Source organism: Streptomyces sp. SID5464 (assembly GCF_009862985.1).
GTDB lineage: Bacteria > Actinomycetota > Actinomycetes > Streptomycetales > Streptomycetaceae > Streptomyces > Streptomyces chartreusis_D.
This window is the reverse complement of record NZ_WWIQ01000053.1, coordinates 1,330-51,768: the sequence shown is the minus strand read 5'-3', so window position 1 is coordinate 51,768 and position 50,439 is coordinate 1,330. Positions and strand designations below refer to the sequence as shown.

General features: G+C 71.3%; 48 protein-coding genes and 2 tRNA genes. 21 read left to right on the top strand and 29 right to left on the bottom strand.

From position 1 onward, the window contains the following. From GTY47_RS25915 to ehuB, 4 genes are all read right to left on the bottom strand, one after another. Positions 1-357 (bottom strand): ATP-binding cassette domain-containing protein (locus tag GTY47_RS25915; RefSeq protein ID WP_010047965.1); only part of this gene is annotated, 357 nt, incomplete at its 3' end. Then, on the bottom strand, positions 347-997 hold the full coding sequence (gene ehuD / locus GTY47_RS25910; RefSeq protein WP_010047963.1) for an ectoine/hydroxyectoine ABC transporter permease subunit EhuD: 651 nt from the start codon (positions 995-997) through the stop codon (positions 347-349). The genes GTY47_RS25915 and ehuD, both read right to left, overlap by 11 nt. After that, positions 994-1,695 (bottom strand): ectoine/hydroxyectoine ABC transporter permease subunit EhuC, encoded by a 702-nt coding sequence (gene ehuC / locus GTY47_RS25905; protein WP_010047961.1) that lies wholly within the window; start codon positions 1,693-1,695, stop codon positions 994-996. The genes ehuD and ehuC overlap by 4 nt, the downstream gene beginning before the upstream one ends. After that, positions 1,692-2,621, bottom strand: a complete 930-nt coding sequence (gene ehuB / locus GTY47_RS25900) for an ectoine/hydroxyectoine ABC transporter substrate-binding protein EhuB (RefSeq protein WP_029181747.1) — start codon at positions 2,619-2,621, stop codon at positions 1,692-1,694. The genes ehuC and ehuB overlap by 4 nt, the downstream gene beginning before the upstream one ends. Positions 2,622-2,728: 107 nt before the next feature. Between ehuB and GTY47_RS25895 the strand changes: the two genes are divergently transcribed. Further along, positions 2,729-3,223 (top strand): DUF3830 family protein, encoded by a 495-nt coding sequence (locus tag GTY47_RS25895; RefSeq protein WP_010047957.1) that lies wholly within the window; start codon positions 2,729-2,731, stop codon positions 3,221-3,223. On the opposite strand, the gene GTY47_RS25890 is transcribed toward GTY47_RS25895, so the two are convergent. Together GTY47_RS25890 and GTY47_RS25885 are read right to left on the bottom strand one after the other, a co-directional pair. Beyond that, positions 3,204-4,613 (bottom strand): amidase, encoded by a 1,410-nt coding sequence (locus GTY47_RS25890; RefSeq protein ID WP_010047955.1) that lies wholly within the window; start codon positions 4,611-4,613, stop codon positions 3,204-3,206. The genes GTY47_RS25895 and GTY47_RS25890 overlap by 20 nt on opposite strands. A gap of 17 nt (positions 4,614-4,630) precedes the next feature. Then, positions 4,631-5,578: a D-2-hydroxyacid dehydrogenase gene (locus GTY47_RS25885; protein ID WP_010047953.1), complete on the bottom strand. Its 948-nt coding sequence runs from the start codon at positions 5,576-5,578 to the stop codon at positions 4,631-4,633. A 200-nt stretch (positions 5,579-5,778) separates the two neighbouring features. On the opposite strand from GTY47_RS25885, the gene GTY47_RS25880 reads away from it, so the two are divergent. From GTY47_RS25880 to GTY47_RS25865, 4 genes are all read left to right on the top strand, one after another. After that, a complete protein-coding gene (locus GTY47_RS25880; protein ID WP_029181746.1) occupies positions 5,779-6,594 on the top strand; it encodes an aspartate/glutamate racemase family protein in 816 nt (271 codons plus the stop codon). Next, complete coding sequence (locus GTY47_RS25875) at positions 6,591-7,322, top strand: aspartate/glutamate racemase family protein (protein WP_010047949.1); 732 nt, start codon at positions 6,591-6,593, stop codon at positions 7,320-7,322. Before GTY47_RS25880 ends, GTY47_RS25875 begins: the two co-directional genes overlap by 4 nt. 218 nt (positions 7,323-7,540) lie before the next feature. Beyond that, positions 7,541-7,810, top strand: a complete 270-nt coding sequence (locus GTY47_RS25870) for a hypothetical protein (RefSeq protein ID WP_010047948.1) — start codon at positions 7,541-7,543, stop codon at positions 7,808-7,810. Positions 7,811-7,922: 112 nt separating this feature from the next. Further along, positions 7,923-9,014 (top strand): LLM class flavin-dependent oxidoreductase, encoded by a 1,092-nt coding sequence (locus tag GTY47_RS25865; protein ID WP_010047947.1) that lies wholly within the window; start codon positions 7,923-7,925, stop codon positions 9,012-9,014. On the opposite strand, the gene GTY47_RS25860 is transcribed toward GTY47_RS25865, so the two are convergent. After that, a complete protein-coding gene (locus GTY47_RS25860) occupies positions 8,990-10,837 on the bottom strand; it encodes an EAL domain-containing protein (protein ID WP_029181745.1) in 1,848 nt (615 codons plus the stop codon). The two genes, GTY47_RS25865 and GTY47_RS25860, sit on opposite strands and share 25 nt — an antisense overlap. A gap of 322 nt (positions 10,838-11,159) precedes the next feature. Here GTY47_RS25860 and GTY47_RS25855 point away from each other — a divergent pair, with 322 nt between their 5' ends. Next, entirely contained in the window at positions 11,160-12,425 is a 1,266-nt protein-coding gene (locus tag GTY47_RS25855; RefSeq protein ID WP_040904354.1) for a M6 family metalloprotease domain-containing protein, read from the top strand. Positions 12,426-12,483: 58 nt separating this feature from the next. Here the strand turns inward: GTY47_RS25855 and GTY47_RS25850 are convergent. The 7 genes from GTY47_RS25850 to GTY47_RS25820 form a co-directional block, all read right to left on the bottom strand. After that, positions 12,484-12,557: transfer RNA gene (locus GTY47_RS25850), tRNA-Lys, on the bottom strand. Further along, on the bottom strand, positions 12,548-13,147 hold the full coding sequence (locus tag GTY47_RS25845; protein ID WP_010047940.1) for a bifunctional DNA primase/polymerase: 600 nt from the start codon (positions 13,145-13,147) through the stop codon (positions 12,548-12,550). The genes GTY47_RS25850 and GTY47_RS25845 overlap by 10 nt, the downstream gene beginning before the upstream one ends. A 136-nt stretch (positions 13,148-13,283) precedes the next feature. Next, positions 13,284-13,652 (bottom strand): hypothetical protein, encoded by a 369-nt coding sequence (locus GTY47_RS25840; RefSeq protein WP_010047938.1) that lies wholly within the window; start codon positions 13,650-13,652, stop codon positions 13,284-13,286. 295 nt (positions 13,653-13,947) lie between these two features. Next, positions 13,948-15,282, bottom strand: coding sequence for an AAA family ATPase (locus GTY47_RS25835; protein ID WP_010047935.1), 1,335 nt, complete (start codon positions 15,280-15,282; stop codon positions 13,948-13,950). Further along, positions 15,279-16,871 (bottom strand): hypothetical protein, encoded by a 1,593-nt coding sequence (locus GTY47_RS25830; protein WP_010047933.1) that lies wholly within the window; start codon positions 16,869-16,871, stop codon positions 15,279-15,281. Before GTY47_RS25830 ends, GTY47_RS25835 begins: the two co-directional genes overlap by 4 nt. After that, entirely contained in the window at positions 16,862-17,992 is a 1,131-nt protein-coding gene (locus tag GTY47_RS25825) for a hypothetical protein (RefSeq protein ID WP_029181744.1), read from the bottom strand. Before GTY47_RS25825 ends, GTY47_RS25830 begins: the two co-directional genes overlap by 10 nt. Beyond that, on the bottom strand, positions 17,943-18,896 hold the full coding sequence (locus GTY47_RS25820) for a phosphatase PAP2 family protein (protein WP_010047928.1): 954 nt from the start codon (positions 18,894-18,896) through the stop codon (positions 17,943-17,945). The genes GTY47_RS25825 and GTY47_RS25820 overlap by 50 nt, the downstream gene beginning before the upstream one ends. 191 nt (positions 18,897-19,087) lie before the next feature. Between GTY47_RS25820 and GTY47_RS25815 the strand changes: the two genes are divergently transcribed. After that, positions 19,088-19,681, top strand: coding sequence for a histidine phosphatase family protein (locus tag GTY47_RS25815; RefSeq protein ID WP_010047927.1), 594 nt, complete (start codon positions 19,088-19,090; stop codon positions 19,679-19,681). A gap of 51 nt (positions 19,682-19,732) precedes the next feature. Here the strand turns inward: GTY47_RS25815 and GTY47_RS25810 are convergent, their stop codons facing one another. Beyond that, positions 19,733-21,187: a hypothetical protein gene (locus GTY47_RS25810; RefSeq protein WP_010047926.1), complete on the bottom strand. Its 1,455-nt coding sequence runs from the start codon at positions 21,185-21,187 to the stop codon at positions 19,733-19,735. Positions 21,188-21,484: 297 nt separating this feature from the next. Here GTY47_RS25810 and GTY47_RS25805 point away from each other — a divergent pair, with 297 nt between their 5' ends. Next, entirely contained in the window at positions 21,485-21,892 is a 408-nt protein-coding gene (locus GTY47_RS25805; protein WP_010047925.1) for a hypothetical protein, read from the top strand. 68 nt (positions 21,893-21,960) lie between these two features. Further along, complete coding sequence (locus GTY47_RS25800) at positions 21,961-22,830, top strand: fused MFS/spermidine synthase (protein WP_010047923.1); 870 nt, start codon at positions 21,961-21,963, stop codon at positions 22,828-22,830. Positions 22,831-22,843: 13 nt separating this feature from the next. Here GTY47_RS25800 and GTY47_RS25795 read toward each other — a convergent pair whose 3' ends face one another. Further along, positions 22,844-23,362 carry a hypothetical protein gene (locus GTY47_RS25795; RefSeq protein WP_029181742.1) on the bottom strand — a complete coding sequence of 173 codons (519 nt, stop codon included), beginning with the start codon at positions 23,360-23,362 and terminating at the stop codon, positions 22,844-22,846. A 131-nt stretch (positions 23,363-23,493) separates the two neighbouring features. Here GTY47_RS25795 and GTY47_RS25790 point away from each other — a divergent pair, with 131 nt between their 5' ends. The 6 genes from GTY47_RS25790 to GTY47_RS25765 all read left to right on the top strand — a co-directional run bounded on the left by GTY47_RS25790 (position 23,494) and on the right by GTY47_RS25765 (position 30,338). Beyond that, a complete protein-coding gene (locus tag GTY47_RS25790) occupies positions 23,494-24,195 on the top strand; it encodes a response regulator (RefSeq protein WP_010047919.1) in 702 nt (233 codons plus the stop codon). Next, positions 24,192-25,595, top strand: coding sequence for a HAMP domain-containing sensor histidine kinase (locus GTY47_RS25785; RefSeq protein ID WP_010047917.1), 1,404 nt, complete (start codon positions 24,192-24,194; stop codon positions 25,593-25,595). Before GTY47_RS25790 ends, GTY47_RS25785 begins: the two co-directional genes overlap by 4 nt. 237 nt (positions 25,596-25,832) lie before the next feature. Continuing rightward, a complete protein-coding gene (locus tag GTY47_RS25780) occupies positions 25,833-27,146 on the top strand; it encodes an ABC transporter substrate-binding protein (protein ID WP_029181741.1) in 1,314 nt (437 codons plus the stop codon). Further along, positions 27,143-28,117 carry a sugar ABC transporter permease gene (locus GTY47_RS25775; RefSeq protein WP_010047913.1) on the top strand — a complete coding sequence of 325 codons (975 nt, stop codon included), beginning with the start codon at positions 27,143-27,145 and terminating at the stop codon, positions 28,115-28,117. Before GTY47_RS25780 ends, GTY47_RS25775 begins: the two co-directional genes overlap by 4 nt. Then, positions 28,114-29,001, top strand: coding sequence for a carbohydrate ABC transporter permease (locus GTY47_RS25770; RefSeq protein WP_010047911.1), 888 nt, complete (start codon positions 28,114-28,116; stop codon positions 28,999-29,001). The genes GTY47_RS25775 and GTY47_RS25770 overlap by 4 nt, the downstream gene beginning before the upstream one ends. 20 nt (positions 29,002-29,021) lie before the next feature. After that, entirely contained in the window at positions 29,022-30,338 is a 1,317-nt protein-coding gene (locus tag GTY47_RS25765; RefSeq protein ID WP_010047908.1) for a glycoside hydrolase family 36 protein, read from the top strand. Positions 30,339-30,399: 61 nt separating this feature from the next. On the opposite strand, the gene GTY47_RS25760 is transcribed toward GTY47_RS25765, so the two are convergent. The 4 genes from GTY47_RS25760 to GTY47_RS25745 form a co-directional block, all read right to left on the bottom strand. Continuing rightward, positions 30,400-31,836, bottom strand: a complete 1,437-nt coding sequence (locus GTY47_RS25760; RefSeq protein ID WP_010047906.1) for a GH1 family beta-glucosidase — start codon at positions 31,834-31,836, stop codon at positions 30,400-30,402. A 127-nt stretch (positions 31,837-31,963) separates the two neighbouring features. Continuing rightward, a complete protein-coding gene (locus GTY47_RS25755) occupies positions 31,964-32,881 on the bottom strand; it encodes a carbohydrate ABC transporter permease (RefSeq protein WP_029181740.1) in 918 nt (305 codons plus the stop codon). 12 nt (positions 32,882-32,893) lie between these two features. Next, positions 32,894-33,907 (bottom strand): sugar ABC transporter permease, encoded by a 1,014-nt coding sequence (locus GTY47_RS25750; RefSeq protein WP_010047904.1) that lies wholly within the window; start codon positions 33,905-33,907, stop codon positions 32,894-32,896. A gap of 5 nt (positions 33,908-33,912) precedes the next feature. Then, positions 33,913-35,238, bottom strand: coding sequence for an extracellular solute-binding protein (locus GTY47_RS25745; RefSeq protein ID WP_010047903.1), 1,326 nt, complete (start codon positions 35,236-35,238; stop codon positions 33,913-33,915). A gap of 397 nt (positions 35,239-35,635) precedes the next feature. Between GTY47_RS25745 and GTY47_RS25740 the strand changes: the two genes are divergently transcribed. Together GTY47_RS25740 and GTY47_RS25735 are read left to right on the top strand one after the other, a co-directional pair. Beyond that, positions 35,636-36,691, top strand: a complete 1,056-nt coding sequence (locus GTY47_RS25740; protein WP_010047902.1) for a LacI family DNA-binding transcriptional regulator — start codon at positions 35,636-35,638, stop codon at positions 36,689-36,691. Next, entirely contained in the window at positions 36,688-37,509 is an 822-nt protein-coding gene (locus GTY47_RS25735; protein WP_010047900.1) for a serine/threonine-protein kinase, read from the top strand. Before GTY47_RS25740 ends, GTY47_RS25735 begins: the two co-directional genes overlap by 4 nt. Here GTY47_RS25735 and GTY47_RS25730 read toward each other — a convergent pair. The 6 genes from GTY47_RS25730 to GTY47_RS25705 all read right to left on the bottom strand — a co-directional run bounded on the left by GTY47_RS25730 (position 37,439) and on the right by GTY47_RS25705 (position 42,209). Then, the gene (locus tag GTY47_RS25730) at positions 37,439-37,969 is read right to left on the bottom strand and encodes an NUDIX domain-containing protein (protein WP_040904347.1); all 531 of its coding nucleotides are present in this window, start codon (positions 37,967-37,969) and stop codon (positions 37,439-37,441) included. The two genes, GTY47_RS25735 and GTY47_RS25730, sit on opposite strands and share 71 nt — an antisense overlap. A 26-nt stretch (positions 37,970-37,995) precedes the next feature. After that, entirely contained in the window at positions 37,996-39,186 is a 1,191-nt protein-coding gene (locus GTY47_RS25725; RefSeq protein ID WP_029181739.1) for an MFS transporter, read from the bottom strand. Positions 39,187-39,284: 98 nt separating this feature from the next. Continuing rightward, positions 39,285-39,357: transfer RNA gene (locus tag GTY47_RS25720), tRNA-His, on the bottom strand. A 115-nt stretch (positions 39,358-39,472) separates the two neighbouring features. Further along, positions 39,473-40,075, bottom strand: a complete 603-nt coding sequence (gene orn / locus GTY47_RS25715; protein ID WP_010047894.1) for an oligoribonuclease — start codon at positions 40,073-40,075, stop codon at positions 39,473-39,475. Positions 40,076-40,209: 134 nt separating this feature from the next. Further along, positions 40,210-41,499: a helix-turn-helix domain-containing protein gene (locus tag GTY47_RS25710; RefSeq protein WP_029181738.1), complete on the bottom strand. Its 1,290-nt coding sequence runs from the start codon at positions 41,497-41,499 to the stop codon at positions 40,210-40,212. 377 nt (positions 41,500-41,876) lie between these two features. Beyond that, positions 41,877-42,209: a hypothetical protein gene (locus GTY47_RS25705; protein ID WP_010047890.1), complete on the bottom strand. Its 333-nt coding sequence runs from the start codon at positions 42,207-42,209 to the stop codon at positions 41,877-41,879. 306 nt (positions 42,210-42,515) lie between these two features. Here GTY47_RS25705 and GTY47_RS25700 point away from each other — a divergent pair, with 306 nt between their 5' ends. Continuing rightward, positions 42,516-43,043, top strand: a complete 528-nt coding sequence (locus GTY47_RS25700; protein WP_010047889.1) for a universal stress protein — start codon at positions 42,516-42,518, stop codon at positions 43,041-43,043. 123 nt (positions 43,044-43,166) lie between these two features. Then, complete coding sequence (locus tag GTY47_RS25695) at positions 43,167-43,733, top strand: GPR1/FUN34/YaaH family transporter (RefSeq protein ID WP_010047887.1); 567 nt, start codon at positions 43,167-43,169, stop codon at positions 43,731-43,733. Positions 43,734-43,881: 148 nt separating this feature from the next. Here the strand turns inward: GTY47_RS25695 and glmS are convergent, their stop codons facing one another. Further along, positions 43,882-45,699: a glutamine--fructose-6-phosphate transaminase (isomerizing) gene (gene glmS, locus GTY47_RS25690; RefSeq protein ID WP_010047885.1), complete on the bottom strand. Its 1,818-nt coding sequence runs from the start codon at positions 45,697-45,699 to the stop codon at positions 43,882-43,884. Positions 45,700-45,712: 13 nt separating this feature from the next. Further along, on the bottom strand, positions 45,713-45,970 hold the full coding sequence (locus GTY47_RS25685) for a hypothetical protein (RefSeq protein WP_010047883.1): 258 nt from the start codon (positions 45,968-45,970) through the stop codon (positions 45,713-45,715). A 186-nt stretch (positions 45,971-46,156) separates the two neighbouring features. Between GTY47_RS25685 and GTY47_RS25680 the strand changes: the two genes are divergently transcribed. Beyond that, positions 46,157-47,722, top strand: coding sequence for a metallophosphoesterase family protein (locus tag GTY47_RS25680; protein WP_010047880.1), 1,566 nt, complete (start codon positions 46,157-46,159; stop codon positions 47,720-47,722). 15 nt (positions 47,723-47,737) lie between these two features. On the opposite strand, the gene GTY47_RS25675 is transcribed toward GTY47_RS25680, so the two are convergent. Then, positions 47,738-48,619 carry a DUF4429 domain-containing protein gene (locus GTY47_RS25675; RefSeq protein WP_010047879.1) on the bottom strand — a complete coding sequence of 294 codons (882 nt, stop codon included), beginning with the start codon at positions 48,617-48,619 and terminating at the stop codon, positions 47,738-47,740. An 80-nt stretch (positions 48,620-48,699) separates the two neighbouring features. Between GTY47_RS25675 and GTY47_RS25670 the strand changes: the two genes are divergently transcribed. Next, a complete protein-coding gene (locus GTY47_RS25670; protein WP_010047878.1) occupies positions 48,700-50,277 on the top strand; it encodes a beta-N-acetylhexosaminidase in 1,578 nt (525 codons plus the stop codon). The last annotated feature ends 162 nt before the right edge of the window (positions 50,278-50,439 follow it).

The following is a 50,439-nucleotide window of genomic DNA, read 5'->3' as shown; positions in this document are numbered from 1 at the left end:
GGTGATGTTGCGCAGGACCGTCATGTTCGGGAACAGGTTGAACTGCTGGAAGACCATCCCGATCTTCTTGCGGACCTCGCGCACCTGCTTCTCGGGCGCCGGGAACAGCTGCTCCCCGTCCACGGTGATCGTGCCCTCGTCGGGCTTGAGCAGCGTCATCAGCAGGCGCAGGATCGTGGTCTTGCCGGACCCGGAGGGGCCGATCAGGGTCACGTGCTTGCCGGCGTCCACGGAGAAGTCCAGGTGGTCCAGGACCGTGTGGTCGCCGAACCGCTTGGTGACCTGCTCCAGCCGGATCAGCTCGCCGGTGCTCCTGGCGGGGTTCGTCTCGGGGTTGGGGAGAGTGTCAGTGGACAAGGCGTCGCTCCAGGGCTCGCAGGAGAAGGGAGGCCAGATAGGAAATGACGATGAAGGCCACGCCGATCACCGTCAGCGGCTCGGTGAACTGGAAGTGCTCCTGCGAGAACAGGCGCGCGTGGCCGAGCATCTCCAGCACGGAGATCGCCATCAGCATCGGCGTGTCCTTGAGCATCGCGATGACGTAGTTGCCGAGCGCGGGGACGACCCGGCGCACCGCCTGCGGCAGGATCACCGCGGTCCACGTCCGGCGCAGCGGCAGGTTCAGCGCCGTCGCAGCCTCCCACTGGCCGACCGGCACGGCCTCGATACCGGCCCGGTACACCTGCATCGTGTACGTCGAGTAGTGCAGCCCGATCGCGAAGACGCCGGTGGTGAGCGCCGAGAAGGTCACGCCCCACTCGGGCAGCACGTAGTAGAGGAAGAACAACTGCACCAGCAGCGGGGTGTTGCGGACGAACTCCGTGACGGCGCCGACCGGCCAGGTCACCCAGCGCGTCGGCAGCCGCATCAGCAGCGCCCACACCAGGCCCAGCACGAACGAGATCAGCGAGCCGATCACCAGGATCTGCAGGGTGACCAGCAGACCCTTCCAGAAGTCCGGCATGAAGTCGGAGACCGCGCTCCAGTCCCAGTTCATCGGACCGCCTCCACCACGACCGGCTCAGGCGCCCGGGTCTTGCTGTCGGGCTTCTTCCCGACACCCGCCTTGAGCCTCTTCTCCAGCCCGCGCATGACCCGGGTGAGCAGGAAGGCGATCACGAAGTAGACGATCAGGATGTACGTGTAGATCTCCGCGCTCTCCTGGAGCGCCAGACGCACCAGGTTGCCGCTGAACGCCAGGTCGCCCATGCCCATGATCGACACCAGGGCGGTGCCCTTGAGCAGCTCGATGAGCAGGTTGGAGAACGGCGGGATCATCTCCGGCACCGCCTGCGGCAGCAGGATCAGCTTCATCCGCTGCCAGGGCGTGAAGCTGAGCGCGATCCCGCCCTCCCGCTGCGCCGGGTCGACCGCGTTGAGCGCGCCGCGCACGATCTCGGAGCCGTACGCCCCGTAGGTCAGGCCGAGCGCCAGGGTGCCCGCCCACAGCGGCACCAGCTGCCAGCCGAAGGCCGGGGGCAGCACGAAGAACACCCAGAAGATCATCACCAGGGCCGAGGTCCCGCGGAACACCTCGGTGTAGAAGCCCGCCAGGAAGCGGACGATCCACAGCCGGTGGGTGCGCGCGACGCCGACCACGAAGGACACCGCAGCGGCCAGCAGCGCGCTGCACACGAGCAGCTGGATCGTGACCCAGACGCCCTTGAGTACGAGTTCCCAGAGTCCCGAGGTCATCCGCCGCAGAGCTCCTTCGCGGTCAGGTCCGTCATCTCCGCCTCGGTGAAACCGAAGGGCTTGAGGATGCGGAACAGTTCGCCGCTCTTCTTGAGCTTGCGCAGCTCGACGTTGAAGGCGTCGCGCAGCTTGGTCTCGGTCGGCCGGAACGCGAAGGCGCCGCCGTCGACGTGCGGCTTGCCGCCCACGATCGGCTTGAACGGCGCGGTGGCCTCCGCCTTGGCGGACTTCTTCACCACCTCGCGCACGGTGAGCGCCGTACCGGCGAACACGTCCACGCGGCCCGCCTCGACGGCGTTCAGGCCCGCCACCTGGTCCGGGACGATGAGGATGTCGCTCTCCTTGTACCCCGCCTCGACGGCGTACTGGATCTCGGCGTACCCGGTCCCGGTGGCGAACTTCGCCTTCTTCCCGACGACGTCCTTGTAGCTGTGCAGCCCCTTCGGGTTGCCCTTGCGCACGATGAACGCGTCGAGCATCTGGTAGTCGGGGTCGGCGAAGATGACCTGCTCGCAGCGCTCGGGGTTGACGTACATCCCGGCGGCCACGACGTCGAACTGCTGGGAGTTCAGGCCCGGGATGAGCGAGCCGAACTCGGTCGGCACGGGCTGTACCCGGTCGACGCCGAGACGCTTGAAGATCACCTTGGCCAGTTCCGGTGCCTCACCGGTCAGCTCGCCGTTCTTGTCGATGAAGCCGAACGGGATCTCACCGGCGATGCCGAGGCGGACGACGCCCGCCGCCCGGAGCCGGCCGAGCAGGTCACCGCCCTCGGTGCTCGACGCCGTGGCCACACGGCTGCATCCGGCGGCGCCCAGCGCGCCGAGCGCCGCGACCCCCGCGAGCAGCGACCGGCGTGTGGGCCTGGAGGCGGCCTGGGATATGGATTCCGGACTTCTCAGTGGGCTTCTCTGTGGTGGAGCCATGGGCGCGCGGCTACCCGACCGCATCCGAGTTATGCCGATCTTTTCAAGCCCCGCACGTCTCCCGGTGCGCCCTTGACCGCGGGGGCGGCGGGCACTCCCATGGAGGCATGGCTGATCGCTATATCGAAGTCTCGCTGGTCAAGCGCGACGTGACCTGCAGGGCCAGGCTCCTGGACGACCGCGCACCGATCACCTGCGCGGCCGTCTGGGATGCCCTTCCGCTGGCCGGCGACGTCTACCACGCGAAGTACGCACGCAACGAGATCTACGCCCTTTTCCCGCCCTTCGCCGAAACCGAGCCACCCCTGGAAAACCCGACCATCACCCCGATTCCCGGCGATCTGTGTTATTTCACCTTCGCCGGGGCGGAGTTGGGGACCAAGGCCTACGGATACGACCGCGAGGTCCGCGCCGGGACCACGCTCGTCGACCTGGCCCTGTTCTACGAGCGCAACAACCTGCTGCTGAACGGCGATGTCGGCTGGGTCCCCGGCATCGTCTGGGGCCAGATCGTCGAGGGCCTGGACGCCATGGCCGAGGCGTGCAACGACCTGTGGAGGTCGGGAGCGGCGGGGGAGACGCTCAGCTTCCGGAGGGCCTGAGCCGGCCGGCGGACGCCACGCCGGCCTCGTACAGCGCGTGGGCCGCCCGTAGCACCAGATCGTCCCGGTGCCGGGCGGCCACGAGCTGGAGGCCGATCGGCAGGCCGTCCCCGTCGGCACCGACGGGCACGCTCGCCGCGGGCTGCTGCGTCATGTTGAACGGGTAGGTGAACGGTGTCCAGCCCGTCCAGCGCCGATGGCCGGATCCCTTCGGTACCTCGGCGCCCGCTTCGAACGCCGTGATCGGCAGGGTCGGCGTGACGAGCAGGTCGTAGGTGTCGTGGAAGCGGCCCATCCGGCGCCCCAGGTCCATCCGGACGTCGACCGCGGCCAGATAGTCCAGCGCCGAGTAGCGGGCGCCCTGTGTGCAGATCTCGCGCAGGCCCGGGTCCAGCAACGCGCGCTGGTGCGGTCCGAGGTGCTCGGTCACCCGGGCCGCCCCGCTGAACCACAGGGTGTGGAACGCCTCCACCGGGTCGGTGAGGTCCGGATCGGTCTCCGTGACGTAGGCACCGAGCTCCGCCAGCCGCTCCACGGCCCGCCGCACCGCCGTCGCGACCTCCGGGCGCACCGCCACCTGCCCGCCCAGCGACGGCGAGTAGGCGATGCGCAGCCCGTGCACCCCGCCCGTCAGGCCGTCCGCGTAGGCACCGGGCGGCGGGGCGAGCGCCGACCAGTCACGCGAGTCCGGGCGGCCGATGACGTCCATCAGCAGCGCCGCGTCCGCCGCGTCCCGGGTCATCGGCCCGACGTGCGCCAGCGTGCCGAACGCGCTCGCCGGGTAGAGCGGCACCCGCCCGTACGTCGGCTTCAGCGCGAAGATCCCGCAGAACGACGCCGGGATACGGACGCTGCCGCCGCCGTCCGTGCCCAGCGACAGCGGCCCCGCGCCGAGCGCCACGGCCGCCGCGCTGCCCCCGCTCGACCCGCCGGCGGTGCGCGTGGGGTCGTACGGGTTGCGCGTCACCCCGTTCAGCGGGGAGTCCGTCACGCCCTTCCAGCCGTACTCGGGGGTCGTCGTCTTGCCGATGAAGACCGCCCCGTGCTCCCGCAGCCGGGCCACCGACGGGGCGTCCTCGTCCCAGCGCCCCGCCGGATCCACGGCCTTCGACCCGCGCAGGGTCGGCGCGCCGCGCAGCAGCAGGATGTCCTTGACCGTGACCGGCACCCCGTCCAGCAGTCCCTGTGGCTCACCGCGCCGCCATCGCTCCTCCGACTCCCGGGCCCGGGCCAGCGCGTCCTCGGCCGTCAGCCGGACGAAGGCGTTCACCTCCGGCTGGATCGCCTCGGCCCGCTCCAGCGCCGCGCGGGTCGCCTCCACAGGGCTCCACTCGCCCTTGCGGTAGCCGTCGAGGAGCCGTACAGCGGTCAGCTCGGTGAGCTCGGTCATCCACCCTCCAAGGAACGTCAGTGTCCGGGTACGTACCCACGCTGCTTGTCGACCACGTTCTCCAGCGGCTTTCCCGCCGCCCAGAGCTCGAACAGCTCCACGAACTGGGCGCCGAGTTCGTCCCGCCAGCCGACGATGTCGCCGCTCATGTGCGGGGACAGGATCAGGCCCGGGACCTGCCACAACGGGCTCTCGGGGGTCAGCGGCTCGGACTCGAAGACGTCCAGTGCGGCGCCCGCGATCCAGTGCTTGGCCAGGGCCTCGGCGAGTGCGTCCTCGACGACCAGCTGGCCGCGGCCGACGTTCACGAACCGGGCGGACGGCTGCATCACGCCGAAGCGGCGGGCGTCGAACATGCCGTGCGTCTGCTCCGTGAGCGGCGCCGCCGCGATCACCCAGTCGGCGCGCGCCAGCAGCCGGTCCAGATCCTCCGGGCCGTGCACGCCGGCGCGCGGGGCGCGGCCCACGAGCGCCGTCGTGATGTCCAGCGCCCCCAGCGTGCGGGCGATCGCCCGGCCGATCGGCCCGGTGCCGACCACGACGGCCCGGCTCCCGGCGACCTTGTGCGACTCGCGGTGCCGCCAGGTCCGCTCCCGTTGCAGCTCCAGCGTGCGCGGCAGGTCCTTGGCCATCGCCAGCACGAGCGCGGCGACGTACTCGGCGATCGGCTGGTCGAAGATGCCGCGCGCGTTCGTCACCACGGTGTCGGAGGCGGCGAGTTCCGGACACATCAGGTGGTCCACACCGGCGCTCGCCGTATGCACCCAGCGTGGCCGTGGGCCCTCGCCCGGCCAGGCGTCCCGCACGGCGCGCGAGGTGAAGTCCCACACCAGGAGTACGTCCGCACGCGGGAGGCGTGCGGCGAGACCCTCCGCGTCGGTGTGTTCGATACGCGCGTGGCCGGTGAGGCGGCCGAGGCGGGGGAGGGGTTCGGCGTCCAGGACGAGCAGGGTGGGGGTGGGCATGAGCAGCCGTTTCTCCAGCCGTGCGGCGGGGGCGGCCTGCCTTCGGGGAGGCGGCCGGTGACGACGAGTTAACACGGTGTTGACCAAGGAATGATCCGGGCGGATTGACCACGCTCGCACCCGAACCTACCGTCGTCAACACGGGCGTTCCCACGATCCGTTGCACACTCGTTGCCCAGTGTGAGGCCGGTGCCCTGCTCATGGACGTCTCATTTCTCGGCGGGCCCAGCCCGCAGCGCGGGGTCGGCGTCGTCGCCCCCTTCGACTTCGCACTCGACCGCGAGCTGTGGCGCTGGGTGCCGGACGAGGTCTCCCTGCACATGACACGAACACCGTTCGTGCCGGTCGAGGTCAGCCTCGATCTCGCCCGCATGGTCAGCGAACACGAGACGCTGAGCGAGGCGGTCCGCACCCTCAACGCGATCGCCCCCGAGGTCATCGCCTACGCCTGTACGTCGGGCAGTTTCGTCGGCGGCGTCATGGGCGAGCGCGCGATGTGCGAGGCGATGAGCCGGGCGGGCGCCGTACCGGCGGTCACCACCTCCGGCGGGCTGCTGGAAGCCCTGGTGGAGCTGGACGTACGGCGGGTGGCGCTGGTGACGCCCTACACGGTGTCGGTGACGCAGTCGCTGGAGGCGTACGTCGCCCAGGCCGGCGTCACGATCTCCGGCTGTGCCTTCATGGGCCTGACCCGGCACATCTGGAAGGTCCCCTACCGGGAGGTGGTGGACATGGCGCGGCAGGCCGTACGCGACGACGCCGACGCCCTGTTCATCAGCTGCACCAACCTGCCCACCTACGACGTCATCCCCCAGCTGGAGGCCGAACTGCGCATCCCGGTGATCTCGGCCAACCAAGTGACGATGTGGGCGGCGCTGCGCCGACTGGGTACCCGTGCGGTGGGACCGTATCAAGCGCTGATCAATCCGGAGGCGCGTGCCGGTCTCGGATCGCCGGGGGTGGACCCCGGCCCCGTCGTGCCGGAAGAAGAGCAGCAGCAGGAAGGCTGGACATGACAGCACTGGGATTTCTCTACCCGGGCCACTCCGCCGAGGACGACTATCCGCGCATCGAGCAGCTGCTGGGCAGCGACATCCGGGTGGACCTGGTGCACACCGACATCGGTGAGGACGCGCACCGGGTGGACGCGCTGCTGGAGATGGGCTCGGCCGGGCGACTCGCGGCGGGCGTCCAGGAGCTGCGGCACGCCGGCGCGGACGCCGTGGTGTGGGCCTGCACCAGCGGCAGCTTCGTCTACGGCTGGGACGGCGCGCAGGAGCAGGTGCGCACCCTGGCGCAGACGGCCGGCATGCCGGCCTCCTCGACGTCCTTCGCCTTCGTGCACGCGGTGCGGGAGCTGGGGGCGCGCCGGGTCGCGATCGGCGCGACGTACCCGGACGACGTGGCCCAGTTGTTCGCCGAGTTCCTGCGGGCGGACGGCGTCGAGGTCGTCTCGGTGAAGAGCTCCGGCATCATCACGGCCGCCGAGGTCGGCACCTGGGGCGAGGCGGAACTCCTCGCCCTGGCCCGGCACTCCGACCACCCCGAGGCCGAGGCCCTCCTCCTGCCCGACACGGCCCTGCACACGGCGGCTCACATCCCGGCCCTGGAGAAGGAGCTCGGCAAGCCGATCCTCACCGCCAACCAGGTCACGGTCTGGGAAGGCCTCCGCCTGGCGGACCGCCGCGTGAACGCGCCGGAACTGGGCGCCCTGTTCACCAGGGAGCCGATCGTCCAGGTGTGAGACCGCCCTGCTCGCCCCCGACGCCCGGAATCGGTCCCACCTCTTCGGCGGGGCGGATCCGGGCAAAGGGGGTGAACAGCCCGCCAGGAGGTGAGGAACCTTCAACTCCGCCGCCTCGCAGCGCGCTTGAGTTGACCGAAAGCGCGTTCCCCTTCAGTCGTCCACCCCGTGCACACTGGCCACGTCCGCAGCCAGTCTGCCGTGAAGGACGGTTCCCGATGGCCGAACCGGGTCGGTCCAGATTCCAGGCAAGCGCTGTCCACCTGTCCGGGTGCCTGCTGTGCTGGAGCCTGGCCGCAGCGATGATCACCGCCGCCGTGGACGCCGTCCTCCATCCGCAGGCCCGCTGGTGGGGTGCCGTGTGGTCGCTGCCCTGGTGGCTCGCCTGTGGGGCCGCCCTCGCGTGGATCGTGCTCCGCGTCCGAGAGAAGGCCGCCCGGCGGCCCCCGTACGGCGGAACGCAGAGCGACTGGGAGCGGGCCGCTTGATCCCGCGGCGCCTCCCGGGCCGACCCTGCGGCACCTCACGGGAATAACCGGAGACAGTCCCCTGTTAGGGCCGGAACGACAGCACCCGGCCCACAGCAGGAGGCACCCCACCGTGGCGGCAGACGAGATACGCGGCGCAGCGCAGGGCAGCGCCCCCGTCCCCCTCTCCGTACTGGACCTGGTCACCGTCGGTGCCGGCCGCACCGCCTCCGACGCGCTGCGCACCAGCGTCGAGCTGGCCCGCCTCGCCGAGGCCCGCGGCTTCCACCGCTACTGGGTCGCCGAGCACCACTCCATGCCGGGTGTGGCGTCGTCGTCCCCGGCCGTGATCCTGGCCCACCTCGCCGCCCACACCGGCCGCATCCGCCTCGGCTCGGGCGGTGTGATGCTGCCCAACCACGCCCCGCTCGTCATCGCCGAGCAGTTCGGGACGCTGGAGGCCATGGCCCCGGGCCGCATCGACCTCGGGCTCGGCCGCGCGCCGGGAACGGACGGCGCCACGGCCGCCGCCCTGCGCCGCACCGACCGGCTGGGCGAAGGCGCCGACGACTTCCCGCAACAGCTCGCCGAGCTGACCCGGTTCCTCGACGACGACTTCCCCGACGGGCACCCCTACCGCCGCATCCACGCCGTACCGGGCCCGGTCCAGGCCACGTCCCCCGGCGGTGTCCAGTCCCCGCACCGCCCGCCCGTCTGGCTGCTCGGCTCGTCCGGCTTCAGCGCCCGCCTGGCCGGTGCCCTCGGACTGCCCTTCGCCTTCGCGCACCACTTCTCGGCGCAGAACACCGTCCCGGCCCTGGACCTGTACCGGGAGTCCTTCCAGCCGTCCGCCGTGCTCGACGAGCCGTACGCCCTCATCGGCGTCTCCGCGCTCGCCGCCGACGAGGAGAAGGAGGCCCGCCGTCAGGTGCTGGCCGCCGCCCTCAGCATGGTCCGGCTGCGCACCGGACGCCCCGGCCTCGTGCCCACCCCCGAAGAGGCGGCGGCCTACGAGTTCAGCCCGATGGAGCGCGACTTCGTCGACTCCTGGAACGCCAACGTCATCCACGGCACCCCGGACGAGGTCCGCTCCGGCCTGGACGACCTCGCCAAGCGCACCGGCGCCGACGAACTGATGATCACGGCCAACGCGCACGGCGGCGACGTACGCGTGCGCTCCTACGAACTCATCGCCGACGCCTACGGGTTGCCGACGCCCGCCTGAACGCCGGGTGTGCCCAGCAGCTCGGAGATGCGATCCGGCGGCACCGGACGGGAGTAGAGCCAGCCCTGTCCGGTGTCGCAGCCGATGCGCCGCAGCCGGGTCGCCTGGGCGGAGGTCTCCACGCATTCGGCCGTGACGGTCAGCCCGAGCCGGTGGGCGAGCTGGATCATCGCCTCGACCACGACCTCGTCGGCCGGGTTCGGGCGGGTGGCCGTGCTGTCCCGGTCGTCGTACTGGAAGCCGCGGACGAAGGTGCCGTCCAGCTTCAGTACGGACACCGGCAGGCGGCTGAGGTAGGCCAGGTTCGAGTAGCCCGTGCCGAAGTCGTCGATGGCGATGCGCACGCCCATGTCGCTGAGGGCCTTCAGGGCCTGGAGCGGCCGGCCGGCCGAGCCCATCACCGCCGACTCGGTGAGCTCCAGCTGGAGCAGGTGCGGTGCGAGGCCCGTCTCGGCCAGGGTCTCCGCCACGTCCGTCACCAGGTCGGAGTCCCAGACCTGACGCACCGCCACGTTCACGCTCACGAAGATCGGCGGCTCGTCGGGGTGGTCCAGCTGCCAGCGGCGGGCCTGCCGGCAGGCCGTCCGCAGCACCCAGCGGCCCAGCGGAACGATCGAACCGTCCTCCTCGGCAAGTCCGATGAACCGATTCGGCGTCAGTATGCCGAACTGAGGATGGTTCCAGCGGATGAGCGCCTCGACCCCGTGCAGCCGGTCGTCCTCCATGCCGACCAGCGGCTGGTACTCCAGTTGGAACTCGCCCCGGTCGATGGCCGGCCGTAGCGTGGAGGCGAGGGCCTGGCGGGTCATGCGGTGGGCGTTGCGCTCCGGGTCGAACAGGGTCCAGCGGGCCTTGCCGTCGGCCTTCGCCCAGTACAGCGTGGTGTCCGCCGCCTGCATCAGGGCGGTCGGGGTCGTCCCGGCCGCGTGCCGCTCCACCACGCCGATCGACGCCGAGACCGACAGCCGCTGCCCGCAGATGTCGAACGGGTCCTGGATCGCCTCCAGCACCGACTCGGCGAGCTCGGCCAGTTGCTCGGTGCCCGTGGAGTCCTCGACGAGCAGCGCGAACTCGTCACCGCCGAGCCGGGCCACCAGCGGGATGCTGATCCGGGAGTGCCCGGCCTCGTCCGCGCAGCGCGTGAGGCGCTCGGCGACGGCGGCCAGCAGCCGGTCGCCCACGCGGTGGCCCAGGGTGTCGTTGATGGCCTTGAAGCCGTCCAGGTCCAGGTAGCACAGCCCGATCCGGCCCGTGCCGCTCTGCTCGTACGACTCCGCCTCCAGCGCGGCCGACAGGCGTTCGAAGAACAGCGTGCGGTTGGGCAGCCGGGTCACCGGGTCGTGCATCTGCAAGTGCCGCAGCCGGGCCTGGAGTTCGCGGCGGGAGCTGATGTCGGCGACGGACAGCAGGACGGCCCGGTCCTCGGCGGGCAGCGGGGCGACCGTCACCTGCACCCACAGCGAGTGCCCGTCGGGGTGCTTGAGCCGGCGCGTGCAGCGCAGCCGGGACTGCCGGCCGCGCAGCACCTCGCGGTACGCGTGCCAGGTGCGGGCGTCGGAGGTGAGGTCGACCAGGTCGGCGGCGACGGCCCCGGCCAGCTCGTCCGGGGCGGTACCGAGCAGCGCGGCGAGCGAGTCGTTGGCGCTGACGACCATCCCCTCGCGGTCGACGACGGCCATGGCGAGCGGGGCGGCCGTGAAGACGGAGCGGTAGGGCGGATGCGCCGGGGGCTCGGTACGAGGAGGCGTGTCGATCTCACTCTCTGTGACGACCGGCCGGTCGAGGTCTGTCGCGGGCGCCGGCCCTTCGGAGGTTCCGCTCACCGCTCGCTCCCGCATGTATTCGATCTCTGTCCGTGCAGGAAAGGTCAGGAAAGTGTGCCGATCATAGAGGCTGGCCCCAGGGCCTTCCAGCCGGTGTCCAGTGTTCCGGACCAACCCGCCCTTCTGCCAGATCGTTTCTGCTCACGCCTGGACGGCTTCTTCAGGCCCCCGACCAGTTGTGACGTTCTGTGAGTGCTTCTCGGGTGTCGACGTCCGCGAGCTTTCGGCTTCTTCACCCGACTGGTGCAAGCAAACAGGGCGCAGTACGACAAATCATCACAGGCTGGGTGCGGTGTCCCGCGAACCGTACCCGGAGGTACTCGTGCCGCGTCAGTTCCCGCGCGCTCGACTGCGCAGCACCGCGGCCGTGTTCACCACCATGTCCGCGCTCGCCGCGACCTCCCTCGGTGCCGGCCCGTCGGCCGCCGAGCCCGACTCGGCCGCGCCCTGCGCCCTGACCCGCACCGACGCCCACCACTCCGAGGGCCTGGACACCTGGAACGCCGCCTATCCGCGCCCGGGCCGGGCCCTGGACGCGGTCATGGTCTTCCTGTCCTTCCCGGACGCCCACCCGCTGACCACACCGCAGGAGCTGACCGCCGACCACTTCCCGGCCACCACCCGCTTCTTCGAACGCGCCTCCTACGGCCGCTTCACCCTGCGCCCGCACCCGCTGGGGCACTGGATCCAGATGCCGCAGCCGTCCACGGCGTACGACATACAGCGCGACTGGAGCACCGCGCACCGGGCCGCGTATCTGCGGGACGCGCTCTCCGTGGCCGACCCGCAGGTCGACTTCTCCCGCTACGACGTCGTGTACTTCGTCGCCGACCCGGACGCGCCCGGGGTGGACTCCGACGCGACCAAGGTGGTCAACCTCACGACTCCGATGCGGGCCGACGGCACCGATCTGCGCCGGGTCGTCACGGTGTTCGAGCAGCATCCACCGGACCGGCTCGTTCTCGCCCACGAGACCGGGCACGTGTTCGATCTGCCCGACCTCTACCACCGGCCCGTGGACGGCAAGGGCGACTGGGACACGCACGTCGGCGACTGGGACCTGATGGGCAGCCAGTTCGGACTGGCGCCCGATCTGTTCGGCTGGCACAAGTGGAAGCTGGGCTGGCTGGACCAGCGGCAGGTGCGGTGCGTACAGGACGCCGGGCCCGCCCGGCTGACCCTGGAGCCGCTGGCGGCCGGGCCCGGGGTGCAGGTGGAGGGTGCGGCGGGGGCGCCGGCCTTCGGTCTCGGGCGGGGCGTCAAGCTCGCGGTGCTGCGGACGGGCCGCGACAGCGTGCTCGCCTTCGAGGCGCGCGGGCCGGTGGGCAACGACGTGACCGCGTGCCGGCAGGGGGTGCTCGTGTACCGGGTGCGGGGCGGGGCGCAGTCCGGGAGCGGGCCGATCGAGGTGATCGACGCCCACCCGGGCACCGAGGCGTGCTGGGAGGACTCGGTCTACCCGCCTCTCGCGGACGCGCCGATCGGCCCCGGGGAGAGCTTCACCGTGCCGGGGGAGGGCGTCCGGGTGGAGGTGGAGGGACGTACGGCTTCGGGGGCCTGGACGGTGAAGATCGCGGTGGGGCGTTGACGGCGTCCTGGGCATGGCGAAGGGCCCCTCGCTCTCGCGAGGGGCCCTTCACTGTCTGTGCGCCGCCAGGGACTCGAACCCCGGACCCGCTGATTAAGAGTCAGCTGCTCTAACCAACTGAGCTAGCGGCGCCTGCTGACGTCGTAGACCTTAGCACCCTGGTCGGCGGGAGGAAAAATCGATATGCGCACGGCCGAACGGGCCGCCCGGACGGCCGCCCACAGCAGTACCTCGGGGCCGGGCAGCCAGGGCTGGCGGGTGTCCGGGGCGACGAGCCAGCGGGCGCCGGAGCGGCTGGGGGAGGCGTCGTCCGCCGGTGCCGGGACGGTCACCGCGTCGCCCGTGCCGTGGCACAGCAGGGGCGGGACCCCGTCCGTGCGGCCGAGGTCCCCGGTGTCCCCCTCGCGCCTGCCCCACTCCTCCCACTCCAGCAGCGCCGGCAGCCGCTGGGCCGTGCCGGGCGCGGCGAACAGCAGCATCCGGCCGCGGAACTCGGCGACCGGCCCCGAGCCGGGCCCGTCGTCCCACAGCCGGTCGAGCATCCGCCGGCCGAACATCGCGGGCGCGCTGACGACGTCGAAGACCGCCCCGCAGGGCAGGACGACCGGCGCGGCCGGCCGCTCCTCCCAGAGGGCGAGCGTGCTCCGCGGATACGTTCCTGCCGAGGCGAGCCAGGCGGCCCCGTCCGGGGTGACATAGGAGGCGTTCCATGCGCTGCTCATGGCACCAACATCTACCGGCTGTGAACGCGCGGTTCCCGAGGGTTGCGGGAAATCGGGACAGGAGGGGGTGGGAGGGAGTATCTTGCCCGCCTGGCATATGCCACGGAGATCGGCAAGGCGGCGCAGCGCCCGGGTCTCAGACCGGGTCGACGGGCCCCCGGCCCTCGCCGCCGCCCCGCATCAGGTCCCGTCCGAACTCGACCATCTTCTTGGCGTAGTCCTCGGTCCACTCGGCCCGCTCGGCGATGTCCGCGGTCGTCAGCCGGTCGAACCGCCGCGGATCGGCCAGCTGCGCCGCCGCGATCGCCTGGAACTCCAGTGCCCGGTCCGCCGCGGCCCGGAACGCCAGCGTCAGCTCCGTCGCGCGGGACAGCAACGCGCGGGGATCGTCGATCGACTCCAGATCGAAGAAGTGCTCAGGGTCGGAGGCCGCCTCCGCGGGCTCGAAGAGCAGGGGCGCGGGGCGTAGCCGCGGTTCGTTCCGACGCGGCGTGGGCTCCGCCATGTCTACTCCTCCTCGTACGTCGCGCTGACCCTCCCGGTGGAGTGGGCCACCGTCCATTGTCTCGCGGGCGCGCAAGTGGGCATCGCGGTAGTGGGTACGGCTGCGACACCACCCGGTGTTCGTCACGGCTGCCAGGACACGCGATGTTCGGCCAGATGCGCCAGCACCGCGTGATTCGCCTCCCACCCGTCCGGGCTGCTTTCACCGGCCGCCTCCGGCGGCGTGCCGGCCTCCGGCCGGCGGGGGCGGGGTGTCCGCTGGTGTGGATCATGGCCGCCACAGCACCCGGTGTTCGTCACGGCTGCCAGGACACGCGATGTTCGGCCAGATGCGCCAGCACCGCGTGATTCGCCTCCCACCCGTCCGGGAACTTCACCACGGTCCCCAGCTGCACCGGCTCCGTCGACGGATAGTCGTCCAGGAGGTCGGTCACCCCGGCGCGGCAGACGACGATGCAGGCGTGCCGGTGGCGGGAGGCCAGGACGCACAGGCGGCCCGTCTCCAGGTGGAAGGCCGTGGCGTCGGGGCGGCCGGAGAGGGGGTGCAGGACCACCGTGACGTCGTACTCGCGGCCCTGGAGCCGGTTGGCCGTGTCCACGACCACGTCGGTGACGCCGAGGTCGGCCAGGGCGGCACGTACCGCCGCCGCCTGGTCGCGGTGGGCCGTGCCGACGGCGATCCGGTCCGCGGTGAGGGGCGTCGGGTCCGCTGAGCGCTCCGAGGTCGCCGCGCCGCCCCGGTCCAGCAGGCGCCGTACCACCGTCGCCACCGCCCGTACCGCCTCCGGGTCCGTGCGCGGGGTGTGCCGGGCGGGCAGCTCCAGCAGGCCCCAGCCCGACTCGGCCGCCTCGTCGATCACCCGGTCGGGGCCGGAGCCGTCCGACGGCACGGCGAAGGAGAGGCGACGGTCGCCGTGGCCGGTGCCGCTGCGGAACGGCGTGTAGGGGTAGAAGGCGTCCGAGACCAGGGGAGCGGCGGAGGCCGGGAGCCGCCAGGACACCGGCAGACGGTGCTGGGGCAGGTCCGGGTTGTGCGCGAGCAGCGTCGTCACCGCCGAGGCCGACGGGTCGTAGGTGAGCCCCGCCCACTGCTCGCTGCCGACGATCGCGAACGGGTCGAGCTGCCCCGGGTCACCCACGAACAGCGCCCGCTCGAACAGCCCGGCCACGGCGAGCAGCGCGTCCGAGCGCATCTGGTACGCCTCGTCGACGATCGCGTACCGCCACGGCTCGTCGGCCTTCACATGCGCCCACTTCGCCGCCGTCGAGATCACCACGGCCAGCCCGGCGAGATCGGCCGCCTTCGCCGACTTGCGGACGTTCTCCAGGTCGTCGAGTGCCTTGTCGTAGGGGTCGGCGTCACTGCTGTGCAGCCGCCCCACCGGCAGTTCGGGGTTCTTCTCGGCGAGCCGCAGGACCAGGTCGTCGACCTGGGCGTTGGTCTGCGCCACCACCATCAGCGGATGGCCGGCCGCGGCCAGTTCCAGGGCCGCGCGGACCACGAGCGTGGACTTGCCCGCGCCGGGCGGGGAGTCGACGACGACACCGCGCGCGGTGCCGTGCAGCGTGTCGTGGAGGATCGCGTCGGTGGCCTGGGCCGCGGCGGCAGAGGGATCGAAGAGCGTCGTCACAGCAGGTCCTCCGCGGTCACCGGGTCGGCGGCCTCCAGGGTCGCCTCACCGGGCGGCCCGCCGTGCGTCCAGGGTGTCTCCTCCGGGTCGGGCAGCTTCGCGCCGCCCCGCTGCTCGTGCTCGAAGAGCGTGAAGCAGACCCGGTCGCCCTTCTCCGGCACCGACCCCGGCTCGGGCTCCTTGCCGCGGCCCATCTTGTCGAGGATCCGCAGGACGACGTACGCGCCGTCCTCCTCGGCCCCGACGAACTCCGCCGACTGCGGCTTCCCGGCCAGCGACCGGTACACCTTCGTCCGCTCCCCGAGATGCGGCCTGTCGTCCGTGTGGACCGTGACCAGGGGGCGCGGGCTGGGCCGCTTGCCCTCGCTGTACGCCATCACGACGTCCGTGACCTCACCCGCGAACGCCTCCCCGGACAGCCGCCGTCCCGCCATGACCAGCGGGTCGTCGAGAGCCTCCTGGGCCTCCAGCCGGGCCTGCTCGCGCTCACGCGTGGCGAGCTTGTTCGCCGCCGTGACCGCGTCGTCGCGGCGCGGCTGGGGCGGCTCGCCGGCCAGGACCCGGTCGCGGTGGCCCGTGAAGGACCAGCGGTCGCGGGTCCAGCGCTCCTCGACGTGCGCCCCCTCGGGCAGCTCCCGCAGCAGGTCCAGTCCCTGCCACACCTTCTCCCAGGTGGGCCGGGTGCGGCTGAGCACCAGGTCCCGGATCTCCCGCTCGGCGGCGGTCAGCGCACCGAGCCGGTCGTCGGCCTCCAGACCGTCCTCGGCGGCGGCCAGGGCCGTGCGGGCACGGTCGTAGCGCTCGATGGCCGGGGCGAGCAGCTTGTTGTCGAACGCCGGGTCGGTGGCGGGACCGGCCGGGGGACACGTCAGCTGGCCCTTCGCGTCCCGCTCCAACTCGGCCCGCAGCGCCGCCTCGGCGCCGGTCAGGCCCTCCGGCGGATCGATCCAGGCGAGGAGCGCCCCCAGGTGCTGATCCTCCAGCGTGGACTGCCCGGTCGCCCAGTGCCGTCCCAGTACGTCCGTCATGGCCAGCAGCAGTGAGGAGCCGGGCACCCGGGCCCGCTCCCCGAAGTGCGTCAGCCACCGCCCGAGCAGCGGCACCCGGGGCGGCGCCGGATACGGAGCCTCCGGCTCCTGCTCGGCCGTCCGCCGGAATCGCATGGAGCGCCCGAGCAGCCGCACCAGGTCGATACCCGCCCGGCTCGGCACGATCAGCTGCGGCGCGTCCGCGCACAGGTCGACCTCGACCTTGACCCGCTTGCCGGTCTCCGGGTCGGTCTCGGTGCGCTCGGCGGCCTCCACGACCTCGGCGTACGCGTCGACGTACGGCAGCACCACGTCGGCCAGTTCGGCCAGGAACGCGAACCTGAGGTCGCGGTCGCGGGGCTGCGGGACGACCAGCAGACGCGGCGCGTCCCGGTCGGTGCCGACCAGCGCACCGAGCGGGGCGCCGGCCTCACCGGCGGTGGTGAGCGGCACGAACACCAGCGGGTGGTCGGACAGGTGCCGGTGCCGGACCGTCGCGGCGGGCTGGGCGCGGCCCGTGCTGACGGCTTCGAGGCGGGCCAGCGTGGAGATCAGCGACACGCCGCCTCCAGTGCCTCGGCGCGCAGGGCCGCCGCCCGCCTGAGGGCCGACACCGCCGGGTCGCCGGGGTCGCCCGCCTCGCCGTGGGCCGCCGCGAGGACGTCCTCCACGGTCGTCAGCCCGCCCAGCTCCGCCCGCACCGGCCGCCCGAGCGAGGTCACCGCGCCCGTCTCGCGGGAGCGGGCCCGGCAGTGGAAGGCCAGCTCGCACGCCGACAGGCACTCCGGCGCGTACGTCGCCGGAACGGACTCGACGGCGGCCGTCAGCTCGTCGGCGGGCAGCTCGGGGGAGAAGCACGTGCCCTCGGGGAGCGCCTCGGCGATGTCCTCGATGCGGGTCAGCCGGTTCAGCTGGCGGGCCGTCACCGCACGCTGCTTGCGGATGTCCACGGCGGACGCGGCCGGCAGGTTGGAGAAGTCCTTGGGGCAGACGAGCAGGATCCGGTGCCGCACACGCGGGGACGGAGCCCTGTCCTGAACCCGGGCCGCGACCTCCTCCAGCGCCAGCACGTACACCGCCGCCTGCCGGGCCGCCGCCCCGACCTTCGCCGGGTCGGCCGAACCGTCCAGCAGCGGGAACGACTTGATCTCGACCACGGTCCAGCTGCCGTCCGGGTGCACCACCACCGCGTCCGGCTCCAGGAACGCGGGCGAGCCCGCGACGTCCAGCGCGAGCATCGGGTGGTCGAGCAGCGTCCACGCGCCCGGGTGCGCGGTGGCCTCCCGCAGCTCCAGCGCCGTACGGGCCGTACGCCCCTGGGGACCGGTGGCGGTCAGGTCGGGCACGCGCGCCTCGGCGGGCGGCTCGGCGGTCCGGTCCAGCTTCTCGTGGACCAGCCGCAGCAGCTCGGCGCCGCCGTCGGCCTTGACCTTCGCCTCGAAGGCGTTGCCCCGCGTGAGCGCGAACTGGGACTGCCCGAAGGCCGACGGCGAGCCCAGCGCGCTCGCCAGCGCCGCCTTGTTCACCCCGGCGCCGTCGAGGATCGCTCTCCGCGCACACCCGGGGTTGGCGGCCAGCGCCGCCAACGCGCGCGCGTCCAGGGCCTTCGCCGGTACGTCGGGACCGCGCAGCTCAGCGAGCCGGTGCCGGAGCGCCGTCCCCCGCGTCCTTGGGGGAGGCACTCGGCTCGGCTCCCGCTCCGAACCGCGACTCGCGCTGCCGTGGAATTCGCTCACCCGCGGAAGTCTGGCATCCGGCACTGACAATCGGGGAACCTGCGGCCGGAGATGCCTCCGTGACCGGCGCGGCACGCGGCACGAAACGCGCCCCGACCCGGTCCGCCGTGCGCATCACGACCGGCGCCAGCAGCAGTCCGACACCCATGACGGCCGCGCCCGCGACCGCGTCGAGGAAGTAGTGGTTGGCGGTGCCCATGACCACGATCGTCGTGATCAGCGGGTAGGCGACACCGGCGGCCTTCGCGGTGCGCGTACCGCCGTAGCGCCAGAGCATCACTCCGCACCACAGTGCCCAGCCCACGTGCAGGCTCGGCATGGCCGCGTACTGGTTGGTCATGCCGCCCATGCCGCGCGGCGCGCTCGCCGCGCCGCCCCACCAGCCGTAGGAGCTGTACTGCGCCATCGTGTCCACGAAGCCGTGGCTCGCGTCGAGGAGCCGGGGCGGGCAGGTCGGCAGCAGTGTGAAACCGATCAGGCCGATGAGGGTGGACGTCATCAGCCAGGTGCGCGCGGCGCGGTACCGCACCGCGCGGGAGCGGAACAGCCACACGAGGATCGCCGGCGTGACCAGGTAGTGCAGCGACGCGTACCAGAAGTCCGCCGGTATGCCTATCCACGCCTCCTGGGTGAAGAGGCGGTTGAGCGGGTGCTCGAAGTTGAGATACAGCGCCTTCTCGGCGCGCAGGAGCGCCAGGCCGTTGTCGACCGCCCCGGACACGTCGCCCCGGGCGAGGAGCCGGCCCGCCGTGTAGCACGCGTACACCAGCAGGATCAGCGGCAGCTCCGTCCACCAGCGGAGCCGGAGCGCAGGGGCCGCCTCGGTGCCCGGTGTCTCGGTGTGCGGCATCCGATCGCCCTCCCCCTTCGTCTCCACGCGGCGCCCGGCCGGTCGGTCGTGCCACTTTACGGCGTACGTGCGCGCCCTGGGGGCGCCCTCCGGACCTCAAAGACGCAGAGATCGCCCCCCGGGTTGCCCGCGACCAGCGTGCGCGATGATGGTGGAGTTCCGCTCGCGTTTTTCTCCCGGAAAGGTCCCCCATGGCTCCGCGCATCCTGCTGGCCCGGCACGGACAGACCGAGTGGTCGCTGTCCGGCAAGCACACCGGCAGGACCGACGTGCCGCTGCTGGAGGAGGGCCGGCGCGGGGCCAAGCTGCTCGGCGAGCGCCTGCACCGGGCGCCGTACGACGGCCTGCCCGGCGTCGAGGTGCGCACCAGCCCGCTGGCACGCGCGCGTGAGACCTGCGAACTGGCCGGCTTCGGCGACCGCGCGCGGGCGTGGGACGCGTTGCTGGAGTGGGACTACGGGGCGTACGAGGGCATGACGCCGGCGGACATCCAGGCCGTCCGGCCCGGCTGGTTCATCTGGCGCGACGGTGTTCCCGAGGGCGAGACCCTCGCCGGGATCACGGAGCGGGCGGACGAGGTGGTCTCCTGGGCGCGCGCCGAGGACCGGGACGTCCTGGTCTTCGCCCACGGGCACATCCTGCGCTCCATCGGGGCGCGGTGGCTGGGCCTGCCGATCGACTTCGCGGCGCGAATACGGCTGAATCCGACGTCGCTGTCGGTGCTCGGGTGGGCTTACGGGGAGCCGGCGATCGAGAGCTGGAACGATCTCGGCCATCTCGTGTAGCCGTGCCGCCCGCCGGGACGTGTGCCGTCCCGGCGGCACGACTGCCCGCCGCTAGGTCATCCTCGGCGACGACGCGTGCCTCTCCAAGAACGCCGACACCCCCGAAGTTCGCCGGTGTGGTGACAACACCCGTGCCGTAGCCGCCAGCATCGTCTGGATCCGGGACGACTGGACCTCCTCCAGCAGATCCAGCACCCGCATCCCCGCCACGGCGGCCTCGTCCGGCCGACCGCCCCGCGCGAGGTCGTCCGCCAGCTCCGCCGTGTACAGCGCGATGTTCCGCGTGAAGTGCGGATCCTGGAGCTCCGCCGCCCGCCGCGCGTGCCGTGCCGCCCGGGGCCAGTCGCCGAGCGTGGACCAGCACTGCGCCTCCAGGCCCTCCAGTTCGGCCTCTCCGTAGAAGGACATCCACTCGGGGTCGGCGTCCGAGGGGCCCCGATCGAAGAGGGCATGGGCCCGGGCCAGCGCCTGCTCGCAGCCGGCGCGGTCGGCGAGGCCCGCCCAGCCGCCCGCCTCGCGCAGCGCGAGCAGCGACATCAGCCGGGCCGAGCCCACGGGCCGGGCTACACGCTGCGCGGCCTGGGCGGCCCGGACCGCCTCGCGCGGCCGGCCCGCGTCGCGCGCGAGGAAGGCCGTGTTGCAGAAGGCGTGCGCCTCCAGGCCGGGATCGCCGGTCATCCGGGCGGTCGCCAGCGCCTCCGCGTAGTGGGAGCGGGCGTCGTCGAAGCGCCCGGAGTCGTGCGCCAGCCAGCCCACGGAGATGGCCAGTTCACCGGCGCCCGAGTAGAGCCGGTCCGCCGTCGTCTGCCGGGTCGTACCGGCGTCCAACAGGGCGTAGGCGGCACGCAGCGGGGCCGCGGCGCGGCGGTAGAGGCCATCGGCCCCGTGCCGGTCGTCGAGCAGCCGGATGCGGCGGACGGCTTCTTCCAGGGCGCCCGCGTCACTCGCCCCGGCGCGGCGCACGGGGCGCTGTGCCGCCGCGGCGTCGAGGGCGAGGCCGACGGGCCCCAGCGAGGCGGCGGCCACCGTGGCGCCCCCGCCGGTCATGAATGCGCGACGTAGCACGTCGCTCTCCTCGTAGGTGTCGTGCGGGTGGTACGGGTCGTACGGGTTCTGCGTTTCATACGGCTCGCACGCCCCGCTGGTCTCAGTCGTGGCGTTCGCCGGGGGGTTCGCGGTGCACATCAGGGGCGCGTCCTCGGTGTCGCGCGCCCGGCGTCCGCGTACCGACGAGCGGGGCGCGAACCCCAAGTCGGTGAGTGTGCGGCCAGGAAACATGTGCAGGAACACCCGTTCGTACGCGTAGTTGGGGCAGCGGATCTCGCCCGCCTCGACCCGGCCGATGTACCGCGCGTCACAGCTGACCTGCTCGCCGATCTCCAGAGCGGCCCGGCGGATCGCCGCGGCGAACTCGGCCGGCGAGCGCTGTCCGCGCAGGTGCCGGAAGGCGAGGTTGGGCCGCGGTGGCCGGTTGGGTTGAGACGAGGTCACCGTTGACGACGCCATGGCCGGGTCCTCTCGTGCGAACCGTCGAACCATGCCGGGTTTGGGGCGAGTTGTACGCATTGTCCCGTATGGTCTGCCCCGTGTCCGGCGAGCAAGAACGTACCTGCTGTGCCGGAGTCCTCACGCTGGGTTTGGCTACAAACCGGATATCTCATCCGTGATCTGCCATGAAGTGCCATCCTTTGCGGCTGACTTCCGCCGTAGCCGTTGACGGTCTGCCGCGTTGAACCCTGTGGACCGGGAGGCCCCCGACTCCCGACCGCTCGTCCAAGCAGGGGTTCCGTGGTGGAGGCCGGGATGGAGACCAGCCAGATCAACGATCCTCGTACACCGCCGAGCAGGCCGCCGAGCACGCCGCCGGCCGGCTGTGATGTCGTGACCGTGCCGGCACGGCAGGGGTTGGAGGCGGTCGACATCCTGCGGCGCGGGACCGGGGAAGCGGTCGGGCCCGTACTGCACGACGACGGCGGTGCCACACTGGGCTTCCTCGTGCCGCCGGGGACGGCCGCGGCGTGGGACGTGCCGGGGAGCACGTGCACGGGGACCGACGGACGCGGACTGCCCCTGGCCCCCGAGTCTCCGGTGGCGGGCTCGGACTGGCTGCTGCCGCCCGGGGAGGCGGACCTCGCGACGGACCCGGCGGTGCTGCGCAAGGCCCTCGGGGAGGCGGCCCGGACCATCAGGGCGGCGGACGGCTGCCGCTGAGGCGCCGAGGCACCGCCGCCCGGGGGAGCGTACGTCCTGCTTAACAGGCCGCCCCCGATAATGACCCAATGGGAAAGTCCAGGAGCGGCCGGCGCAGGCAGGCCGGTGCGGAAGCCGTCGTCGAGAGCGTCGACGGCGGGCTCGCCGAGCTCATCCCCGACCGCGACCGGGCCCGGGGCTGGACCCTGGTGATCGACGGGGCCCCGCAGTCGCACGTCGACCTGGACGACCCGGCGTACCTGTCCTTCGAGTACCAGCGCCGGCTCGGGCATGTCATCGACCTCGTCGCCCCGCCGGGCCGGCCCGTGCACGCCGTGCACCTCGGCGGCGGCGCGCTCACCCTCGCCCGCTACGTCGCCGCCACCCGGCCCCGCTCCACCCAGCAGGTCGTCGAACGGGACGCCGCCCTCGTGCAACTGGTCCGCCGCCGACTGCCGTTGGACGCGAACGCGCGCATCAGGGTGCGGTCCGTCGACGCCCGCGAGGGGCTCGCCAAGGTGCCGGACGGCTGGGCCGACCTGGTCATCACCGATGTGTTCAGCGGGGCCCGCACCCCGGCCCATCTGACCTCGACCGAGTTCCTCGACGACGTACGCAGGGCCCTCAAGCCCGGCGGGATCTACGCCGCCAACCTCGCCGACGGGCCGCCGCTGGCCCACCTGCGCGGCCAGATCGCCACCGCCGCCGCCCGTTTCGAACAGCTCGCGCTGGTCGCCGACCCGACGGTGCTGCGCGGCAAACGCTTCGGGAACGCCGTCCTGGTCGCCTCCGACCAGCCGTTGCCCGTCGCCGAACTGACCCGCCGCGCCGCCTCCGACCCGCACCCCGGCCGGGTCGAGTACGGCAGGACCCTCACCGACTTCACCGGCGGGGCCGCACCCGTCACGGACATCGCGGCGGTGGCGTCGCCCGCGCCGCCCGCTTCGGTGTTCCGGTGAGCCCGTACGGCACTCAGTAGGTCCCGATCTCCACGCGCGGCGGTCCGTCGTGCCAGGTGCAGAACACCGACACCCGGTCCGCGCCCGAGGAGAACTCCACGCGGATCCACGACTCCGTCTTCCACACCTGCATCGACCAGCCCGCACCGGGAGTGGCCGAGACGAGGGACGCGGAGGTCCTGCCCAGGTCGAAGACAGCCCGGCCGCCGTCGGTGTCGTAGCTCTTGACCTCGCCGGCGGCCGTGGAGGTGGCGGCGGGGGAGGGACTGGGCGGTTGTGTGGGGGGCGGGCTCGGCGTTCTGGCCGCGGGCGGTGCGCTCGGCGTCCGGCGCGGTCGCGGACTCGTCCGTTCCGACGGCGTGGCCGGGGCCTTCGACTCCTGCCTGGACGCTTCGGCCGCCTTGATGGGCAGGGCGCGCGGCGGGTCGTAGGCCGTGCCCGCCAGCACCGTGTGGACACCCCACCACGACAGCGTGACCGCCGCGCCCGTGGCGAGCAGCCAGGCCAGTACGTGCACGAGTCCTCTGCGCATCGCCGGTCATACTGCCTCACGTGTCCCACGCGTTGTCCCCGAACGGGAGTACGCGGGGGCCGGTCGTCCCCAGGCGGGGAGTTGTCCACAGGCCCGCACCCGGCTGTTCGAGATGGCGTACGGTGCGGCGCATGGCAAGTGTGCTCGTGGTCGAGGACGACCAGTTCGTACGCTCGGCGCTCATCCGGCACCTGACCGACGCCTCGCACACCGTACGCAGCGTGGGGACGGCACTGGAGGCGCTGCGCGAGGTCGCCCATGTCCGCTTCGACGTGGTGGTCCTGGACCTCGGGCTGCCCGATCTCGACGGGTCCGAGGCCCTGAAGATGCTGCGCGGCATCACGGACGTGCCGGTGATCGTCGCCACGGCCCGGGACGACGAGGCGGAGATCGTCCGGCTGCTGAACGCCGGGGCGGACGACTACCTGACCAAGCCCTTCTCGGTCGAGCACCTGTCGGCCCGGATGTCGGCCGTGCTGCGCCGCGCCCGCTCCGGCGCGGGAGAGGGGGAGGTGTCGGTGCTCCGGGTCGGCGGCCTGACCGTCGACCCGCTGCGCCGCCGGGCCGAGCTGGACGGTGCGCGGCTCGACCTGACCCGCCGCGAGTTCGACCTGCTCGCCTTCCTGGCCCGCCGGCCCGGTGTCGTCGTCCCCCGCAAGGAACTGCTCGCCGAGGTGTGGCAGCAGTCGTACGGCGACGACCAGACCATCGACGTCCATCTGTCCTGGCTGCGCAGGAAACTGGGCGAAACTGCCGCGAACCCCCGCTATCTGCACACCCTTCGGGGCGTCGGTGTGAAGCTCGAACCGCCGGGGGCGGAGGCGCCGCGATGAGGTGGGCCCTGGTCAAGGTGTCGCTGGCGGTGACCACCATGGTCGTGCTCGCCTTCGCGGTGCCGCTCGGACTCGTCATCCGCGAGATGGCCCGGGACCGCGCCTTCTCGGGCGCCGAGCGGGAGGCGGCGGTCGTCGCCCCGGCGTTGTCCATCACCACCGACCGCGACCAGCTCGAACGGGTCGTGGCCGCTGCCGGCTCCGACGCCGGGATGGCCGTGCACATACCGGCGGGTGACGGCCAGGAGGCCCTGGAGCTCGGGCGGCAGCGCGCCGCCGACGAGGACATCGCGGCCGTGCGGAAACTGGGCCGCGCCTCCACCACCGGCGTCGCAGGCGGCTCGACGCTGCTCCAGCCGGTCGCGCTCAGCACCGGCGAGATCGCGGTCGTCGAGGTGTACGTGCCGGAAGCCGAGGTCACCAACGGCGTGGGCACGGCCTGGGCGGTGCTCGCCGGGGTCGGTGTCGCGCTGGTCCTCGGCTCGGTCGCCGTCGCCGACCGGCTGGGCGTGCGGATGGTCCGGCCCGCCAAGCGCCTGGTCGAGGGGGCACGCGACCTCGGGGAGGGCGGGCTCGGCGCGCGCGTGCCCGAGGAGGGCCCGACCGAACTGCGGCTCGCCGCGGTGGCGTTCAACTCGATGGCCGACCAGGTCGTCCAACTGCTGGCGAACGAACGGGAGCTGGCGGCCGACCTGTCCCACCGGCTGCGCACGCCCCTGACCGTGCTGCGGCTCAACGCCGCCTCGCTCGGCGAGGGACCGGCCGCCGAGCAGACCCGGACCGCGGTCGAGCAGCTGGAGCGTGAGGTCGACACCATCATCCGTACGGCCCGGGAGGCCAAGCCGCAGACGGCCGCGGCCGGTCCGGGTGCCGGGTGCGACGCGGCCGAGGTGGTGCGGGAGCGGATGGCGTTCTGGTCGGCGCTCGCGGAGGACGAGGGCCGCAAGTGGCGGGTGGCCGGGGCCGACCGGCCGGTGCGCATACCCGTGGCCCGCGCCGACCTGGCCGCCGCGCTCGACGCGCTGCTGGGCAACGTCTTCCGGCACACCCCGGAGGGCACCGCCTTCGCGGTCGACGTGCACAACGGCGAGGACGCGGTGATCGTCCTCGTGTCCGACGCGGGGCCCGGCATATCCGACCCACAGGCCGCGATGGCGCGGGGCCGCGGCTCCGGGAGCGACGGCTCGACCGGGCTCGGCCTGGACATCGTGCGCCGGCTCGCGGAGTCGACCGGCGGGGACGTGCGGATCGGCTCCTCGGTGCTCGGCGGGACCGAGGTGCGGATCTGGATCCAGCTGGACGGGCGGGCGCCGGCGAGCAGCAGGGGGCACCGTGGGCCGGTGCGGCGCCGGCGGCGGGGCGGGCTGGTCGCTGCATACAACCGCTCCCGCTCTCTCTGACGGCTGCCTCTCTCTTCGGCCGGTCCTCCCGGTCCCGTCCCAGGACCTGATCCTCCCAGGACGTCTGGTGTTCACGGGTCGGTCACATTTCGACAAATGAAGTCGACGGCCCTTGACGCATGACCGGACACACGGCTGTTATTGCGCCACCGTGTTCGGTCAAGTTGATTTCTGGTCGATTAAGACCGGATTTCACGCCACACCCTCGTGGCCGAACCCTGCCCCCAGGAGCCGTTCATGCACGACCTCTCTCCTTCCGGACTCTCCCTCACCGCTCCCAGCCGCCGCACTCTGCTGCGCGGCATAGGTGGCGCGGCCCTGCTCGGTGCCGGCATACCCCTGCTGAGCGCCTGTGGCGGCAGCGGCACGGCCGCCGACCCGAAGACGGTCAGCCTCGGCTCGAACTCCTCGGACGCGGTGCCGAAGAAGGCGTTCGCCGAGATCTACGCCGCCTTCACGAAGAAGTCCGGCATCAAGGTCGACGTGAACACCAAGGACCACAACACGTTCCAGGAGCAGATCAACTCCTACCTCCAGGGCACGCCCGACGACGTCTTCACCTGGTTCGCCGGCTACCGCATGCAGTTCTTCGCGTCGAAGAAGCTGGCCACCCCGATCGACGACGTGTGGCAGAAGATCGGCGGGAACTTCCCCGAGGCGATGAAGAAGCTCAGCAAGGGCGAGGACGGCAAGTACTACTTCGTGCCGCTGTACACGTACCCGTGGGCGGTCTTCTACCGCAAGAGCGTCTTCGCCCAGCACGGCTACAAGGTCCCCACCACCTGGGACGACTTCGTCGCCCTGTGCAAGCGGATGCAGAAGGACGGGCTGGTCCCGATCGCCTTCGGCGACAAGGACGCCTGGCCCGCGATGGGCACCTTCGACCAGATCAACTTCCGCACCAACGGCTACGACTTCCACGTCGAGCTGATGGCCGGCAAGGCCGCCTGGACCGACCCCAAGGTGCGCAAGGTCTTCGACCACTGGACGGAGATCCTCCCCTACCACCAGGACGGCGCGGTGGGCCGCACCTGGCAGGACGCGGCCCAGACCCTGGTGGCGAAGAAGGCCGGCATGTATCTGCTGGGCACCTTCGTCGGCCAGCAGTTCACCAACAAGGCCGACCTGGACGACCTCGACTTCTTCGCCTTCCCGGAGATCGACCCGCAGTTCGGCCAGGACACCGTCGAGGCGCCCACCGACGGCTTCATGCTCTCCAAGGCCCCGAAGAACCACGACGGCGCCGTCAAGCTGCTGGAGTACCTGGGCACCCCCGAGGCCGAGCAGATCTACCTCAAGGCCGACTCGAGCGTGGTCGCCGCCTCCACCAAGGCCGACACCGCCTCCTACACCGCGCTCCAGAAGAAGTCCTTCGAGATGATCTCCAGCGCGAAGAGCCTCACGCAGTTCATGGACCGCGACTCCCGTCCGGACTTCACCTCCACGGTGATGCAGCCCGCGCTCCAGAACTTCATCCGCAACCCCAAGAACGTCGACAGCATCCTCTCGTCGATCGAGCGTCAGAAGAAGACGATCTTCGCGTCCTCATGAGCACCGACACCTCCACCGAGAACCCGGAGACGGTCCCCGCGCCGTCTCCGGGCGCCGCTCCCGCGAAGAGCTCGACGGGCCACCGTCGCCTGCTGACCCGCCGCGACCGCATCACGCTCGGCCTGATGGCGGGCGTGCCGACGATCCTGCACGTCGCCCTGGTGTGGCTGACGGCCCTCGCCTCCATCGCGCTGGCCTTCACCACCTGGGACGGCATCGGCTTCGACTCCATCAAGTGGGTCGGCCTGCAGAACTTCAAGGAGCTGTTCACCAGCAACCCGCAGTTCTGGCCCGCCGTCGAGCACAACGTCATCTGGTTCGTCGTGCTCATCCTGCTGCCCACGCCGTTCGGCCTGTTCCTGGCCGTGCAACTGGACAAGAAGATCCGGTTCAGCCGCGTCTACCAGACCGCGTTCTTCCTGCCGGTCGTGATGTCGCTGGCGGTCATCGGCTTCGTCTGGCAACTGATCTACAACCCCGACACCGGCCTGATCAACAGCCTCATCGGAGCCAACAAGCCCGGCCACTACATCGACTGGATCGGCGACCCGGACCTCAACCTCTGGGCCATCCTGGTCGCCGCCTCCTGGCGGCACGCCGGCTACATGATGATCCTCTACCTGGCCGGCCTGAAGAGCGTCGACCCGGCCCTGCGCGAGGCCTCCGCGCTGGACGGGGCCAACGAGTGGCAGACGTTCAAGAACGTCGTCTTCCCGACCCTGCGGCCCACCAACACCGTCGTCCTGGTCGTCACGATCATCGAGGCCTTGCGCGCCTTCGACCTGGTCTTCGTCTTCAACAAGGGCGCCCAGGGCACGGAGTTGCTGTCGATCCTGGTGACCAACAACATCATCGGCGAGTCCAGCCGGATCGGATACGGCTCCGCCATCGCGGTCGTCCTGCTGGTGATCTCGCTCGCGGTGATCATCCCGTACCTGATCGCCACCTTCCGGAAGGAGCGGCGCGCATGAGCACCGTCGCCGACGCTCACAAGCAGCGCACCCCCGTCCGCCCCGCCCGGATCCTGCTGCACACCTTCCTCGTCGTCACGGCGCTGGCCTGGCTGGCGCCCCTGCTGTGGGCGCTGCTCGCGGCGATGCGGCCCTACTCGGAGACCAGCACGAAGGGCTATGTCTCCTGGCCCGACAAGCTGAGCTTCGACAACTTCACCGCCGCCTTCCAGCAGTCGGACATGCTCCACTACTTCGGCAACACGCTGATCATCGCCGTGCCGGCCGTGCTGCTGACGCTGCTGCTGTCGTCGATGGTCGCCTTCTACGTCAGCCGCTTCGACTTCCGCCTCAACCTGGCCCTGCTGCTGGTCTTCACCGCCGGCAACCTGCTGCCCCAGCAGGTCATCATCACGCCGCTGTACCGGCTGTACCTGCTGATCGACCTGCCCGGCATCACGATGAGCGGCAAGCTCTACGACTCCGCGCTCGGCCTGGTCCTGATCCACGTGGCGTTCCAGTCCGGCTTCTGCGCGTTCGTGCTGAGCAACTACATGCGCTCGCTGCCGCACGAACTGACCGAGGCCGCCCTGGTCGACGGCGCCTCCGTCTGGCGCCTGTACTGGCAGATCGTGCTGCCGCTGTGCAAGCCCGCGATGGCCGCCCTCGCCACCCTGCTGTCCATCTGGATCTACAACGACTTCTTCTGGGCCATCGTCCTGATCTCCACCGGCGAGAACATGCCGATCACCTCGGCACTGAACAACCTCTCCGGGCAGTACTTCACCGACCCCAACCTGGTCGCCGCCGGAGCCCTGCTCACCGCGATCCCCACCCTCATCGTCTACTTCGTGCTCCAGCGCCAGTTCGTCAGCGGCCTGACCCTGGGCGCCAACAAGGGCTGACCTTTCCGAAAGAGAGCACCGTGCACCACCCCTTCACGCCGCTGGCCTCCGTGCCCGTCGACCTCCGCCAGGCCCGTGTCCACGAGGAGGGCTGGCAGTCCTGGAGCCCCAGCGGCGCCTACGCCCTGGGCGCGGCTCCCCACCGTCCGGCCAACGCCAACTGGGCCACGGTCTGCTACCGGCCCGGCGTCACCGTCCCCGCCGGCGTCTTCCAGGGCGAGGGCCTGCTCGCGCTCGACCCCGGCGACGGCGCACCGGTCCGGCTGTGGGCGGCGGCCGAGCCGACGCGCGAGGTGCCGTCGATCCGGCTCGCCGTACGGGACGGGGTCGCGGAGGTCGGTGCCGACGGCCCGGTGAAGGAGTGGACGGGCGAGGACGTCCAGTCGGTGCTGCGCGACTGGGCGGGCAGTCTCGGACTGGACGCCCCGCGCCCGGCGCCCAGCGTCTGGTGCTCCTGGTACGAGTACTTCACGGACGTCACCGAGGACGACATCCACGAGAACCTCCGCGCGATGGACACCCTCGACCTGCCCGTCGACGTCGTCCAGATCGACGACGGCTACCAGCAGGCACTCGGCGACTGGCTGACCCTCTCCGGACGCTTCCGCTCCCGCGCCGGAATCGCCGACAAGATCCGCTCCCGCGGCCGCCGCGCCGGCATCTGGACGGCTCCCTTCCTCGTCGACCCGGCGAGCGACCTGGCCGCCGAACACCCCGACTGGCTGGTCCGGGACACCGCCGGCGGCTTCGCCCACGCCGGCCGCAACTGGGGCCACGACCTGCGGGTCCTGGACACCACCCACCCGGACGCGGCGGCGTACCTGACCGAGGTCTTCACGACCCTGCGCGCCGAGGGCTACGACTACTTCAAGACCGACTTCCTCTACGCGGGCGCCCTGGCCGGCCTCCGCCACGCGGACGTCGACCCCCTGACGGCGTACCGCGGGGGCATCCGCCTGATCCGCGACGCGATCGGCCCGGACTCCTACCTCCTGGGCTGCGGCGCCCCGATGCTCCCCTCCATCGGCCTTTTCGACGCCATGCGCGTCAGCCCCGACACGGCCCCGCACCGCCGCCCCGAGGCGGACGACTACTCCCAGCCGGGCCAGGACCCGGCCGAGTTCACTGGCGCGGCCCGCCAGTGGCAGCACGACCGCCTCTGGACCAACGACCCCGACTGCCTGATGGCCCGCCCCGCTGTCGAGACCCGCGAACAGTGGGCGGCACACGTGGAGTCCACGGGCGGCCTGATGGCCTCCAGCGACCGCTTGCTGTCCCTGGACGAGTGGGGCGTGACGACGACCCGCCGACTGCTGACACCACGCGGCGTCTCCTGACATGCCGGGGCGCGGCACTCCCCTATCAGTGCCGCGCCCCGTCCCCCCGCCTCCGCAGTGGCTAGACCGCCTCCACCTCCGGCAGCGTGCCCGTCCGGGCCGCCCGGGCGTACCAGTGGGCGCTGGACTTCGGGGTGCGTTCGAGCGTCGCGTAGTCCACGTACACCGCGCCGAAGCGCTTGCCGTAGCCGTACGACCACTCGAAGTTGTCCATCAGGGACCACAGGAAGTAGCCGCGGACGTCCGCGCCGTCGGCGATCGCGCGGCGGACCGCCGACAGGTGGCCGTGCAGGTAGGCGACGCGCTCCGGGTCGTGCACCCGGCCGTCCGAGTCGACCTTGTCGTCGTAGGCCGCGCCGTTCTCGGTGATGTACAGCGGCAGGCCCGGTGCCTCCCGGGTGTAGCGCATGATTAGCTCGTGCAGGCCGGTCGGGTCGATCGTCCAGCCCATCTCGGTGCGGTCGCCGGGCGTCTGGTGGAAGGCGACGTCGTCCGCGGCCGGCCAGGGCGAGTGGTCGCTGGAGCCGTGGCCGTCGGCGCGGGGTTCCTTCGCCGCCGGGTCGGCCGCCGAGACCAGCGAGGGCGTGTAGTAGTTGAGGCCCAGCGCGTCCAGCGGCTGGTTGATCAGCGTCAGGTCGCCGTCGAGGACGTGGTTCCAGTCCGTGAGCTCCGCCGTCGCCACGTACAGCGACTCCGGGTAGGCGCCGTGCAGGATCGGGCCGTGGAAGACGCCGTTGGCCAGGTCGTCGATCTTCCGGGCCGCCGCCAGGTCCGCCGGGCTCTGCGAAAGCGGCCTGACCACCGAGGAGTTGAGGCTGATGGCCACCGTGTTGCGGGCCGGCATCACCGACCGCAGCGCCGACGCGCCCAGCCCGTGCGCCAGGTTCAGATGGTGCGCGGCACGCAGCGACGCCGCCGGATCCGTCCGGCCCGGGGCGTGCACCCCGGAGGCATAGCCCAGGAACGCGCTGCACCACGGCTCGTTGAGCGTCATCCACTGCTCGACCCGGTCGCCCAGCGCCTCGCCGACGATCTGCGCGTACTCCGCGAAACGGTACGCCGTGTCACGCTCCGGCCAGCCGCCCGCGTCCTCCAGCTCCTGCGGCAGGTCCCAGTGGTAGAGCGTGACGGCCGGCCTGATGCCCTTGGACAGCAGCTCGTCGACCAGCCGGCGGTAGAAGTCCAGGCCCTTCTGGACGGCCGGACCCCGGCCGGTCGGCTGCACCCGCGACCACGAGACGGAGAAGCGGTAGGCGCCCAGGCCCAGCTCCGCCATCAGGGCCACGTCCTCGCGGTAGCGGTGGTAGTGGTCGACAGCGATGTCACCGTGGTCGCCGCCGGCCGTCTTGCCCGGCGTATGGCTGAAGGTGTCCCAGATCGACGGCGTACGGCCGTCCTCCCGCACCGCGCCCTCGATCTGGTACGCGGAGGTCGCCGCGCCCCAGAGGAAGGCGGGAGGGAAGGTCACCGCAGCGGCCGGGTTCTCGGAGTCAGGCATGGAAGCGCTCCCATTGGAGGTCGTGGAGAGGCGAGGGGGGAAGAGGGAGGGGGGAGGAGGGAGGAACAGGGGCCGGGGCGGCGCTGACCCGGCACCCTGGAAGAACCCTGGGAGAACGGACGAGGCGTCAGCCCTTGACGGCGCCCTGCATGATGCCGCCCACGATCTGCTTGCCGAAGATCGCGAAGACCAGCAGCAGCGGCAGCGTGCCCAGCAGCGCGCCCGCCATGATCAGGGACTGGTCGGGCGTGTAGCCGCGGCCCAGGCCCGCGACCGCGACCTGCACGGTCGGGTTGCCCATCTGGGTCAGCACCAGGAACGGCCACATGAAGTCGTTCCACGTCTGCACGAACGTCAGCATCCCGAGCACGGCCATCGCCGGCCGGGCAGCCGGGAACACCACGTGCCAGACCACGCGCCAGCTGCTCGCCCCGTCGACCCGGGCGGCCTCGATGATCTCGTCCGGCAGCGCCTGGATCAGGTACTGCCGCATGAAGAACACACCGAACGCGCTGACCAGCGAGGGGAAGATCACCGCCTGCAACTGGTCCGTCCAGTCGAGCTTGGCGACCATCATGTACAGCGGGATCACGCTCAGCTGCGGCGGCACCATCATCGTGCCGATCACGATCAGCATCAGCGCGCCCCGGCCCCTGAACCGCAGCTTGGCGAAGGCGAAACCGGCGATCGTCGACAGGAAGACGACGACCAGCGCCGAAACACCCGCCACGATCGTGGTGTTGAAGAACGCCTCACCCAGATTGGCTTCATTCCAGGCGATCTCCAGCTTGTCGAACAGGCCGGAGCCGAACCAGAACGGCGGCGGCGTCTGCGCGAGCCGCTGGTTGTCACGGGAGGCGGCGATCGCCGTCCACACCAGCGGGAAGAGCGAGACGATGGTGAACACGATGAGGATCGCGTAGGCGATCGGACCGCCGTGCAGCTGCCCGCCGGCCCGTGCCGACTTCGGCAGACGCGGGCGTTTGGACTCTTTCGCGGGCGCACCGGGCGGCGGCGCGTCGGGGGGCGTCACAGTCGTCGTCACGGCCACCACTCCTTAACTACTGGCGCGCAGCCGGCGCGAGATGACGTAGTTGACGACCCCGATGACGATCAGGATCAGGAACATCGTCCAGGCGATCGCCGAGGCACGGCCCAGGTGCTGGGCGACCCAGCCCTGCTCGTACAGATACAGACCGAGCGTCTGGAACTGGTGCTCCGCGCCGCCGGACGTGCCCTTGTTGGCGTCGAAGAGCAGCGGCTCGCCGAAGACCTGGCTCGCGCCGATCGTCGACACGACACACGTGAACAGGATCGTCGGTCGCAGTGCCGGCAGCGTCACGTGGATGAACTGCTGCCAGCGGTTGGCCCCGTCCAGCGCCGCCGACTCGTACAGGTCCTGCGGGATCGCCTGCATCGCGGCCAGGTAGATCAGCGCGTTGTAGCCGGTCCAGCGCCAGATGATGATCGACGAGACGGCGATCTGCGAGGGCCACTTGTCGTTCTGCCAGTCGACCGGGTTGATGCCGACCATGTCGAGCGCCCAGTTGATCATGCCGTAGTCACGGCCGAAGAGCAGCACGAACACCAGCGAGGCGGCGGCGATCGACGTCGCGTACGGCGCGAGCATCACGACCCGGAAGAAGGTCGAGGCCCGCAGCTTGTAGTTGAGGATGTGGGCGATGCCCATCGCCATCAGCAGCTGCGGGACGGTGGAGATGATGCCGATGGTCAGGGTGTTCTTCGCCGCGTTCCAGAAGAACTCGTCGTCGAAGATCCGGGTGTAGTTGCGCAGCCCGACCCAGTTCATGTCGGTCGGCGCGGTCAGCTCCACCTGGTGCAGCGAGGCCCAGCCCGTGTAGATCAGCGGGAACAGGCCGAACGCGATGAACAGCAGGAAGAACGGGGAGACGAAGGCGTACGGGCTCCAGCGGATGTCCCGCTGCCAGCGGCGGGACAGCCGGTCCCGGCGCCGGCGCTCCTTCTCCACGGCCGCGGCGTCCCCGGGCGGGCGGCCCGGGGCCGCGCCCCCCTCCACGGGGGGCGCGGCGGTGTCGTGACGGGTGGCCATACGGGTCACTGGTCCAGCTTGTTGTCGATGGTCTTGACCGCGGAGTCCCAGGCCTCCTGGGCGGACTTGCCCTTCGTGGCGAGGATGACGCCGTTGTCCGTCAGGCCCTGCATGATGATCTGGTCCTTCGGGCCGATCACCTGCTCCGGGGCGGCCTTGGCGGCCTCCGCGAAGACCGGGCCGATCTTCTGGTCACCGGTCATCTCGTTCGTCGCGCCGGTCACCTCGGGCATGGTGTAGGCGGACGGGGCGCTCGGGAAGCTGGCCTGCACCTTGAACAGCTTCGCCTGCTGCTCCGGCGCGGTCAGCCAGGTCACGAACTTCTGGGCCTCCTTCACGTGCTTGCCGCTCTTCGGCACGGTGAGGAAGGTGCCGCCCCAGTTGCCGCCCTTGGGCGCGGTGGCCACGGCCCACTTGCCGGCGGCCTCGGGCTTGGCGTTGCCCTTGATCGTGCCGAGCATCCACGGCGGGCAGGCGATCGCGGCGAACTTGTTGTTGGCGATCGTGGAGTTCCAGCCCGGCTGGAACTGCGTCTGCGACTGGACGAGGCCCTTCGCGGCGGCCTCCGCGGTCAGGTTGAAGGCGGCCTTGACGGCCGGGTTGGTCTTGTAGATGACCTTCCCGGAGGCGTCGTAGAACTTCTCCTTCTCGCTGCCCAGGATGGCCTGGATCAAACCGCCGGGGGAGTCCATGAAGAAGGTGCCCTTGGGGGCCTTGGACTTGTAGCGCTCACCGACTTCGACGAGCTTGGCCCAGTCACCGGCCCACAGCTTGCCGACCTCGGCCGGGTCGGTGGGCAGACCGGCCTGCTTGAAGAGGTCCGTGCGGTAACAGATCGCCATCGGGCCGACGTCGGTGCCGAGGCCGATCGTCCTGCCGTCCTTGGTGGTGGCCTGCTGCCACTTCCAGGGCAGCCACTTGCTCTTGTCGACGCCCGGAGCCTTCGACATGTCCTCGAGCTTGTCGGCCTGGGTCGCCGTGACCTCGGCGATGTTGGCGACTTCGACGGCCTGGACGTCCAGCAGACCGCTGTTCGTGGTGAGGTGGTTCAGCAGCGCCGGGTAGTAGTTCTCGTTCCGCTCGACGACGTTCTCGGCGATCTTGATCTTCGGGTTGAGCTTCTCGTACTCGGCGTAGAGGCCGGCTTCCTTGAAGCCCATGGTGCCGAAGAGCCCCACGGAGATCGTCGTCTTGCCGCCGCCGTCGCCGGACGAGGAACCGGAACTGTCGTCTCCGCCGTCGTCGGCACAGCCGGCCAGCAGCCCGGCGCCCAGCGATGCGACGGCCGCGACGACCATCGCCTTGCGGGCGGTTCGGATGCGTGCTCGCATGTCGTCCTCCTGTTGCCCTGACGTGCCGACCCCCCGGCCAACTGCATTGTTGGACCCGTTTTTACTCGCTGCGGCTCGGGTGGGGAACGTGCGGGTTGTGTATGTGTCAGGTACTGTGGGAGCGCTCCCACCGGTGATGTGTTGAAGGTTCTCCGGTCGGGGCGGGGGTGTCAAGGGACCGGACAGCGAGAGATGCGTTCAGTTATCGGGCTGTTAACTGGACCCGGGCCGCAGTTTGTCGCGGCCCCGGACGGCGGTATCAGGCCAGTCGAACCTGCCCCCCGGCCGAAGCGGAAGGCCGGGGGCGGCAGGCCTCGGCAGCGGTCACTCCAGCCGGCGAGCCTGTTAAATTCCAGGCCAGCCGCAGAGTGCGGGTGTGGACGGGAAGGCGGAGCCCATGGCAAGCCACGGAGCGCGGGGCCGAAGCGGTGGCCGGCCCACCCTCGAAGAGGTGGCGGCGCGCGCCGGTGTCGGCCGCGGCACGGTGTCCCGGGTGATCAACGGTTCGCCCCGGGTCAGCGACGCGACCCGTGCGGCCGTCGAGGCGGCGGTCGCCGAGCTCGGCTACGTCCCGAACACCGCGGCCCGCGCCCTGGCCGCCAACCGCACGGACGCGATCGCCCTGGTCGTCCCCGAGCCGGAGACCCGGTTCTTCGCGGAGCCGTACTTCTCGGACATGCTGAAGGGTGTCGGGGCGGAGCTGTCCGAGACGCAGATGCAGCTGCTGCTGATCTTCGCGGGCAGCGACCGCGAACGCCGCCGTCTCGCCCAGTACCTGGCCGCCCACCGGGTGGACGGCGTCCTGCTGGTCTCGGTCCACGCGGACGATCCGCTGCCCGACCTGCTGTCCCAGCTGGACATCCCGGCGGTGATCAGCGGCCCGCGATCGGCGGGGGAGACGCTGCCGTCGGTCGACTCGGACAACTACGGCGGCGCCCGGCAGGCCGTCGAGCACCTGCTCTCCCGCGGCCGCCGCCGGGTGGCCCACATCACCGGCCGCCTCGACGTCTACGGCGCCCAGCGCCGCATCGACGGCTACCGCGACGCGCTGAGCGACGCGGGCCACGAGGCCGACGAGGCGCTGATCGAGCCGGGCGACTTCACGGAGGAGGGCGGCAGCCGTGCCATGGCGGCGCTGCTGGAGCGCCGGCCCGACCTGGACGCGGTCTTCGCCGGCTCCGACGTCACCGCGGCCGGTGCCCGCCATGCGCTGCGCGAGGCGGGGCGCCGCATCCCCGACGACGTGGCGCTCGTCGGCTACGACGACTCCGCCATCGCCCGCCACATGGAACCGCCCCTGACCAGCGTCCGCCAGCCCATCGAGGAGATGGGCCGCCGGATGATAGACCTCCTCCTCACGGAGGTCGCCGACCGCCGCCCCCTGGCGTCCCGGGGGCTGGACCGACGGCAGGTGGTCCTGGCCACGGAGCTGGTGCCCCGGTCGTCGTCGTGACGCCGCATCCCCTGCTGGAGATCACCGAGGTCGCTCGGACCGAGCCGTATCTGCGCACGGTGGGCGAGGTCTTCCGGGCCTTCCGCGACCAGGACTCGGGCTGCGTGTCGTACGGGGTCCGGCTCGCCGACGGGGAACGCTGGTTCGTGAAGGAGGCGACGACCGACGCCGCCGAGCGGTCGCTGCACCGCGCCTGGGCCTTCCACCGGGCGGTACGGCATCCGGCGATCGTCCCCCAACTGCACCGGTTCGCCACGGGGGACGGACGTACGGCGGTGGTGCTGCCCTGGCGCCGAGGCGAGTCCCTGTACTCGCCCGCGTCGCTGCGGCACGCAGGTCCTCTGGCCCGCTTCCAGGACCTCCCCGTCCCCCGGGTGCTGCGGACCATCGGCCATCTCCTGGATGCCCACCTGGCGGTGGAGGCCGCGGGATTCGTCGCCGTCGACCTCTACGACGGCGCGTTCCTCTACGACTTCGACGCCGGCGAACTCCACCTGATCGACCTGGACGAGTACCGCCCGGGCCCGTTCGTGCTCCAGGCGGACCGCCTGCCGGGCTCACGGCGCTTCATGGCCCCGGAGGAATGGCAACGCGGCTCGACGATCGACACCCGCACCACCGTGCACGCCCTGGGCCGCGCCATTCGCCTCCTGCTGAACACGGCCGGCGAGAAGCCCACGTGGCGAGGGACGGCGGCCCAACTGGCGCTCGTGCAACGGGCCACGCGCACGGACCCGGCCGAACGCTTCACGAGCGTGGCGGAGCTGACGGCGGCGTGGCGCCGCTCGGCGCACGGAGCCCCGGGCACCGCCGCATGACGTCCACGCCGTCCGGCACGAACGCCCACCGCCGCAGCGCCTCCTGAAGCTCCCGCTCCCCGACCCAGCCGTGCCAGGCGATCTCGGCCGGGTCGGGAGCGAGGGGCTCGGCGACGACCGCCTCGTGCACGCCCAGCCAGTACGGGCTGATCGCCCCTCGCAACAGGAACTTGAAGACGAACCGCACCTGCACCCGAACCCCCAGCTCCTCGGCCAGCTCCCGGACCGCGGCCTCCTCGTACGTCTCCCCGACCTCGACGCCCCCGCCGACCAGCCAGTCGTAGTGGCCCGGGAACCGGGACACGTGCTCCGGCCTCCGGTACACCAGCACCCGTCCCCACGGGTCACGGCAGACCGTGGTCGCGACCCGGTGCAGCCAGCCGTGCCGGATCGCCTCGTCCCGGTCGACGACCCCGATCACCCTGTCCCGCTCGTCGACCCGCTCCACCGGCTCACCCATGGCGTCACGATCGCACAGAGGGACAGTCAGACCCTCGCCTCTGCCGGACGCCGGGCCAGGTAGACGGCCGCCGTCGACACCAGGACCGCCATGCAGGCGATGAAGACCAGGCCCGCGCCCTCCAGGCCGATCCGGTCCGTCAGAAGGCCGACGCCGATCACCGGGACCGAGATGCCGGCGTAGGCGACGACGAACAGCGTCGAGAGCACCGCCGCCCGCCGGTGCTCGGGAGACGCCCCGGCGACCTCGGACAGCGCGGCGCGGAACGCCAGGCCCTGCCCGGCGCCGCCGACGAGTGCGCTCAGGACCACCAGTGACATCAGGTCCCACCGCAGCGCGCCCGCGAGCAGGGCCAGCCCCGCGAGGAGTCCGGCGCAGCCCAGCGGGAGGGAGCGCCGCACACCGACCCCGCCGACCGCCAGTTGCCCGCCCGTCGACGCGAAGAACGCCAGCGCGACGACCAGCCCGCTCACGGCGTGGTCGTCCACGTGCAGGGACTCGGCGAGGAATTCCGGGCTGACCGAGGTGAACACCCCGAAGAGGGCGAACCCCGCGAACGAGGCGATCGCCGCGGGGGCGAACACCGCCCGCACCTGCGGGGGCAGCGCGGGGCGCTGCGGCCGGACGGCGCGCAGCGGTCTCCGCTCCCGTACGGTCTCCGCGAGCCGCAACAGGACGGCGGCCGACCCGGCCACCAGCACGAGGTGCGTGACGAACGGCAGGTACAGCGGCCAGCCGGCGTACTGCGCGAGCACGCCGGAGAGCAGCGGGCCGCAGCCCAATCCGCCCATGTTGGCGGCCGTCGCCACCAACGTGGCCCGGGAGGCGCCGCCGTCCGGGGCGAGTTCCATCACGTACGCCGTGGCCGCACCGGTGAACAGACCCGCGGACAGTCCTGACAGCAGTCGCCCCGCGTACAGCCAGCCCAGCCCGGTGGCGCACAGGAAGCAGACGGCGCTCGCCGCCGCGAGGCCCAGGCCGCACAGCAGCACCGGGCGCCTGCCCACGGCGTCCGAGGCGTTGCCGACCAGTAGCAGAACCCCGATGACCCCGAAGGCGTACAGGGCGTACACCACGGTCACCGTCAGCTCGGAGAACCCGAACTTGTCCTGGTAGAGGGGGTAGAGGGGAGTCGGCAGCGTGGTGCCGGCCATGCACACGGCGAACACCGTCCCGCTGAGCACGCACGCAAGCCACCCTCGGCGCTCACCGTCCATGCCGCCGACCGTAAGCCCGGCCGCTGCCCGGCCCTGGACCGGCGCGCCAAAAGCATCAGCCGGTGGCTTCGACGCGAAGCCACCGGCTGATTACTCAGGGTGAGTGACGGGACTCGAACCCGCGGCATCCTGGACCACAACCAGGTGCTCTACCAGCTGAGCTACACCCACCACGACCGGCTTGGAGGTCAGTGATTTCCCCGACCGGCCGAGAAAAAGTGTACAGGGTCCGAAGGGGTGCTCGCGCCCGGCTTTCGCGGCGCCCCTCCGCGGGCCCCCGGCACGGCTACTGCGCAGGCAGCACGTGCTTCGCGGCGATCTTCCTCGCGGTGTCCGAGTCGGGCCCGGGCTGCGGGACGAAGACGGCCTCGCGGTAGTAGCGCAGCTCGGCGATGGATTCGCGGATGTCGGCGAGCGCCCGGTGGTTGCCGTTCTTCTGCGGGCTGTTGAAGTACGCCCGCGGGTACCACCGGCGGGCCAGCTCCTTGATCGACGAGACGTCGACGATCCGGTAGTGCAGGTAGTCCTCCAGCGTCGGCATGTCACGCAGCAGGAAGCCGCGGTCCGTGCCGACGGAGTTGCCGCACAGCGGGGCCTTGCCCGGCTCCTTGACGAACTCCCTGACGTACGTCAGGACCTGCTCCTCGGCGTCCTTCAGCGTCGTGCCGTCCGGCAGCTCGGCGAGCAGCCCGGACGAGGTGTGCATCTGACGCACCACGTCCGGCATCGTCTCCAGCGCGCGGTCCGGCGGCCGGATGACGATGTCCACGCCCTCGCCGAGCACGTTCAGCTCGGAGTCGGTGACGAGGGCGGCCACCTCGATGAGCGCGTCGTCCGACAGCGAGAGGCCGGTCATCTCGCAGTCGATCCACACCATGCGATCGTTCATGTGTCTCACCTTACGGTGAGCCGCCGCGGGCCGGACCGGCCGTGCGGTGACCTCGTGGCCGGCGGCGCGCCTGCGTGCCGAAACGGCACCGGGCCCGCGCGGAGGCTCACCTCCCCGCGGGCCCGGTCACCGGCTCACGTCGCGCTGCGCTGCCCCGGCAGACTCGCCCGGCTCGGCACGTAGGCCTCCCGCCCGTTGTCCGACGCGGACGACGCCGACGCGGACAGGGCCGGGGACGATCCGACCGCGCTCGCCGCCGCCGTACGGCGGGACTGGAGCGGGACGGGGTGCTCCGGATGCAGCGAGGCGGGCGCCTGGCCCGGCTGGCCGGGATGCCCCGCGGGCCCGGACATGCCGGACCCGGGACCGCCCGGTGCGGCCTCGGTGTCCTGCGGCCGCTCGCCCTGCGGGCGCCGGGCGCGGTACGCCGCCCGGTAAGCGGCCGGCGACGAGCCCAGCTGGCGGCGGAAGTGTCCGCGCAGGGCGACCGGCGACCGGAAGCCGCAGCGCCCCGCCACCTCGTCCACCGAGTAGTCCGACGTCTCCAGCAGGCGCTGCGCCTGGAGAACCCGCTGCGTGATCAGCCACTGCAGCGGCGCGCTCCCGGTCAGCGAGCGGAAGCGGCGGTCGAACGTACGACGGCTCATGTACGCGCGTGCCGCCAGCGTCTCCACGTCGAACTGTTCGTGGAGGTGCTCCAGCGCCCAGGCGACGACCTCGGCGAGCGGGTCGGCGCCGATCTCCTCCGGTAAAGACCTGTCGAGGTAGCGCTCCTGCCCGCCGCTTCGGCGCGGGGGCACGACGAGGCGCCGGGCCAGGGCCCCTGCCGCCTCGTTGCCGTGGTCCGTGCGCACGATGTGCAGGCACAGGTCGATGCCCGCGGCCGTGCCCGCCGACGTCAGCACGTCGCCGTCGTCGACGAACAGCTCCCGCGGATCGACGTGCACCGACGGATAGCGCTTCGCCAGCGTCGGCGCGTACATCCAGTGTGTCGTCGCGGGTCGGCCGTCCAGCAGGCCCGCCGCCGCGAGGACGAAGGCGCCGGTGCACAGCCCGACGATGCGGGCGCCCTCCTCGTGTGCCCGGCGCAGCGCGTCGAGCGCCTCGTCGGGTGGCGGAGAAGTGATCGAACGCCAGGCCGGTACGACGACCGTGCCCGCGCGCGAGATCGCTTCCAGGCCATGCGGTGCGGTGAGTTCCAGGCCCCCTGTGGTCCGCAGTGGGCCGTCCTCGCCGCCGCACACCAGCAGTCGGTAGCGCGGCACGCCGGCGTCCTGGCGGTCAATCCCGAACACCGACAAAGGTATGGAACTCTCGAAGATGGGGCCGCCGCTGAACAGCAGCACCGCAACGATCTCCTTGCGACGTCGCCCGGAAAGCTTCCGGGCCGCGGCTTCCGGCGCGGCAGTGGAGTCGTGGCTCATACTGCTAAGCCCCCCTCGGTGGTCGCGGCTCCTCGGTTGTGTCGCTCCTGCACGTTTCCCCTCGGTCCTGCACGAGTCCCCCGCCGTAGACAGTCAAGATCGAATCTACTGTGTCCCGTCGCGCCGCAGTGGCCGGTTCGGCACTCGGCACATTGTCGACTTGGCAACTTGGCGTGAAGCATTCGATCACGAAGCGTTGCACTCGTGGGGCGTGCAGGGAAGTGCGCCTTGTCGCAGTGGCCAATCCGCGTAGGGTGCGCAGCACCCCTGAGGCCCTTTCCGTGCAGGTCGAACGGGGGTTGGGGGGTGGTCAGGGAGGGTGATGCACAGGTGCGAGAAGTTGGCTGAAAAGCAGCGTGCGCGTGCGCGGAAACCGGTCAGCCGACCGGTGTATCCCCGCCAGTGTGCCGTCCACCGCGGTGCGACCCGGTTCCGGTGCGGTGGTGCCGGCCCCGGTGGGGGGCCCGGTCCTCGGCCGCCAGCCGGGCCGCGCCGCGCTCGGACTGGCGCAGCAGGACCCGGCAGGCGCCCGTGACGGCCGCGAGCCCGAGGGCCGTGCCGGCGGCATCGGCCAGGGAGGCGCCGTAGCCGAGGAGCACGACCGGGACGAGCAGGCAGCTGAAGGCCGCCCAGCGGACCACGTCCGTCGCGGTGTCCCGCGGTGGCGGGGCCGCGTGGTCCGCCTCGGAGGCGGGACGGGATCCGGGCATGGGTGCTCCCTGTGGCGTGACTCACGGGGTTCAACGCGTGGCCGGTGAGCAGGTCACTGTGTGACCCGCTCACCTCCACGGGTAAGTGAATCCCGTGCAAACCGCCTGTACAGCGCAGCAACCATTGCGTTACGGGCGGTGCCTCGTGCATGCTCCCTGGAACCCGCACGCACGGCGGGCGGGATCTGGGCTAAGGAGGCGTGCCGCCGTACCCTTGGGGGTATGGGGTTGGGAAGACCATTCCCGGACACAGCTCCGCCGCACACTGTTGTCCCTCCCATAAAGGATCACAACGCCGAGACAGCCATGGCCGGTCACGAATTCTTCGAACCCGCGGACCGCAAGCGGCCCGTCGCCGATCCCACGGCGGCCGAGCCCCTGGCGGCGGAAGAGCCACGCCACTCCTGCGATCCCGCCTTCAAGCACGGGGTCGTCGTCGGCTTCGACGGCTCCACGTCCAGTGAGCGCGCCCTGGCGTACGCGATCGGCATGGCCCATCGCTCCGGGTCGGGCCTGATCATCGTCCACGTCGCCAACCGGCTGCCGACCACCGTGTGGGCCGGCTGCGAGCCGCCGGTGTTCGTGGACGTGCCGGACCACCGGACCGAGGTGCTCGGGCTGGAGCTGGCGTGTGCGGACTACCTCGCCGAGGTGCCCTGGATCCTGGTCGAGCGCGGCGGCGACATCTGCCACGAACTCGAAGAGGTCGGCCGGGAGTACGAGGCCGACGCGATCGTCGTGGGGTCGACCCACGGCATCGTCGGGCGGATCTTCGGCTCCGTCGCCGGGCGGCTCGCCAAGCGGGCGCAGCGGCCCGTCATCGTCATTCCCTGACGTCACGCAGGAACAACTCCCTTGTGCGGCGCGTAAATCTACCCGCGCGTAGAGGTGTTTGTGCCCTTGTGAAGGGCATATACGGGACACCGCACAACTGCACATGCACTAAGGGAGCCCGCCGTGGACAAAGACGTCTCCGCGGGAAGCGGAATCACCACCGTGGCCGGTCGACTCGCCCTGGGAATCACCCTGTTGGCCTTCGGGCTGGGGCACACCGCTGTGATCGACGGGGTGTCAGCCGCTGACGCCGTGTCAGTCGCCCAGTACGTGGGCGGCATTGCCCTCTTCGCCGCCGGCTTGCTGGCCCTGCGCGGGGGCGACTCCGTCGGCGGGACGGCGTTCTCGGTGCTCGGGGCGCTGTGGTTCACGTGGGCCGTGTCGGCCGACGCGCAGGTCTCCACCAACGCGGCGGGACTGTTCCTGCTGTTGTTCGCGCTGGTGGTGTTGTCGCTGACGTTCGCCGGCGGGGACCAGCTCGGGCAGGGCGTGTACGGGCTGTTCTTCGTCTCGCTGCTGCTCCTCGCGATCGCCGTGTTCGCCGAGAACGACGGACTCGCGAAGGCCGGTGGGTGGTTCGCCGTGGCGGCGGGGGCCGTCGCCTGGTACGCGGCCACGGCGGTGCTCGCGCACTGGCCCACGGCGGTTCCGCGACGCGCTGCGGGCCGGGGAGTGACGGCCACCGGTTAGCCGCGCAGGCCGGGGAGTTGGGCGGCTTCCCGGCGATGAAAACGGACCCCCTGTGCCTGGTGGCAGCGCGTGGGGGTCCGTCCTCTTGTGTGGCCTGTACGGGCGGGTGGGGGCTTGTCGCGCAGTTGCCCGCGCCCCCAAGAGCCGACTACTCGACTGTCACCGACTTGGCCAGGTTGCGGGGCTTGTCGATGTCCCTGCCCAGGGCCAGGGCCGTGTGGTAGGCGAGGAGCTGGAGGGGGATGCCCATCAGGATGGGGTCGAGTTCGTCCTCGTTCTTCGGGACGACGATGGTTTCGTCGGCCTTCTCCTGGTGCTGGTGGGCCACCGCGAGGATCTTGCCGCTGCGGGCCTTGATCTCCTCCATGGCGGCGCGGTTCTTCTCCAGGAGGTCGTCGTCGGGGACGATCGCGACCGTGGGGAGGGCGGGCTCGATCAGGGCCAGTGGACCGTGCTTGAGCTCGGATGCGGGGTAGGCCTCGGCGTGGATGTAGGAGACCTCCTTGAGCTTCAGGGAGGCCTCGCGGGCCACCGGGTAGCCCCGCACCCGGCCGATGAAGAGCATCGAGCGGGCCTCGGCGAAGTCGAGGGCCAGCTTCTTGACGTCCTCCTCGTGCTTCATGATCTCGGCGATCTGGGTGGGCAGCTTGCGCAGACCCTCGATGATCCGCTTGCCGTCGCGGACCGACAGGTCGCGGGTGCGGCCCAGGTGGAGGGCGAGGAGGGCGAAGGCGACCGTGGTGTTCGTGAAGCACTTCGTGGAGACGACGCAGACCTCCGGGCCCGCGTGCACGTAGATGCCGCCGTCGGCCTCACGGGCGATCGCGGAGCCGACCACGTTCACCACGCCCAGGACCCGCGCGCCCTTGCGCTTGAGCTCCTGCACGGCGGCGAGGACGTCGTAGGTCTCGCCGGATTGGGAGACGGCGATGTAGAGGGTGTCGGGGTCGACGACCGCGTTGCGGTAGCGGAACTCCGAGGCCGGCTCGGCGTCGGCGGGGATGCGGGCCAGCTCCTCGATCATCTGGGCGCCGATCATGCCCGCGTGGTACGAGGTGCCGCAGCCGAGGATCTTCACGCGGCGGATGCGGCGGGCTTCGCGGGCGTCGAGGTTGAGGCCGCCCAGGTGCACGGTGGAGAAGCGGTCGTCGATGCGGCCGCGCAGCACGCGGTCCACGGCCTCGGCCTGCTCGTGGATCTCCTTGTGCATGTAGGTGTCGTGGCCGCCCATGTCGTAGGAGGCGGCCTCCCACTCCACGGTGGTGGGCTCCGCGGTGGTGCGGGTGCCCTCCGTCGTGTACGTGCGGAAGTCGTCGGCCTTCAGGGTGGCCATCTCGCCGTCGTCCAGGGTGACGATCTGGCGGGTGTGGGCGACCAGGGCGGCTATGTCGGAGGCGACGAACATCTCCTTCTCGCCGATGCCGAGGACGACCGGGGAGCCGTTGCGGGCGACGACGATCCGGTCGGGGAAGTCGGCGTGCAGCACGGCGATGCCGTAGGTGCCCTCGATGAGCCGGAGGGTCTCGCGGACCTTGTCCTCCAGCTTCTCGGCCTGCGAGCGGGCGATGAGGTGGGTGAGGACCTCGGTGTCGGTCTCCGAGAGGAACTCGACGCCGTCCGCCTCCAGCTTGCGGCGCAGGTCGGCGGCGTTGTCGATGATGCCGTTGTGGACGACGGCGACCTTGCCCTCGGCGTCGAGGTGCGGGTGGGCGTTCACGTCGGAGGGGGCGCCGTGGGTGGCCCAGCGGGTGTGGGCGATGCCGGTCGTGCCCTTGAAGCGGGCCGGGACCTTGGCCTCCAGATCGCGGACGCGGCCCTTGGCCTTGACCATCTTCAGGCCGGAGGCCTTCGGGGACGTGATGACGACGCCCGCGGAGTCGTACCCGCGGTACTCCAGGCGCTGGAGGCCCTCCAGGAGGAGGGGAGCGACGTCACGCTTCCCGATGTAACCGACGATTCCGCACATGTATACGTATTCCTCAGCCGTAGACGATGCGCCGCAGCTGCCGGAGCGAGAGCTCCGGTGGTGCCACCGCGCGATATTTGAGATCCGCCTCGATCCGTTCGAAGATCTCCGCGTTCACCAGGCCCTGGGCCTGGAGCTCGCGGTGGCGGCGACGGACGTACTCCTCGGTCGTCTCGTCGAAGTAGGCGAGCACGTCCTGGATCACGCGCAGCGCCTCACCCCGGTTGAGGGGGGTGGACCGCGTCAGATGATCAACGAGTTCGTCGTGCACTCGCTAGATCCTGGGGCACGGGCAGAGCTTTCGCAAGAATTCTGCCCGCTTTCGGGCAGGTGGCTGTTGGAATCTTTTGGGGGAACGTTGAATCTGTCATGAGCGCCTGTTCGTGAAGCGTCCACCGGGCGGCCGGTATCCCGTTGCCCGAGGCGTCGATTTTTGGACGCCATGGACATTCCTCGTATGGGCGTACCCGAGCGGCTCGCCGAGCGCATGAGCATGGCCGAGCAGCACGAGTACCTGCGCGCCAGATTCTCCCGGCGCACGATGATCAGAGGCGGTGCCGTCACGCTCGGCGCCGTCACCGGTGGCGCGTTCGTACCGGGTGCCACCGCCCAGGCCGCCGTTCCCACCGCGCGGACCGCTCCCGCGACCGAGGCCGTCGACGGTGCCTTCGTCGCCCCCTTCGGCCGCCACCTCGCCTACGGCAACGATCCGCGCACGGAGATGACCGTCTCCTGGCAGGTCCCGGTCGCCGTCAAGAAGCCGTTCATCCGGATCGGCGCCCACCCCACCGACCTCTCCCGCAAAATCGACGCCGAGGTCCGCACCCTCTTCACGCCGGCCGGTGTAGGCGCGAGCGGGGACCACACCCAGTACTACGTCCACGCCAAGCTGACCCACCTGCGCCCGGGCCGGACCTACTACTACGGCGTCGGCCACCAGGGCTTCGACCCGGCCGAGCCGCACCTGCTGGGCACCCTCGGCACCTTCACCACCGCCCCCGCGCACAAGGCGCCCTTCACCTTCACGGCCTTCGGCGACCAGGGCGTCAGCTACCACGCGCTGGCCAACGACAGCCTGATCCTCGGCCAGAACCCGGTCTTCCACCTGCACGCCGGCGACATCGCCTACGGCGACCCGACCGGCCAGGGCAAGACCTCCGACACCGGTTTCGACTCGCGCACCTGGGACCAGTTCCTGGCCCAGACCGAGTCGGTCGCCAAGTCCGTCCCCTGGATGGTGTCGTACGGCAACCACGACATGGAGGCCTGGTACTCGCCCAACGGGTACGGCGGTGAGCAGGCCCGCTTCACGCTTCCCGACAACGGGCCGGACAGGGAGCACCTGCCGGGCGTCTACTCCTTCGTCTACGGCAACACGGCGGTCATCTCGCTCGACCCCAACGACGTGTCCTTCGAGATCCCGGCCAACCTCGGAATCTCGGGCGGCACCCAGACCAAGTGGTTCGAGGCACAGCTGAAGAAGTACCGGGCCGCGAAGGACATCGACTTCGTCGTCGTGTTCTTCCACCACTGCGCCTACTGCACCTCCACCGCGCACGCCTCGGAGGGCGGTGTGCGCCAGGAGTGGGTGCCGCTGTTCGAGAAGTACCAGGTGGACCTCGTCATCAACGGCCACAACCACCAGTACGAGCGCACCGACGTCATCAAGGGCGACAAGGTCGCCAAGAAGCTGCCGATCGGCGGCACGGCCTACCCCGAGACCGAGGGCGTGGTGTACGTGACCGCGGGCGCGGCCGGCCGCAGCCTGTACGCCTTCTCGGCGCCCGACTCCTACGAGGGGCACGAGCACGAGGTCGACTCGGTGGCCTCCTTCGTCAACCTCAAGGACGGCAAGCAGAACGAGACCGTGGCCTGGTCGCGGGTCCGCTATCTGAACTACTCGTTCCTGCGCGTGGACGTCACCCCGGCGCCGCGAGGCCACTACACCACTCTGAAGGTGCAGGGCATCGCGGAGACCGGTGAGCGGATCGACCACTTCACGGTGGCCCGCCGGGCGAAGTAGCGCCCCGAGGGGGCGTCACATCCGCTTGAGGATCGCCTGCTTGGCGAGCGCGAACTCCTCGTCCGTCAGCACGCCCGTGCGGTGCAGCTCACCGAGCTCGCGCAGGCGGCGCAGCAGGGCGTCGTGCTCGTCCTCGGCGGAGGCGACCGGAGGAGAAGGCGGCTCCGGTCGGGCGTCCCCCATGTCGTCGGCGGGCCGGGCCGGGTGCGGAAGCCTGGCCTGGACCGCCGCCGCGACCAGCGCCATCAGCGGGTCCTTCTTGAAGCCCCACAGCTCCACGGCGTTGGGGTCGTACTTGGGCGGGGCCTTGGTGGGCGCGTTCCGCACGGTGAAGCGGAGGTAGCCGTTCTCCAGGCCGGCCGCCGGCTGCCACTCCACGCCCGTGATGTCGGTGAGCATGAGCGTGCGGGCACCGGCGGCTGCCTTGGCGTCCTCCGTCTTCCAGTTCCACTCCAGGCGTATGCGCTCGCCGTCGAAGCCGGCGGTGCCGTCCCCGGCGGAGACCGACAGGGGGACGGAGGGGCCCGGCAGCAGGTACGCGTCGACCGGGTCGGCGGGGACCTGGTCGAGGAGCAGGGCGCCCCGGACCTCGTCCGTGAAGTACTCGGCGACGCCGTAGCGGTCGGACTCCACGATCAGCTGGTACGGGTCGTGGGGCTCGGTGAGCCGGCCGCCCGTGGCGTGCAGGAGCGGGTCGGCTCCGTCGCGCAGGCGCAGCCTGAGCCGCCCCGCCTTCTTGCCCTGCTCGAAGGAGATCCCGGCCAACGCCCCCAGGGGGATGACCAGTTCACCCAGCTCCCTGCGCAGCAGACTGACGTTCTTGTCCCGCCCGGGGGTCAGCCGCAGAGCGTCGCCGTCGAAAGCCCACGTGCCGTCCTTCTGGATGATTTCCGCCATGGGGTGGATTGTTCCATCCATGTCACGAGAGAGTGGTCCAGACCTCTTGGAGCTCAACGGCTCATGGAAGGGACGGTTCTGTGAGAACGCTTCGGTTTCTCGGTTCCCTGCTGCTGGTCGCGACGGGCGTCTCCGTGACGGGGGCCGCTCCCGCAACGGCGGCATCACCCACCCCGCTCGACCGCGTGATTCCCGCGCCCGTCTCGGCCGCCCCGGGCGGGTCCCCCTACCGGATCACCCGTGGCACCCACATACGCGTCGACGACTCCCGCGAGACCCGCCGCGTCGGCGAGTACCTCGCGAAGATCCTCCGCCCCTCCACCGGCTACCGCCTCCCCGTCACCGTCCACGGCACCGGAGGCATCCGACTCCGCCTCGCCGACGGCCCGTTCGGCGCCGAGGGCTACCGTCTCGACAGCGGCCGCAAGGGCGTCACCATCACCGCCGCGCGGCCCGCCGGTCTCTTCCACGGCGTGCAGACCCTGCGCCAACTGCTCCCCGCGGCCGTCGAGAAGGACACCGTCCAGCCCGGCCCCTGGCTCGTCGCGGGCGGCACCGTCACCGACACCCCGCGCTACGGCTGGCGGGGCGCCATGCTCGATGTCTCCCGGCACTTCTTCACCGTCGACCAGGTCAAGCGCTACATCGACCAACTCGCCCTCTACAAGATCAACAAGCTGCATCTGCACCTCAGCGACGACCAGGGCTGGCGCATCGCCATCGACTCCTGGCCGCGTCTGGCGACCTACGGCGGGTCGACCGAGGTCGGTGGCGGCCCGGGCGGCTTCTACACCAAGGCCGACTACAAGGAGATCGTGCGGTACGCCGCCTCCCGCTACCTGGAGGTCGTGCCCGAGATCGACATGCCCGGCCACACCAACGCCGCCCTCGCCTCCTACGCCGACCTGAACTGCGACGGCGTGGCACCCCCGCTCTACACCGGCACCGAGGTCGGCTTCAGCTCGCTGTGCGTCGGCAAGGACATCACGTACGACTTCGTGGACGACGTGATCCGGGAACTCGCCGCGCTCACGCCGGGCAGGTACCTGCACATCGGTGGCGACGAGGCGCACTCCACCAGCCACGAGGACTACGTGAAGTTCATGGACCGGGTACAGCCGGTCGTCGCCGAGTACGGCAAGACGGTGGTCGGCTGGCACCAGCTGACCGGGGCGACGCCGGCGAAGGGAGCTCTCGCCCAGTACTGGGGACTGGACGGCACCGGTGCCGAGGAGAAGGCGCGGGTCGCGAAGGCCGCGCAGAGCGGGACCGGAGTGATTCTGTCCCCGGCCGACCGGGTGTACCTCGACATGAAGTACACGAAGGACACGCCGCTGGGGCTGTCCTGGGCCGGTCATGTCGAGGTGAAGCGGTCGTACGACTGGGATCCGGGGGCGTATCTGCCCGGAGTGCCGGGTGGTGCCGTGAAGGGGGTCGAGGCGCCGATGTGGTCGGAGACTCTCGAGAACTCCGAGCACATCGAGTACATGGCGTTTCCGCGGTTGCCGGGGGTTGCCGAGCTGGGGTGGTCGCCGGTGGGGACCCATGACTGGGAGCGGTACAAGATGCGGCTTGCCGCGCAGGCCGAGCGGTGGGATGCCCTGGGTATGGAGTGGTACCGGTCGCCGCAGGTGCCGTGGGGGGCCGGCGGGCGGTGACGCGTCTGCGGGTGCGGGGGGCTTGTCACGCAGTTCCCCGCGCCCCCCGCGACTCGCACGTCCGTCGGTAACTGCCCGATCTCCCCGCCCGGCCAGCCCTTGATGAGGGAGCCGCTCAGCCGCGTCCGTCTGCCACGGGCACGGCGAGGTACTTGTACTCCA

Excerpts from the sequence above, each read along its gene's own strand:
- ehuD (WP_010047963.1), bottom strand. The coding sequence starts at position 997 with ATGAACTGGGACTGGAGCGCGGTCTCCGACTTCATGCCGGACTTCTGG.
- ehuC (WP_010047961.1), bottom strand. The coding sequence starts at position 1,695 with ATGACCTCGGGACTCTGGGAACTCGTACTCAAGGGCGTCTGGGTCACG.
- ehuB (WP_029181747.1), bottom strand. The coding sequence starts at position 2,621 with ATGGCTCCACCACAGAGAAGCCCACTGAGAAGTCCGGAATCCATATCC.
- GTY47_RS25895 (WP_010047957.1), top strand. The coding sequence starts at position 2,729 with ATGGCTGATCGCTATATCGAAGTCTCGCTGGTCAAGCGCGACGTGACC.
- GTY47_RS25890 (WP_010047955.1), bottom strand. The coding sequence starts at position 4,613 with ATGACCGAGCTCACCGAGCTGACCGCTGTACGGCTCCTCGACGGCTAC.
- GTY47_RS25885 (WP_010047953.1), bottom strand. The coding sequence starts at position 5,578 with ATGCCCACCCCCACCCTGCTCGTCCTGGACGCCGAACCCCTCCCCCGC.
- GTY47_RS25880 (WP_029181746.1), top strand. The coding sequence starts at position 5,779 with ATGGACGTCTCATTTCTCGGCGGGCCCAGCCCGCAGCGCGGGGTCGGC.
- GTY47_RS25875 (WP_010047949.1), top strand. The coding sequence starts at position 6,591 with ATGACAGCACTGGGATTTCTCTACCCGGGCCACTCCGCCGAGGACGAC.
- GTY47_RS25870 (WP_010047948.1), top strand. The coding sequence starts at position 7,541 with ATGGCCGAACCGGGTCGGTCCAGATTCCAGGCAAGCGCTGTCCACCTG.
- GTY47_RS25845 (WP_010047940.1), bottom strand. The coding sequence starts at position 13,147 with ATGAGCAGCGCATGGAACGCCTCCTATGTCACCCCGGACGGGGCCGCC.
- GTY47_RS25840 (WP_010047938.1), bottom strand. The coding sequence starts at position 13,652 with ATGGCGGAGCCCACGCCGCGTCGGAACGAACCGCGGCTACGCCCCGCG.
- GTY47_RS25820 (WP_010047928.1), bottom strand. The coding sequence starts at position 18,896 with ATGCCGCACACCGAGACACCGGGCACCGAGGCGGCCCCTGCGCTCCGG.
- GTY47_RS25815 (WP_010047927.1), top strand. The coding sequence starts at position 19,088 with ATGGCTCCGCGCATCCTGCTGGCCCGGCACGGACAGACCGAGTGGTCG.
- GTY47_RS25810 (WP_010047926.1), bottom strand. The coding sequence starts at position 21,187 with ATGGCGTCGTCAACGGTGACCTCGTCTCAACCCAACCGGCCACCGCGG.
- GTY47_RS25805 (WP_010047925.1), top strand. The coding sequence starts at position 21,485 with ATGGAGACCAGCCAGATCAACGATCCTCGTACACCGCCGAGCAGGCCG.
- GTY47_RS25800 (WP_010047923.1), top strand. The coding sequence starts at position 21,961 with ATGGGAAAGTCCAGGAGCGGCCGGCGCAGGCAGGCCGGTGCGGAAGCC.
- GTY47_RS25795 (WP_029181742.1), bottom strand. The coding sequence starts at position 23,362 with ATGCGCAGAGGACTCGTGCACGTACTGGCCTGGCTGCTCGCCACGGGC.
- GTY47_RS25790 (WP_010047919.1), top strand. The coding sequence starts at position 23,494 with ATGGCAAGTGTGCTCGTGGTCGAGGACGACCAGTTCGTACGCTCGGCG.
- GTY47_RS25785 (WP_010047917.1), top strand. The coding sequence starts at position 24,192 with ATGAGGTGGGCCCTGGTCAAGGTGTCGCTGGCGGTGACCACCATGGTC.
- GTY47_RS25780 (WP_029181741.1), top strand. The coding sequence starts at position 25,833 with ATGCACGACCTCTCTCCTTCCGGACTCTCCCTCACCGCTCCCAGCCGC.
- GTY47_RS25775 (WP_010047913.1), top strand. The coding sequence starts at position 27,143 with ATGAGCACCGACACCTCCACCGAGAACCCGGAGACGGTCCCCGCGCCG.
- GTY47_RS25770 (WP_010047911.1), top strand. The coding sequence starts at position 28,114 with ATGAGCACCGTCGCCGACGCTCACAAGCAGCGCACCCCCGTCCGCCCC.
- GTY47_RS25760 (WP_010047906.1), bottom strand. The coding sequence starts at position 31,836 with ATGCCTGACTCCGAGAACCCGGCCGCTGCGGTGACCTTCCCTCCCGCC.
- GTY47_RS25750 (WP_010047904.1), bottom strand. The coding sequence starts at position 33,907 with ATGGCCACCCGTCACGACACCGCCGCGCCCCCCGTGGAGGGGGGCGCG.
- GTY47_RS25745 (WP_010047903.1), bottom strand. The coding sequence starts at position 35,238 with ATGCGAGCACGCATCCGAACCGCCCGCAAGGCGATGGTCGTCGCGGCC.
- GTY47_RS25740 (WP_010047902.1), top strand. The coding sequence starts at position 35,636 with ATGGCAAGCCACGGAGCGCGGGGCCGAAGCGGTGGCCGGCCCACCCTC.
- GTY47_RS25730 (WP_040904347.1), bottom strand. The coding sequence starts at position 37,969 with ATGGGTGAGCCGGTGGAGCGGGTCGACGAGCGGGACAGGGTGATCGGG.
- GTY47_RS25725 (WP_029181739.1), bottom strand. The coding sequence starts at position 39,186 with ATGGACGGTGAGCGCCGAGGGTGGCTTGCGTGCGTGCTCAGCGGGACG.
- orn (WP_010047894.1), bottom strand. The coding sequence starts at position 40,075 with ATGAACGATCGCATGGTGTGGATCGACTGCGAGATGACCGGCCTCTCG.
- GTY47_RS25710 (WP_029181738.1), bottom strand. The coding sequence starts at position 41,499 with ATGAGCCACGACTCCACTGCCGCGCCGGAAGCCGCGGCCCGGAAGCTT.
- GTY47_RS25705 (WP_010047890.1), bottom strand. The coding sequence starts at position 42,209 with ATGCCCGGATCCCGTCCCGCCTCCGAGGCGGACCACGCGGCCCCGCCA.
- GTY47_RS25700 (WP_010047889.1), top strand. The coding sequence starts at position 42,516 with ATGGCCGGTCACGAATTCTTCGAACCCGCGGACCGCAAGCGGCCCGTC.
- glmS (WP_010047885.1), bottom strand. The coding sequence starts at position 45,699 with ATGTGCGGAATCGTCGGTTACATCGGGAAGCGTGACGTCGCTCCCCTC.
- GTY47_RS25680 (WP_010047880.1), top strand. The coding sequence starts at position 46,157 with ATGGGCGTACCCGAGCGGCTCGCCGAGCGCATGAGCATGGCCGAGCAG.
- GTY47_RS25675 (WP_010047879.1), bottom strand. The coding sequence starts at position 48,619 with ATGGCGGAAATCATCCAGAAGGACGGCACGTGGGCTTTCGACGGCGAC.